Origin of the sequence: Streptomyces vulcanius (assembly GCF_042653945.1) — a bacterium.
GTDB lineage: Bacteria > Actinomycetota > Actinomycetes > Streptomycetales > Streptomycetaceae > Streptomyces > Streptomyces mangrovi.
In genome coordinates, this window is sequence record NZ_JBHSFK010000042.1 from 1 (window position 1) to 55,825 (window position 55,825).

Here is a 55,825-nt window from a genome sequence, read left to right on the forward strand (position 1 = left end):
TGTTCTACTTCAAAGGAACCTCATCCCCGGCTATCACTGCCGTGGGACGGGGTATCAACATATCTGGCGTTGATTTTTGGCACGCTGTTGAGTTCTCAAGGAACGGACGCTTCCTTTGTACTCACCCAAGACACTCTCAGGCTTTCCTCCGGGCGCTTCCCTTCGGTCTTGCGTTTCCGACTCTATCAGACCGTTTCCCGATCCAATTTCCTCGGTGCTTTCCAGGTTCCCGCGCTATTCGCTGCGTGGTTTCCCTTTCCGGCGGTTCCGACTCTATCAGACCCTTTCGGCGTCTGATTCCCAGTCAGTGGGGCTTGCCTTCCCGGCTGTTGGGCCGTTCCGACGAGTGAGACTTTAGCGGATTCCCGGCCCCCGAAGCCAATCGGGGGCCGCGTCCTTTCGAACGCGGATTCCTCATTTCGCGAATACGCACACCAATGAACCGACGGCAGACGAAACGACTGCTCACCGAGAACTGGTAGGTACTGCGGAATGGCTGTCCGGGGACCGACCGGAGTCGGCGCTCACGTCGGACAACTCGGAGAACACTACGTAGCCCGCGCAGGTGTGTCAACTCGCGTCTCGACAGCCCCCTGAGGAGCCTCCCCGGGCGTACTGTGGGGGATGTGACGACGCGTACGTACACCCAGCTGTGGTGGGCCGCCTGACGGCGGCCGTGCTCACGTATGCACTCAACGGCCGCCGCCTCGGCGGCCGTTTTCGTATCTCCCAGCTCCACTCCGGGAGGTCGGCCCGCCGGGACGGTGGCCTCGACCAGGAGGTGGAGAAGAGATGACACGGGTCTTCAGCGGGATCAAGCCGACCGGGCATTTGACACTGGGGAACTACCTGGGAGCCATGCGGCAGTGGGCCGTGGTCGACCAGCATCGGGCGGAGGCACTGTTCTGTGTCGTCGATCTGCACGCGCTGACCGTGGATCACGATCCGGCGCGCGTGCGCCGGCTGACCCGGCAGGCGGCGACGCTGCTGCTGGCGTCCGGGCTCGATCCACAGTTGTGCACGCTCTACGTACAGAGCCATGTCGACGAGCACGCGCGGCTGTCGTATCTGCTGGAGTGCGTGGCCTCCGACGGGGAGATGCGGCGGATGATCCAGTACAAGGAGAAGGCCGCGCGGGAGCGGGAGCGTGACGGGAGTGTGCGGCTGTCGCTGCTGACCTATCCGGTGCTGATGGCGGCGGACATCCTGGCGTACGGAACGGACGAGGTGCCGGTGGGCGACGACCAGACGCAGCACGTCGAGCTGGCGCGTGATCTGGCCGTGCGCTTCAACCAGCGGTACGGGCATACCTTCGTGGTGCCGAAGGCGACCCGTCCGGCGGTGGCGGCGCGGGTGATGAACCTGCAGGAGCCGGCCTCGAAGATGGGGAAGTCGGACGACTCGGGGCTGGGGATCGTCTATCTGCTCGACGAGCCCGACGTGGTGCGCAAGAAGGTCATGCGGGCCGTCACCGACAGCGGGCGGGAGGTCGTGTACGACCCGGAGGAGCGGCCGGGGCTCGCCAATCTGCTGGAGATCCTCGCCGCCTGTACCGGCGGGAACCCGGATGAACTGTCCGCCGTTTACCAGTCGTACGGCGCATTGAAGAAGGACACGGCGGACGCCGTGGTGGAGGTGCTGAGGCCGGTGCAGGCCAGGCATCGGGAGTTGTGCGCGGATCCGGCGTATGTGGAGGGGGTGCTGCGGGATGGGGCGGACAGAGCGCGGAAGATGGCGCGGCCGGTCGTCGATACCGCTTACCGGGCGATCGGGCTGCTCCCGCCGGTCGCGGAGCCGGCGCTGGACGCGGTGGGCGTAGCGGACACGGTGGACGAGACGGCGACGCGTTGAAGGCTGCTCGGTAGGCGCGTGGGCTGGTGGCGAGGCGCGATGCGAAGTGCTGGCGCATGGTGCCCTCGCTGCCGAAGCCGGTTCGGCGGGCGATCTCCGGCAGAGGTCGATACCGGCTGCCGTGCCGGCGGCGGCCTTCCTCTGGGCTCCGGATCGGGGGCCTGGCTGAAGGTCGAGGGGATCTCGCAGATCGTGGTGGCCGGGATCCAGACCGCGCGAGCTCGTCCGCACGGTGCTGCCAGGTCGAACGTGTACGTCGCGTCGTACGGCAGCGCGTCGGCGGTGTCGCTGCACGGGGGCGGGTGCGCGCGCTGGATGACCGCCGAGGAGGTGGTGGGGGCGGCCGGCCACCGCCCCTGTGGGCTGGTCAGTCCTTCTTGCCGGAGGCCAGTTCGCGGCTGCGGTCGCGGGCGGCCTCCAGGGCGGCGATGAGGGCGGCTCGTACGCCGTGGTTCTCGAGTTCGCGGATGGCGCTGATGGTGGTGCCGGCGGGGGAGGTGACGTTCTCACGGAGCTTGACGGGGTGTTCGCCGCTGTCGCGGAGCATCGTCGCGGCGCCGATCGCCGACTGCACGATGAGGTCGTGGGCCTTGTCGCGGGGCAGGCCGAGCAGGATGCCGGCGTCGGTCATGGCTTCGACCAGGTAGAAGAAGTACGCCGGGCCGGAGCCGGAGAGCGCTGTGCAGGCGTCCTGCTGGGACTCGGGGACGCGAAGGGTCTTGCCGACGGCGCCGAAGATCTCCTCGGCGTGGGCGAGGTGGTCGGCGGTGGCGTGGCTGCCGGCGGAGATGACGGACATGGCCTCGTCGACGAGGGCGGGGGTGTTCGTCATGACGCGGACGACGGGGATGCCGGGGGTGAGGCGTTCCTCGACGAAGGCGGTGGTGATGCCGGCGGCGCCGCTGATGACCAGGCGGTCGGCGGGGATGTGGCCGGCGAGCTCGTCGAGGAGGGCGCCCATGTCCTGCGGCTTGACCGCGAGGATGAGGGTGTCGGCGGACTTGGCGGCTTCGGCGTTGGTGACCGGGGCGACGCCGTAGCGGGTGCGGAGTTCGTCGGCGCGTTCCGGGCGGCGGGCGGTGACGAGGAGGTCGGCCGGGGGCCAGCCGCCTCGGAGCATTCCGCTGAGCAGGGCTTCGCCGATCTTGCCGGTGCCTAGGACTGCGACTTTCTGCGTCATGGTGCGGGGCCCTCCGGGGGTTGCGTCGTCCAAGCCCATCCTCGCACCGGCAGGGAGGAGTGGCGGGCGGCTGTCCGGTGGGCGGACGTCGGTGGGTCAGGTTGTCCGGCGTCGCAGGGTCGCCGCGCCCAGGCCTAGGACCAGCACCGCGCAGCCCCCGACGATCAGGACGTCCCGTACGAAGGTCGCCGTCATGTCGGTGTGCCGTAGGACCTCGTTCATGCCGTCGACCGCGTAGGACATGGGGAGGACGTCGGAGAGGGCTTCCAGCGCGGGGTGCATGGTGTCCCGGGCGGCGAAGAGGCCGCAGAGGAGGAGTTGGGGGAAGATCACGGCCGGCATGAACTGGACGGCCTGGAACTCGGAGGCGGCGAAGGCCGAGACGAAGAGGCCGAGGGCGGTGCCGAGGAGGGCGTCGAGGAGGGCGACCAGGAGGAGGAGCCAGGGGGAGCCGGTGACGTCGAGGCCGAGGAACCAGACCGCGAGGCCCGTGGCGAGTGCCGACTGGACGATCGCGAGGCCGCCGAAGGCGAGGGCGTAGCCGGCGATGAGGTCGGCCTTGCCCAGGGGCATGGCGAGGAGGCGTTCGAGGGTGCCGGAGGTGCGTTCGCGCAGGGTGGCGATGGAGGTCACCAGGAACATGGTGATGAGGGGGAAGATCCCGAGGAGGGAGGCGCCGATGCTGTCGAAGGTGCGCGGGTCGCCGTCGAAGACGTAGCGCAGCAGGACCAGCATCAGGCAGGGGATGAGGATCAGCAGCGCGATGGTGCGGGGGTCGTGGCGGAGCTGGCGCAGGACCCGGGTCGCGGTGGCGGTGGTGCGGGAGAGGTTGAGGGGGGTGGCGGGGGCCGGAGGTGCCGTGGTGGTCATCGGGTCGGTTCCTTTTCGTTCCGGGCGTCGCCTTCGTTCGCCTCGTCGACGAGGTGCAGGAAGGCGGCCTCGACGGTGTCCGCGCCGGTGCGGGTGCGCAGGGATTCGGGGGTGCCGTCGGCGAGGATCTCGCCCTGGCGCATGAGGAGCAGGCGGTGGCAGCGCTCGGCCTCGTCCATGACGTGGGAGGAGATCAGGAGGGTCGCGCCGCGGGTGGCGGCGATGTGGTGGAAGAGGGCCCACAGGTCGCGGCGCAGGACGGGGTCGAGGCCGACGGTCGGTTCGTCGAGGACGAGGAGTTCGGGGGTGCCGAGGAGGGCGACGGCGAGGGAGACGCGTCCTCGCTGCCCGCCGGAGAGGTTGCCGGCCAGGGCGTCGGCGTGGGTGGTGAGGTCGACGTCGGCGATGGCGCTGGTGACGTTCTCGTGGCGGCGGTCGGCTGCCGCGCGGCCGGGGTCGAGGATCGCGGCGAAGTAGTCGAGGTTCTGGCGGACTGTCAGGTCGTCGTAGACGGAGGGGGCCTGGGTGACGTAGCCGATGCGGGAGCGCAGGGCGGGGTGGCCGGCCGGGTGGTCCAGGACGTCGAGGGTGCCGGTGACCTTGGCCTGGGTGCCGACGATGGAGCGCATCAGCGTGGACTTGCCGCAGCCGGAGGGGCCGAGGAGGCCGGTGATCTGGCCGGGCGGGACGGTGAAGTCGAGGGAGCGCAGGACGGTGCGGGGGCCTCGGACGACGGTGAGGCCGGCGGCGCTGACGGCGGAGGTGCCGGGTGGCGGTGGTGGCCCGGGCGAGTAATTCATCATGTGATGAATAATTACGCCGGAGGTGCCGACCGTCAAGGGGGGGTGCGTATGGCGGCGCAGGCGCGCGTCGGTGGGATTGGAGGCGGAGGGTCCGGTTCCTGCGCTCCCGTGTTCACCGGGTGCGCACAAGAACTCTCTTCAAGTTCGGTCGTTTTAACTGACAATGGAATTCATGCGCTCTTGGCGCCGCGCTCTCCCCCGGTGCGGCGCACCCACGCATCTCCCGTTCCCTACCGGAGGTGCCGTTGTGCTCCGCAAGGCCGATCTGTTCGCTTCTCTCGTCGTCTTCCTCGTCGCGCTGCCCCTGTGTGTGGGCGTCGCCATGGCTTCCGGTGTGCCGGCCGAGCTGGGGCTGGTCACCGGAATCGTCGGCGGGCTGGTCACCGGGCTGCTGCCCGGCAGCAGCCTGCAGGTCAGCGGGCCCGCGGCGGGGCTGACCGTGCTGGTCTACGAGGCCGTGCAGGCATACGGCCTCCAGGCGCTCGGGGTACTGGTGTTCGCCGCCGGGCTGGTGCAGGTCGGGCTCGGGGCGCTGCGGCTCGGGCGCTGGTTCCGGGCCGTGTCCGTGGCCGTCGTCCAGGGGATGCTCGCCGGGATCGGGCTGGTGCTGGTCAGCGGGCAGGTGTACGCGCTCGGCGACGTGGCGGCACCGGCGGGCGGGCTCGGCAAGCTCGCGGGGCTGGTGTCGCTGCCGGGGCGGGCGGATCCGGGGGCGTTGTCAGTGGGGGGTGCCACGATTGTGGTGTTGCTCCTGTGGGGGCGCTGGCGGCGCGGGGCGCGGCTGGTTCCGGCGCCGTTGGTGGCGGTGGCGCTGGCTGCCGGGGCGACCTGGGCGTTCGACCTGGAGGTGCGGCGGGTCCAGGTGCAGGGGCTGTGGGATGCCGTACGGGTGCCGCAGGCGGCGGACTTCGGGCGGCTGACGGAAGTGGGGGTGGTCGGGACCGTCGTGGCGTTCGCGCTGATCGCGTCGGCGGAGTCGCTGTTCAGTGCGGCGGCGGTGGACCGGCTGCATGACGGAAGGAGGACGGACTACGACCGGGAGCTGATGGCGCAGGGCGCGGGCAACGCGGTGTGCGGAGTACTGGGCGCGCTGCCGATGACGGCGGTCATCGTGCGGAGCGCGGCGAACGTCGGGGCGGGGGCGCGGACCAAGGCGTCGCGGGTGCTGCACGGCGTATGGCTGCTGCTGTTCACGGCGGTCGTGCCCGGGGTGCTGGGGTTCATCCCGGTGGCGGCGCTGGCCGGGCTGCTGGTGCACGCCGGCTGCAAGCTCGTGCCGGTGCGCGAGGTGTGGGTGCTGTGGCGCGGGCATCGGGGCGAGGCCGTCGTCCTGGGGGTGACGGCGGTGGCGATCGTCGTGGGGAACCTGTTCGAGGGGGTGCTGATCGGGCTGGCGCTGGCCGTCGCGAAGACGGCGTGGGAGATCAGCCATGTGCAGGTGGAGACGGAGGACCGGGGCGAGGCCGGGATCGTCGTGCGGGTGGTCGGTCATGCGACGTTCCTGCGGCTGCCGAAGCTGCTGGACGCGTTGGACGCGCTGCCCGCCGACCGGGAGGTGCGCCTCGAACTGGGCGGGCTGCGGCATGTGGACCACGCCTGTGCGGCGGCCCTGGAGGGCTGGGCCGCGGCGCGGGAGCGGAGGGCGGCACGTCGGAGCGAAGGGGATGCGGAGCTTCAGGACGAGGTGGCTACCAGCAACTCGACGACATAGGTCTCCTCGACCGTGCCGTCCGGGAACTCGGTGAGGAGATGGCCGCGTTCCTCGGCCAGGAAGGCAGCGGTGCTCTCCTCGTCGTGGACCAGGAACATCGAGTGGCTGCTGATGTTGGCCAGGTGGAGGCCGAGGGGGACCCGGCGGCTCCAGCGGACGCGGCGGCGGGTGAAGTCGAGCCTGCCGGTCGGGGCGGCGAGGGCGGAGGCGGAGGCGTCGCCGTTCTTCCGCGCCACCCCGTCGACGCCGAAGTGGCGCTCGATGCGGTCGGCCTGGGCTGCCGTCCACGGCACGTCCAGGGCGCTGGTGTTCCACCACAGCGCCAGCGCGCCGCCCGGGCGCAGGACGCGCAGGGCCTCCGGGACCGAGCTGGCCGGGTCGGTCCAGTGCCAGGACTGGGCGTAGGTGAGGAAGTCGAGGGAGGCGGTGGCGAGCGGGAGGTGGTCGCCGTCGCCGCGGACGATCGGGATGTCGGGGAGGGACTGACGGAACTGCTCCGCCATGCCGTCCCCGGGTTCCACCGCGACGACCCGGGCGCCGCGGGCGTGCAGCAGGGCGGTGGCTATGCCGGTGCCCGCACCGATGTCCGCGACGCGGGCGCCGGCGAGGGGGCGGCCGGCGAGGCTCTCGATCGCGTCGAGCAGGGCGGGCGGGTAGGAGGGGCGGTTGGCGGCGTACTGGGCGGCGGCGGTGTTGAAGGAGTGGGCGCGGGCTCGGGTGGTGGGGGTGGAAGAGGCCATGAAGCCATGGTGGCCGGAGGGAGGGGCCAGGCGGGTGGGTTTTTTCCGCGTGCGGGATGAGCGTGACGTCGCCGGGGGCGGCGGGGCTTGACGGGTGCTCGGTGGAAAGCGGAGGTGGAAGCGGAAGCGGAATCCGCTGTGCCGTGGCGGGCGGTGGCGAGGACACCGAGAGGGCAGTGGTCACTGCCGGCGGTGGTCGCGTCCTGCCGGTGCGGCTGTCGCGTTCCCTGGGCCTGTGACGCCGCAGGCCGGTGGGGTGTTCAGCGGCGGCGCTTCTTCCTCGCCGGGTTGCCCGTGCGGCGGGAGTTGCGGTGTTCGTGCCGGGTGCGGGCGGCCTCGTACTCCTCGCGGTGGAGCTTCTCGCCGGGGGCCTCGGTGAGGGAGCGGAAGAAGTAGGCGACGAGTGAGCCGACGAAGCCGATGGCGAGCAGTCCGCGGAGGGAGGCCTGGCGGTCGGGGTCGGGGCGCTTGCCGAAGCCGTCCCAGGTGGTGCGGAAGGCGAGCGCGCTGCAGATCGCGAACATGGCGACGACCAGCACGCTCACGAAGCCGCCGAGGTCGGCGATGGCCAGGCCCTCGTAGGCGAAGCGCAGGACGAGGCAGGAGGCGGTGGTGGCGGCGAGTGCGCCGACGGGCACGGCGATGCGGCGGGCGGTGTAGCCGTCGTCGTGGTTCACCCAGGTCGTGCCGAAGAAGCGCAGGGGTTCGGAGCGGGGGCCGCCGGCGCTGTCCCCGCTCGGGTTCTCGGTGGTGGGGGTGCCCTGGGAGCCCGCCGAGGTGTCCGGGGTGCCGTTTTCGTCGCTCACGGGACGATTATGGCTCCGAAACGCTGGCAGGCTCCCAGGTGGGTCGGGACGGATCGGGTCAGGCGCAGTGGGAGGTGACGTAGCCGTCGCTTCCGGTGCGCACGTACGCGTCGGAGACGTACTGTCCGCTGCCGATGTTGTCCCAGATGTTCGAGGTGCCGTACGGGCCGCTGACGGTGGTGCCCGGTGTCTGGCAGTAGATCGCGACCTTGGAGTCCTCGGGCAGGACGCGGACGATGCTGTAGCCGGTGCCGGGACCGCTGCGGACGTTCAGCCGGACGCCCGGGGCGACCGGGTAGGACGTGACGCTCGCCACCGCTGCGGTGGCGACGGCCTGCGGTTCGTCGCCGCTCCCGACCTGTTCGGCCTGGTCTACGGACATGAAAAAACCTCCCCCGTTGAACCCCATGACTTGCCATGGGATCACCTTGATTCCCCAGAAAAGCGATACGAAACATGTGTACGTGATTCGTACAGGGCTACGGCTGGCCGCCTCTGTCCCGTAAAGGTCATCGACTAGGCTCCGTCCGTCGCGCGCGCGGAAGAACAGGCACGGGGGTGATCCATGACGCCACAGCGCAACACCGGAGCGGGCGCGGAAGCGGAACTTCCGGAGTACGCCGGTCACTACCGCCTGGAGGAGTGCCTGGGCTCCGGCGGCATGGGTGTGGTGCACCTGGCCCGGGCCACCTCCGGGATGAAGGTCGCGGTGAAGGTCGTCCACGCGCGGTTCGCGCGGGATCCCGAGTTCCGGGGGCGTTTTCGGCAGGAGGTGGCGGCGGCGCGGCGGGTGAGCGGTGCGTTCACCGCGCCCGTCGTGGACGCCGATCCGGAGGCCGAACGGCCGTGGATGGCCACGCTGTTCATTCCGGGTTCGACGCTCGCCGAGCAGGTGAAGGGGAACGGGCCGATGGGCTCGGGCGAGTTGCGGCGGCTGATGGCCGGGCTGGCCGAGGCGCTGCGCGACATCCACCGGGTCGGGGTCGTGCACCGGGACCTCAAGCCGAGCAACGTGCTGCTGGCCGAGGACGGGCCGAAGGTGATCGACTTCGGTATCTCCCGGCCGAAGGACAGCGAACTGCGCACCGAGACGGGCAAGTTGATCGGGACGCCGCCGTTCATGGCGCCGGAGCAGTTCCGGCGGCCTCGGGAGGTCGGGCCCGCCGCCGACATCTTCGCGCTGGGGTCGGTGATGGTGCACGCGGCGACGGGACGCGGGCCGTTCGACTCGGACAGTCCGTATGTCGTGGCCTACCAGGTGGTGCACGACGAGCCGGATCTGGCCGGCGTGCCGGGGAACCTGGCGCCGCTGGTGAGGCGTTGTCTGTCCAAGGAGCCCGAGGACCGTCCCACGCCGGACGAGCTGATGCGGGAACTGCGGTCGGTGGCGGCGTCGTACGACACACAGGCGTTCACGCCGTCACAGCGGACGGCGGTCGAGGGGGAGGAAGAAACAGGCATCAGGGGCGTCGTCTCGCCCTCATCTTCGTCCTCGCCCTCGTCTTCGTCCTCGCCTTCGCCTTCGCCTTCGCCCGAGCCGGTTGTTGAAGAACCGGTTCAGCGGGGTCGGCGGAGTGTGCGCAGACGGGTGGCCGTGGTCGCGGGGACGCTGGGGCTGGTGGCCGGCGGGGTGTTCGCCGCCGCGCAGGTGCAGGGGGATTCGCCGGCGCCGAAAGACACGAACCCGCGGACGACGCCGGCGGCGTTCGACGCGTGGGAGGCGGGTTCGGTGTCCGGTGCGCAGACCATGCCGCAGTGCTCGTACGGGGCCGGGAAGCTGCTGTGTGCGCAGCCGGGGGTGGTCTTCGCGCTCGATCCGTCGAACGGCGGTCTGGTGTGGAAGCACTCCGTCGCCGACGCGCTGCGCGGTGGGCCGCCGGTGCTGTCCGGGCAGCTCGTGCAGCCGCTGTCGGACCAGGACCGGCAGTTGGAGGCGCTCGCCCCGGGCACGGGGAAGGTGAGCTGGCGGCGGGACATGCCCAAGCACGCCGCGCTGCGGCAGGCGGGCGGCACGCTTCTGTTCAGCTCGGCCGACGGGACCGTCACCGCCGTGGACGCGGCGTCGGGCCGTACGAAGTGGAGCCATGCGGTCACGGGCCAGGGCATGGCGTTGTTCTCCTCCTTCGCCGGGGACCCGCTGGCCTACGCGACGACCACCACGAACGCCGGGACGACGCAGATCACCGCCGTGGACCCGGATTCGGGCGAGGTGCGGTGGAGTGCGACGTTGCAGGGCACGCTGGAGGCGGTCGGCAGCCATGACGGGGCGGTGTTCTTCCTCGCCGTCGACCACGCGTCCGGGAACACCGACGCCGTGGTGCGCTACGACCCCGACGCCAGGTCCACGCGCCGGGTGGCGCTGCCCGTGGCGCGGCAGGCCCCGGCGGCCGGTGTGCACGGCGACGTGGTGTACCTGATGTCCACCGGCGGAGCGCTGGAGGCGATCGACACGGCGGCCGGGAAGCGGCTGTGGAGCCTGGAGACGGCGGTGTCCCGCGGCTCGGAGCCGGTGGTCGGCGACGGGCATGTGTACGTCACCGCCGCCGACGGCCGGCTGCTCGGCGTGGATGCCCGCACGGGCCGGCTCCTCGGGCAGACGAAGCCGCGCCTCGGCACGAACTCCGACCGCGTGGCGAGCAGCCTCCCGCAGCCCGTCCCGTTCGACGGCCGCGTCTACGCCGGCGCCCCGGACGGCACCGTCTTCGCGGTGGACGGCCGGAACCCGGCGGACTGGTAGCAGGCGAGAGCCGCCCCGGAGGGGGCGGCCCCGGGCGGGGCGCGTCAGCCCAGCTTGGAGACGTCCCGGACCGCGCCCTTGTCCGCGCTCGTCGCCATCGCCGCGTACGCGCGCAGGGCGGCGGAGACCTTGCGCTCGCGGTTCGACGGGGCGTATGTCCCGTTCAACGCCTGCTCGCGGCGGGCGAGTTCCGCGTCGTCGACGAGCAACTCGATCGAGCGACCCGGGATGTCGATGCGGATCCGGTCGCCGTCCCGCACGAGGGCGATCGTGCCGCCGGAGGCCGCCTCGGGGGAGGCGTGACCGATGGAGAGCCCGGAGGTGCCGCCGGAGAAGCGGCCGTCGGTGATCAGGGCGCAGGTCTTGCCGAGGCCGCGGCCCTTGAGGAAGGACGTCGGGTAGAGCATCTCCTGCATGCCGGGGCCGCCCTTGGGGCCCTCGTAGCGGATGACGACGACGTCGCCGTGCGTGATCTGTTTGCTGAGGATCTTCTCGACGGCCTCTTCCTGCGACTCGCAGACGACCGCCGGGCCCTCGAAGGTCCAGATCGACTCGTCGACGCCGGCCGTCTTGACGACACAGCCGTCGACGGCGAGGTTGCCGCGCAGGACCGCCAGGCCGCCGTCCTTGGAGTAGGCGTGCTCGGCGGAGCGGATGCAGCCGCCCTCGGCGTCGTCGTCGAGTGCCTCCCAGCGCTCGGACTGGGAGAAGGCCTCGGCCGAGCGGACGCAGCCGGGCGCCGCGTGCCACAGCTCCACGGCGTCGGCGGACGGCGAGCCGCCGCGGACGTCCCAGGTCTTCAGCCAGTCCGCCAGGGACGGGCTGTGGACGCTGTGCACGTCCTCGTCGAGCAGACCCGCGCGGTGCAGTTCGCCGAGGAGCGCGGGGATGCCGCCCGCGCGGTGCACGTCCTCCATGTAGTACGTGCGGTCCTTGGCGACGTTGGGCGCGACCTTCGCGAGGCACGGCACCCGGCGCGAGACGGCGTCGATCTGCTCCAGGCCGAAGGGGACCTCCGCCTCCTGGGCGGCGGCGAGCAGGTGCAGGATCGTGTTGGTGGAGCCGCCCATCGCGATGTCCAGGGCCATCGCGTTCTCGAACGCGGCGATGGTCGCGATGTTGCGCGGCAGGACCGTCTCGTCGTCCTGCTCGTAGTAGCGGCGGGTGATGTCCATGACCGTGCGGGCCGCGTCGACGTAGAGCCGCTTGCGCGCGGTGTGCGTGGCCAGGACCGAGCCGTTGCCGGGGAGGGAGAGTCCGATCGCCTCGGTGAGGCAGTTCATCGAGTTGGCCGTGAACATGCCGGAACAGGAGCCGCAGGTCGGACAGGCGTTCTCCTCGATACGGAGGATGTCCTCGTCCGAGATCTTGTCGTTCACGGCGTCGGAGATCGCGTCGACCAGGTCGAGTGTGCGGACCGTGCCGTCGACCAGCGTGGCGCGGCCGGACTCCATGGGTCCGCCGGAGACGAAGACCGTCGGGATGTTCAGCCGCAGGGCGGCGTTCAGCATGCCCGGGGTGATCTTGTCGCAGTTGGAGATGCAGACCAGGGCGTCGGCGCAGTGCGCCTCGACCATGTACTCGACACTGTCCGCGATGAGGTCGCGGGAGGGCAGGGAGTACAGCATGCCGCCGTGGCCCATCGCGATGCCGTCGTCGACGGCGATGGTGTTGAACTCGCGCGGGATGCCGCCGGCCTCGGTGATCGCCTCGCTGACGATGCGGCCGACGGGCTGGAGGTGCGTGTGACCGGGCACGAACTCGGTGAAGCTGTTGGCCACCGCGATGATCGGCTTCCGGCCGATGTCCGCACCGGGTACACCGGAGGCGCGCATTAGGGCGCGGGCGCCCGCCATGTTGCGTCCGTGGGTGACTGTGCGGGACCTCAGCTCGGGCATCGTCGCTCGCTCCTTCAGACAGATAGGGCTGTTAGTGAGCGTACGCCGGTCATCCAGGGGGCGGGACGAGGTGTCCGGAATGCGGGATGCGCGTCTCGGTGCCCAGAAGGACCCAGGAACGCCCAGGGGCGGTGTCGGGAAGGCTCAGGGGGCGGTGAGGTGTCCCTGTACGACGGGTGCCACGCGCGCGATGATCTGTTCCAGGTCCGCCGACGCGAGCGGCTCCACCTTGATCACGTACCGCAGTATCGCGCACCCGACCAGCTGTGCCGCCGCCAGCTCGGCGCGCAGCTCGGCGTCCGGCAGGTCGAGCTGGGAGGCGACCCGGCGCAGCACCTGGGAGACGACCAGGCGGCGGAAGACGGCGGCGGCCGTGTCGTTGTTGACGGCCGAGCGGACGATCGCGAGGAGGGGGGCGCGGGTGGCGGGGTTCTCCCAGACGCCGAAGACGAAGCGGGCCATCCGCTCGCCGACGTCGTCCAGCGGGCCGTCGACGATCGAGGTGGGCGCGTCGAACGCGGGTGCGACGGCGACTTCGACGGCCGCCTCGAAGATCTGCTCCTTGGTGCCGAAGTAGTGGTGCACCAGCGCGGAGTCCACCCCGGCCGCCTTGGCGATGCCGCGCACGGACGTCTTCTCGTAGCCCCGCTCGGAGAACTCCTCCCGCGCGGCGGCCAGAATGCGGTCACGGGTGTCGCCGGACTCGGCACGAGGGGGACGGCCGCGGCGCCGGGCGGGGGCATCGGCTGCCGTACGGGACGGACGGCTCCGGCGGTCGGCTGGGGCGCCGGATTCCGTACGGGACGGGCGGCTCCGGCCGGCGGCGGGGGCATCGGACTCCGTACGGGACGGGCGGCTCCGGCCGGCGGCGGGGGCATCGGACTCCGTACGGGGCGGGCCGCCCTGGCGGTCGGCGGGGGCGCCGGGGTCGGCGGCTTCCGTGTGAGGGGTGCCGTCCCGGCGTCGCGAGGTCCCGTCGGTGTCGGTCACCGGCGGGGCACCTTCGCGGCCGACGCCAGGTGCAGCCGGGTGAAGGCCAGGGCCTCCGCCAGGTCGGCCTCGCGTTCGGCGCTCGACATGGCCCGCCGGGTGTTGACCTCGATGACGACATGGCCGTCGAAGCCGCCCAGCGCGAGCCGTTCCAGCAGTTCGGCGCAGGGCTGGCCGCCCCGGCCGGGGACCAGGTGCTCGTCCTTCGCGGAACCGTTTCCGTCGGCGAGGTGGACGTGGCCGAGCCGGTCGGCCATGCGGTCGACCAGCTGCAGGGCGTCCGTGCGGGCCGTGGAGGCGTGGCTGAGGTCGATGGTGAAGTGCCGGTAGTCGTCCTTCGTGACGTCCCAGTCGGGGGCGTACGCGAGCATCTCGCGGTCCCGGTAGCGCCACGGGTACATGTTCTCGACGGCGAACCGTACGTCGGTCTCGTTCGCCATCCGCCAGATCCCCTGGACGAAGTCGCGCGCGTACTGGCGCTGCCAGCGAAACGGCGGGTGGACGACGACCGTGGTCGCCCCGAGCTTCTCGGCCGCCGTGCGCGCCCGCTGGAGCTTCACCCACGGGTCCGTGGACCAGACCCGCTGGGTGATGAGCAGACAGGGCGCGTGCACGGCCAGGATCGGGATGCGGTGGTGGTCGCTGAGCCGCCGCAGCGCCTCGATGTCCTGGCTGACCGGGTCGTTCCAGACCATGACCTCGACGCCGTCGTAGCCGAGGCGCGCGGCGATCTCGAACGCCGTGGCCGTCGACTCCGGGTACACGGACGCCGTCGACAGCGCGACCTTCGCATCCGGGATCCGTACGACTGGCTCTGCCATGGGGACAGGTTACGGGTTGCCGTTGGCCCGGTGGCGTGCGCCCGATGGCCGTTGTGGTGTTCGCCATACGCGGGTGCGGGTGGTCTGTGGTTGCTCGCGCCCGCGCGGCGGAACCGCATAGGTCACAGCCCCGCTCCTAGGTGGGCTGGTCCGATCCCATGTGATCAAGTCTGCGCAGGATCACGCCCTCCCTGAGCGCCCACGGGCAGATCTCCAGCCTTTCCACGGCCAGGAGGTCCATTGCCGCGTCGGCGACCAGGGCGCCGGCCAGGAGCTGGTTGGCGCGGCCCTCTGAGACGCCTGGCAGGGCCGTGCGCTGGGCGGTGGTCATGGCGGCCAGGCGCGGGACCCAGGCCTCCAGGGACTCCCGTTTCAGCTCGCGCAGGACGTAGAGGCCCTCGGTGGAGCGGGCGGCGCCGGCGATGCGGGCGAGCTGGCGGAACGTCTTGGAGGTGGCGACCACGTGGTCGGGGGCGCCGAAGCGGCTGAACTCCCCCACCGTGCGGGCGATCTGCGCGCGGACGTGCCGGCGCAGCGACCTTATGTCCTCGGCCTCGGGCGGGTCGCCGGGCAGCCAGCCGGCGGTGAGGCGGCCGGCGCCGAGCGGCAGGGAGGCCGCCGCGTCGGGCACCTCGTCGATGCCGTACGCGATCTCCAGGGAGCCGCCGCCGATGTCCAGGACCAGCAGCTTTCCCGCCGACCAGCCGAACCAGCGGCGGGCGGCGAGGAAGGTGAGCCGGGCCTCCTCGGCGCCGGTGAGGACCTGGAGCTCGACGCCGGTCTCGGTGTGCACGCGCGCGAGGACGTCGTCGGCGTTGGTGGCCTCGCGCACGGCGGAGGTGGCGAACGGCAGCAGTTCCTCGACGCCCTTGTCCTCGGCGGCCTGCAGTGCCTCGTGGACGACGGTGATCAGTTTCTCGATCCCGTCGGGGCCGATGGCGCCGTCCGCGTCGAGGAGTTGGGCCAGGCGCAGTTCCGCCTTGTGCGAGTGCGCGGGCAGCGGGCGTGCGCCTGGGTGTGCATCCACCACCAGCAGGTGCACTGTGTTCGATCCCACGTCGAGGACACCGAGTCTCATGTAGGGAACGCTACTGCCAGCGAGGCTGTGGGCCGTCCCCGAAGCGGCCTCGGGCGACTTACCCTGGACGGGTGCCAAAGACGAAAAAGGCAAAGACCGACAAATCCACCGGCGGTTCTTCGCGAGCGACGCCGGTGACGGCGGCCAAGAAGTCGAAGAAGGCCCTGGCGGCGGCCCTGGCAGCCGACGAGAAGGGGCTCGACTTCGCGCGCGCGTGGGTGGAGTTTCCGGATCCGGCGGACGACGACCAGGTGTTCCGCTGCGATCTGACATGGCTGACCTCCCGGTGGAACTGCATCTTCGGCAGCGGCTGTCAGGGCATCCAGGCGGGCCGCGCGGACGACGGGTGCTGCACCCTGGGCGCGCATTTCTCCGACGAGGACGACGAGAAGCGGGTCGCCGAGCATGTGGCACGCCTCACGCCCGACATCTGGCAGCACCACGACGAGGGCACCCGGGACGGCTGGATCGCGGAGGACGACGAGGGCTCCCGCCAGACCCGCCCCTTCCACGGCTCGTGCATCTTCCAGAACCGTCCCGGCTTCGCCGGAGGCGCGGGCTGCTCGCTGCACATCCTGGCGCTCAAGGAGGGCCGCGAGCCCCTGGAGACCAAGCCGGACGTCTGCTGGCAGCTGCCGGTGCGCCGGACGTACGACTGGATCGACCGGCCCGACGACACACGCGTGCTGCAGGTGTCGATCGGCGAGTACGACCGCCGCGGCTGGGGTCCGGGCGGTCACGACCTGCACTGGTGGTGCACGTCGGCGACCTCGGCGCACGGCGCGGGCGACCCGGTGTACGTGTCCTACCGGGCGGAGCTGACCGAGCTGATGGGCAAGGCGGGCTACGACCGTCTCGTCGAGCTGTGCGAGGAGCGCCTGGCGTCTCAGCTCCCGCTGCTGGCACCGCATCCGGCGGATCCCGTCGGCTGACCGGCCGGCGGCTACTCGGTGGCCTGGCCCGGGCCGCCGCCGCCCGGTGGGGAGGTCGGGTCCTCGGGGGCGCCCGGGGGGTCGCTGGGCGTGGGCTGCGGGCCGGAGGTGGACGGCGGGCCGCTGGGCGTCGGGTGCGGATCCGGGTCCGGGTCCGGGGACGACGGGCCGGTGGGGGTCGGGTCCGGGGCGGGGAACGTGGGGGGCGGGGCGGCGGGGTGGCCGGCGCCTGGGCCGCCGGGGCCGGTACCAGGACCGGTACCGGGATCCGAGCCGGACGCGGTGCCGTAGCCGTCGATCGAGACGACCGCCCCCGCCGGGGCGACGGCCACGCGTGCGTGCCACTGCCCGGACGGCTCGCGCAGGTGGTCGACATGGATCTTGACGGTCACCGACTCGCCGGGCCTCAGGGTGCCGGTGGAGCGGCTCAGGTAGAGCCAGGAGGCCGTGGTGGTGGCCGACCAGCGGACGGGGCCGTCGGCGTCCCGGTCGGCGGTGAGGGTGAGCAGGGTGGTGGCGCCGCTGGTGCGGGCGGTCACGGTCAGCCGGCCGGCGCTCCTGGTGCCGAGTCCCGAGACGCTGACGACCTCCACGGAGACGTCCGGGCCGGCGGGGTCACCGAGTCCGGCGCCGGGCCGGGTGTCTGCGTTTCCGGCGTTCTCGTAGCCGTTCACCGTGTCGCTGCCGAGGCTGCCGGGGCCGTGGGCCTCGCTGGCGCCGGCCGGGCGGTCGGCGCCCTCGGCGGTCGGAGTGCCCCGGTAGGCGGCCCACAGGGCGAGCACGGGCGCCGCGACGACGGTGGCGACCACGGTGGTCGTCACGGCACGCGCGCGTAGACGGTCGCGGCGGGCGGCACGGTCCTTGGGGTCCATCGGGAAGCCGCGCCGGTCGTAGCGGGGCACTGCCGCGCCACGCGCGCGTGGGAGGTGGGTCATGGCGTGGTGCAGCTGCGCGCGGGGCGCTTCCAGTACCGGGAGTTCGGCGGGGGTGACCGAGGCGCCGGGCCAGCAGCCGGTGCCGGCGCGCTCGGCGGTGCGGCGGCAGCGGGGGCAGTCGTCGACGTGCCGGACGAGTTCGCGGCGCAGGGTGGCGCTGAGCACGAGCTGGTGGTCGCCGGTGAGCCGGGCCACACCGGGGCAGCCGCCGGTCTCCACCACGGCGAGGGCAGCGCGGGTGCGCTCGACCTCGCAGGCGGCGGTGGCGAGCAGTTCGCGGGCCGCGGCGAGGTCCTTGCCGAGGACGGCGCCGACCTCGTGGGCGGCGAGGTGGTGGCGTACCGCGAGTTCGAGGGCCTCGCGCTGCTCGGGGGTGGTGCCCGCGGCCTCCGGCCAGGCGAGCAGGGCGAGTTCGCGGCGACGCGCCTCCTGGATCTCGGCGGCCGGCGCGGGGTCGGTGCCGGAGGCCGTGTCAGGTCGTCCGGCCGCGTGGCCGCCCTGACGTTTCTGCTTGGCCCCGGCCAGCCTGCGCAGGCACGCCCAGCGGGTCAGGGCGTAGAACCACGCCCTGCGCTCCCCCGCCGCGTCCGGGACGCGCGCCCCGCGCCGCTCGGAGAGCGCGAGGGCGTCCCCGAGGGCGGCGGTGGCCGCGTCGTGGTCGCACAGCACGGACAGGCAGTAGGTGAACAGTCCGTCCAGGTACGGCTCGTAGCGCGCGGGCGGGCACTGCGCCGCCGTACGCGCCGCGGCGCGGTCGCGCGCCTCCCGGTGCGTCCGGTGTGCGCCGGTCGTGCGGGTCGAGGTTTCCGGGCTGCTGCTCATCACCCGTGCGACCGTAGGCGGCCCGCAACGAGGTCTTCTCGCGGCTTGAGCCCTTTTAATCCGTACGGGTGAAACGATCCCTCAATAGGGGACAGGAACGGGGGGTTCCGTGGCTCGTTCGTGATGGGACGTGGCCGAATCGCAGGGGGTGTCCGGGTTTATCCACAGGTGTCCCGGTGACCTGGCCGGCCGCTCGTCCACAGGCTTCCCCGGCTGTCGGTGGCGGCGGTTACGGTTCACCCATGGCTGCCCGCACGAAGACCAAGGACCGACCGTCCTACCGCTGCACGGAGTGCGGCTGGCAGACGGCCAAGTGGCTCGGCCGCTGCGGCGAGTGCCAGGCCTGGGGCACGGTCGAGGAGTACGGCGTGCCCGCGGTCCGTACGACGGCGCCCGGGCGGGTCACCACCTCCGCCGTGCCGATCGGCCAGGTCGACGGCCGGCAGGCGGTCGCCCGCTCCACCGGGGTGCCCGAACTGGACCGCGTCCTCGGCGGCGGTCTGGTGCCCGGCGCGGTCGTGCTGCTCGCGGGCGAGCCGGGGGTCGGCAAGTCGACCCTGTTGCTGGACGTGGCGGCCAAGTCGGCCAGCGACGAGCACCGCACGCTGTACGTGACGGGTGAGGAGTCGGCGAGCCAGGTCCGGCTGCGCGCCGACCGGATCCACGCGATCGACGACCACCTCTACCTGGCGGCCGAGACGGATCTGGCGGCCGTCCTGGGCCACTTGGACGCGGTGAAGCCGTCGCTGCTGATCCTGGACTCCGTACAGACGGTGGCCTCCCCGGAGATCGACGGCGCGCCGGGCGGCATGGCCCAGGTCCGCGAGGTCGCGGGTGCCCTGATCCGCGCCTCGAAGGAACGCGGCATGTCCACCCTCCTGGTGGGCCACGTCACCAAGGACGGCGCCATCGCGGGCCCCCGCCTTCTGGAGCACCTGGTCGACGTCGTCCTGAGCTTCGAGGGCGACCGGCACGCGCGCCTGCGCCTGGTGCGCGGCGTGAAGAACCGCTACGGCACCACCGACGAGGTCGGCTGCTTCGAACTGCACGACGAGGGCATCACGGGCCTCGCGGACCCGAGCGGACTTTTCCTGACCAGACGTGACGAACCGGTCCCCGGTACCTGTCTGACGGTCACCCTGGAGGGCCGCCGTCCGCTGGTCGCCGAGGTGCAGGCCCTCACCGTCGACTCGCAGATCCCGTCCCCGCGCCGTACGACGTCCGGCCTGGAGACGTCCCGGGTGTCGATGATGCTGGCCGTCCTGGAGCAGCGCGGCCGGATCAGCGCCCTCGGCAAGCGGGACATCTACTCGGCGACCGTGGGCGGGGTGAAGCTCTCGGAGCCCGCGGCGGACCTGGCGATCGCCCTCGCCCTGGCGTCCGCCGCGAGCGACACCCCCCTGCCGAAGAACCTCGTCGCGATCGGCGAGGTGGGGCTCGCGGGCGAGGTCAGACGGGTCACGGGCGTCCAGCGCAGGCTCGCCGAGGCGCACCGTCTGGGCTTCACGCACGCGCTCGTGCCGGGCGACCCCGGCAAGGTCCCGGCCGGTATGAAGGTCCTCGAAGTGGCGGACATGGGGGACGCCCTGCGGGTCCTGCCGCGTTCTCGTCACCGAGACGCCCCACGGGATACGGAGGACCGCCGGTAGACTTTGCCCTGGTCTCGCCCGTCCGTACGAAACAAGTACGCGAACGGGAGCACCCAAGAACCTGCGACCCGAGGAGTGCAGTGGCAGCCAACGACCGGGCAGCAGCTCCCGGAAAGTCCGGCGGGAGTTCCGGTGCCGAGGGCCTGATGCGTGCCGCGCTGAGCGCGGTGGCCCCGGGCACGGCCCTGCGTGACGGCCTCGAGCGGGTTCTCCGCGGCAACACCGGCGGACTCATCGTGCTCGGCTCCGACAAGACCGTCGAGACGATGTGCACGGGCGGCTTCGACCTGGACGTCGAGTTCACCGCCACGCGCCTGCGTGAGCTGTGCAAGCTCGACGGCGGCATCGTGGTCTCCTCCGACCTGTCGAAGATCCTGCGCGCCGGCGTCCAGCTGGTGCCGGACCCCACGATCCCCACGGAGGAGACGGGCACCCGCCACCGCACCGCGGACCGTGTCTCCAAACAGGTCGGCTTCACGGTCGTGTCGGTCTCCCAGTCGATGCGGCTCATCGCCCTGTACGTCGACGGACAGCGCCGCGTCCTGGAGGACTCGGCGGCGATCCTGTCCCGCGCGAACCAGGCGCTGGCCACCCTGGAGCGCTACAAGCTCCGCCTGGACGAGGTCGCGGGCACACTGTCGGCGCTGGAGATCGAGGACCTGGTGACGGTCCGGGACGTCTCGGCGGTCGCGCAGCGCTTGGAGATGGTCCGCCGCATCGCCACCGAGATCGCCGAATACGTCGTCGAACTCGGCACGGACGGCCGTCTGCTCGCCCTCCAGCTCGACGAGTTGATCGCGGGCCTGGAACCCGAACGCGAGCTGGTGGTCCGGGACTACGTGCCCGAACCGACCGCCAAGCGCTCGCGCACGGTCGACGAGGCGCTCTCCGAGCTGGACGCGCTCAGCCACGCCGAGCTGCTCGAACTCTCTACGGTGGCCCGCGCGTTGGGCTACACCGGCTCCCCCGAGGCGCTCGACTCGGCGGTCTCGCCGCGTGGTTTCCGCCTCCTCGCGAAGGTCCCCCGGCTCCCTGGCGCGATCATCGACCGCCTGGTGGAGCACTTCGGCGGCCTCCAGAAGCTGCTCGCCGCCAGCGTCGACGACCTCCAGACAGTGGACGGCGTAGGCGAAGCAAGGGCCCGCAGCGTCCGAGAGGGCCTGTCGCGCCTGGCGGAGTCGTCCATCCTGGAGCGCTACGTCTGACGCGTCGCAGCTACGGGGTCGCAGCTACGTCTGACGCGTCGTGGCTGCGGGCATGCGTGCCGCCAGGGGCGGCACGGGTGGGCAGCGGCACCCCGCACGCGCGGGCAAGCACTCCCACCCCCGCCCAGCCCCAGCACAGCCGGGCTAGTCAGCCGACAGCACGAACGACGTCTGCGCCTTGGCAAACCCCGGAGCCGCAGCCTCCACGAGGTAGGTCCCCGTCCCCGCCACCCCCGCCGGAGGAGTCGCACACTCCGCGGCACTCGGCTTCCGGTCCCACTTCACGGTGTACGCGAAGCTCCCCCCGGCCGGCACCCGGTACAGCAGACTGCCGGACACCTTGGGGCAGTCGGCCGACGACCAGTAGTCGTCCTCGGCACCGGTCTGAGTGATCGTCAACACCGCGTTCTTCGGCCCGAGATCGACCTTGCAGTCACTCCCGGAGGAGTTCTTCGCGGTCAGCAGGAACGTCGGCGTCTCGTCGGGCGTGTACGTGTTGCGGACGCTGCGCAGGCTCAACGTGACCACGCTCGCGGTGCAGTTGGGCAGCGTGGTGCCGGCCGGCAACGTCGTACTGGAACCGCTGCCGTTGGCACCGTCGTCGGTGTCGCCACTGCCGCCGCCCGTGCCGGAGCCGTCGGAACCCGAACCGGACCCGGAGCCGTCGCCGCTCCCGTCACCCGACCCCGACCCTGTGCCCGAGCCGGAACCGCCGGTGGCGCCTTCGCTCGACTCGTCGCGCCCGCCCGGGGCTTGGCTGATCGCAGGCCCGGAACCGGACGGCCCGGGGGTGATCGAGGAGGCGGGATCCTTGCCGTTGGGCCCCTTGGCGCCGTTGCTGCCGCCTCCGCCCGAGGTGACGATCCACGTCACCAGCAGCGCCAACAGGGCGACCACGGACAGCAGTACGACCCTCCGGCGCCAGTAGATGGAGGAGGGAAGCGGCCCGATCGGATTGCGCAGAGATCCCACGGCGCAAACTGTACGAGAGATCGCCGCGTCAGCAGGCCCCACCCGCCGCCCGGAGTACAACTTTTCCGGATCATCATTCCGGAAGGCCCGGACCGTCCGAATCCGCATCGGGCCGTACGGCACACACGCGTGACGACAAGTGGCGCTACGCGCGCGTGCCCCGTCGCGCATGGCAGGATCGAAGGGCCATGACTGCGCCCACGAAGCCCCCGCACAGCAGCCCCGCCGACGCCGTCCCCGGAGCGGAACTGCACGCCCCTGTCATCGACTGGTTCGAGGACCACGCCCGCGATCTGCCCTGGCGGCACCCCGAGGCCGGCGCGTGGGGCGTGATGGTCAGCGAGTTCATGCTCCAGCAGACGCCGGTCAGCCGGGTCCTGCCGGTCTACGAGCAGTGGCTGGCCCGCTGGCCGCGCCCCGCCGACCTCGCCGCGGAGGCCCCGGGCGAGGCGGTACGCGCGTGGGGACGGCTCGGCTACCCGCGCCGCGCCCTGCGGCTGCACGGCGCCGCGGTCGCCATAACGGAGCGGCACGGCGGGGACGTACCGTCGGACCACGCGCAGTTGCTCGCACTGCCCGGGATCGGCGAGTACACGGCGGCGGCCGTCGCGTCCTTCGCCTACGGGCAGCGGCACGCGGTGCTGGACACGAACGTCCGCCGGGTGTTCGCGCGCGCCGTGACGGGCGTGCGGTACCCGCCGAACGCCACCACGGCCGCCGAGCGGAAGCTGGCCCGCGCGCTGCTGCCTGACGACGAGCGGACGGCCGCCCGGTGGGCCGCCGCGTCCATGGAGCTCGGGGCGCTGGTGTGCACGGCCAAGAACGAGACGTGCGTGCGCTGCCCGATCGCCGCCCAGTGCGCCTGGCGGCTCGCGGGCAAGCCGGAGCACGAGGGTCCGCCGCGCCGCGGGCAGACGTACGCCGGTACGGACCGGCAGGTACGCGGCAAGCTGCTCGCCGTACTGCGGGACGCGCACGCGCCCGTGCCGCAGGCCGCCCTGGACCGGGTGTGGCATGAACCGGTGCAGCGCGCGCGGGCGCTGGACGGTCTCGTCGCGGACGGTCTGGTGGAGCCGCTGCCGAACGGGCTGTACCGCCTGCCGCTGACCTGACGCACGGTCACTTCACAGACGAACGGCTTCACAACGGCTTCTTCACAGCCCGTACCGAGCCTTCGTCACGTCCAACTGCCGGACAAATCAGCCCATGAACCGCTAATTCTCCACGCCCGCTTACCCAGAACTCATTTCCGTTACACAACCGACGGACAGCCGAGCGCTGTCCGCAGGCTGCTTCGGACAGCCCCGTGACAACACCTCCGTAGCTTCGTTTGTGTGCCCGCCGAGGGCGCGACGGGGACAGAGCAGAGGCACGAAACCGGCGGACGACCGCGAGCCGGACGGGGAAAACGGAGGGGTTGACCATGGCGCAGGGCGAGGTGCTCGAGTTCGAGGAGTACGTCCGCACCCGGCAGGACGCGCTGCTGCGCAGCGCCCGCCGGCTGGTCCCGGACCCGGTCGACGCGCAGGACCTGCTGCAGACGGCGCTGGCGCGGACGTACGGCCGCTGGGACGGCATCGCGGACAAGCGGCTCGCGGACGCCTACCTGCGCCGGGTCATGATCAACACCCGGACCGAGTGGTGGCGGGCCCGCAAGCTGGAGGAAGTGCCCACCGAGCAGCTGCCGGACGCGTGCGTGGACGACTCCACCGAGCAGCACGCGGACCGTGCCCTGTTGATGGACGCCATGAAAGTACTCGCTCCGAAGCAGCGCAGCGTCGTGGTGCTGCGACACTGGGAGCAGATGTCCACGGAGGAGACGGCCGCCGCCCTCGGTATGTCGGCCGGTACGGTCAAGAGCACGCTGCACCGGGCGCTCGCCCGGCTCCGCGAGGAGCTGGAAGCCCGCGATCTGGACGCACGCGCGCTGGAGCGTGAGGAGCGGGAGCGTTGCGCGGCGGCCTGACAGAGGCCGGGCCCACACCTACACCGGCCCGAGGGACCTTCCAGGCGGCGATCACGGCGGTGACCGTGCTCGCCGCCCTCGCCCTTTTCGTCTCCTCGTGCGGCACCGGCGGCACCGGGGCCCGTGACGAGGGCCCCGCGCACTCGGACGCGGTGGGCGGCGGGGCGACCATGACGCCCTCGCCCGCGCCCAGTCGCACCCCCTCCCAGGCGGAGGCGGTCCGGCTCGTGCTGGCCGACCCCGAGGTCTCCACGGAGGTCAAGCAGGACCTGAAGCCCTGCGTCGGCGACGAGTACCCGGTGGACGTCTCCTACGGCAATCTCACCGGCGGCACCGTCACCGACATCGTGGTGAACGTGCTGACCTGCGGTGACGTGGTCGGCATCGGCGCGTACGTGTACCGGGAGGAGCGCGACCGGTACGAGAACGTGTTCAAGGCGGAGGAGCCCCCGGTCTACGCGGAGATAGACCGGGGCGACCTGGTGGTGACGAAGCAGGTGTACGCGAAGGGCGACCCCGTCTCCGACCCGTCCGGCGAGAATGTGATCACCTATCGGTGGTCCCCGGCGCAACGCTTCGTCAAGGAGTTCAGCATCCACAACGAGTACAGCGGTGTGGTGAGCGGGGATGCGACGCCGGTGCCCGCGAGCGGGTGACCTGCGAGAAGCCGCCGGTCGGAAAGGGTCTCCCGCATCAGAATCCCCCGCCGAGAATCTCCCGGCCGAAAGTTTCCCGCGCCGTGAACCGATCGGGGCACTCGTTCCGATGAGGGGATGTGGGCACCGGAACGCACCCGCCGGAACCCATCAGACAGACATCTACCACGAGGACTGAGAGCACCGGGATGGCAGAACACACCCACGTCCTGTTCGTCGAGGACGACGACGTCATCCGCGAGGCCACCCAACTCGCCCTGGAGCGGGACGGCTTCGCGGTCACCGCGATGCCCGACGGCCTCTCCGGCCTGGAGGCGTTCCGGGCCGACCGCCCGGACATCGCGCTGCTGGACGTCATGCTCCCCGGGCTGGACGGCGTGAGCCTGTGCCGGCGCATCCGGGACGAGTCGACCGTGCCGGTGATCATGCTGTCGGCCCGCGCCGACTCCATCGATGTCGTCCTCGGCCTGGAGGCCGGCGCCGACGACTATGTGACCAAGCCCTTCGACGGCGCCGTCCTGGTGGCCCGGATCCGCGCCGTGCTGCGCCGCTTCGGCCACGCGGGCGGCGGCGAGCGCGGCGAGGAGCCCGGTGCCGCCGGCGGGGGTGTGCTGACCTTCGGTGACCTGGAGATCGACACCGAGGGCATGGAGGTGCGCCGGGCCGGCGCACCGGTGGCGCTCACCCCGACCGAGATGCGCCTGCTGCTGGAGTTCTCCTCCGCGCCGGGCACGGTACTGTCCCGGGACAAGCTCCTGGAGCGGGTGTGGGACTACGGCTGGGGTGGTGACACCCGGGTGGTGGACGTTCATGTGCAGCGGCTGCGGACGAAGATCGGACAGGACCGCATCGAGACGGTCCGTGGCTTCGGCTACAAGCTGAAGGCCTGAGCGGCGGGGGGATTCGGGGGATGGTCGGGCACCTGGTTTCCGCCCGCGCGGAGCGCGCGGGCATCCGTACAGGTCTGCGGTGGAAGCTGAGCGCGGCGATCGCACTGGTCGGCGCGCTCGTGGCCATAGCGCTCAGCCTGGTCGTGCACAACGCGGCCCGGGTATCGATGCTGGACAACGCGCGCGACCTCGCCGACGAACGCGTCAAGATCGCCCAGCGCAACTACGAGCTGTCCGGGCGGCCGAACTTCCCGAGCATCAAGATCGACGACCCCGAGCTGCCGTCGGCGGTGCGGGAGAAGGTCGACGCCGGACGCCGGGTGACGTATGTGACCGACAGCAGGGACGGTGTGCCGGACATCTGGGCGGCGGTGCCGGTCAAGGACGGACATGTGCTGTCCCTGCACACCGGCTTCACCGACCGCAGCACCGACATCCTCAAGGACCTCGACCAGGCGCTGGTGATCGGCTCCATCGCGGTCGTGCTCGGCGGCAGCGCGCTCGGGGTGCTGATCGGCGGGCAGCTCTCACGCCGGCTGCGCAAGGCGGCGGCCGCGGCCAACCAGGTCGCCAGTGGCGAGACGGACGTCCGGGTGCGGGATGCCATCGGCGGTGTCGTGAGGGACGAGACCGACGACCTGGCGAGCGCGGTGGACGCCATGGCGGACGCGTTGCAGCAGCGGCTGGAGGCCGAGCGCCGGGTCACCGCCGACATCGCGCACGAACTGCGCACTCCCGTGACCGGGCTGCTCACGGCGGCCGAGCTGCTGCCGCCCGGCCGGCCGACCGAGCTGGTGCTGGACCGTGCGCAGGCGATGCGCACCCTCGTGGAGGACGTCCTGGAGGTGGCCCGGCTCGACGGCGCCTCGGAGCGGGCCGAGCTGCAGGACATCGTGCTGGGCGAGTTCATCGCCCGGCGGGTGGCGGCGAAGGACCCGGACATCGAGGTGCGGGTGGTGCACGAGTCGATGGTCACGACCGACCCCCGTCGGCTGGAGCGGGTCCTGTTCAATCTGCTGGCCAACGCCGCGCGGCACGGCAAGCCGCCGATCCAGGTCACCGTCGAGGGCCGGGTGATCCGGGTCCGCGACCACGGTCCCGGATTCCCCGAGGACCTGCTGGCCGACGGCCCGCGCCGGTTCCGCACCGGCAGCGCCGACCGCGCGGGGCACGGCCACGGGCTCGGCCTGACCATCGCCGCGGGCCAGGCCCGTGTCCTGGGCGCCCGGCTCACCTTCCGCAACGTACGGCCGCCGGGGGGACCGGAGCACATACCGGCCGAGGGCGCCGTCGCCGTCCTGTGGCTGCCGGAGCACGCACCGACGAACACGGGGAGCTATCCGATGATGCCGGACTAGGAACCGGCCCTTCCGGCTCCGGGTTCCTCGGCAGAAGACCCCCGGTTCGGAGGTCGGTCTCTCAGCCGAAGTCCTTCGAGAAGTCCAGTTCGTCGCTGCGCTCGGTCAGTGAGTACCAGTTGCCGTTGTCGTCGCGGAAGATCGCCTCGATGCCGTACGGCCGCTCATGGGGGTCCTGGATGAACTCGACGCCCCGGGCCCTGAAGGTCTCGTAATCGCCCCGGCAGTCGTCGGTACGGAAGGCGCCGGCGCCGATCACACCCTTGCTGACGAGTTTCTTCAGGGCCTCGGAGGACTCCGGGTCGAGGCCGGGGCCGTCGAGGCTCATGAGGGCGAGCTCCACGCCGGGCTGGTCCTTGGCTCCGACGGTGATCCAGCGCATGTCGCCCATGGAGACGTCGTCGCGCACCTCGAAGCCGAGCTTCTCGGTGAAGAAGGCCTTGGTGCGCTGCTGGTCGAAGGTCCACACGGTGGCGATGCCCAGGCCCTTGATCATGGCTCTGCTCCCCTGTCGGGTGTCGTCGGTTCCTGTTCGTCACCGTAGACAGAGGCTGGCTCGGGGCGCTTCTTCGAAGTTGCGGTCCGCAGAGCGGGGGAGCCGCCGGCCCACAGCATCGCGTAGCACCCGGGGACCAGCGAGGCGCCCTTGCCGACGTGCTCGGTGCGGTACTCGGTGGGGTCGGCCCGGTGCGGGACTTGAAACGGGCACGGGGCCCGGAGCCGGGAGGTACCGCCGTGGGACAAGGCGAAGGCCCCCGGGGCGGACACCAGCCGGGGGCCTTCGGTCAGTCAGGGCCGGGTCAGACGCGCTCGGCCACCGGCGGCAGCGAGGCCGCGTCGTCGGTCGAGTCGTCGGACGGCTTCTGCGGGCCCGCGCCCCGGAGCGGGACCTCCTTGACGAAGACCGCCGCCACCAGGGCCACCACCGCGATCACGGCGCCCAGGAGGAATGCCGAGTGGGTGCCGGCCGAGACCGCGTGCTGGTAGGCCTCACGGGCGGCGGCCGGGAGCTTGGCGAGACTGGCCGCGTCCAACTGCGCGGACTGCTCGGTGACCTTCGAACCGAGGGCACCGGCCCGCTCGGCCATGATGTCCTGGACGCGGTTGTTGAACAGCGCGCCCATGATCGCGACACCGAAGGAGGACCCGAGTGTGCGGAACAGGGTGGTGGAGGAGGAGGCGACGCCCATGTCCCGCATCTCCACGCTGTTCTGCGCGACCAGCATGGTGATCTGCATCAGGCAGCCCATGCCGAGGCCGACGACGGCCATGAAGACGCCGGAGGTGAAGCGGCTGGTGCCGGTGTCCATCGTCGACAGCAGGTAGAGGCCGATCACCATCAGGACGCTGCCGGCCAGGGGGAAGACCTTGTACCGGCCGGTGTTCGTGGTGACACGGCCCGCGACCATCGAGGTGACCAGCATCGCGCCGAGCATCGGCAGGAGCAGCAGCCCGGAGTTGGTCGCGGAGGCGCCCTGCACCGACTGCTGGTAGAGCGGCAGGAAGAGGGTCGCGCCGAACATCACGAAGCCGGTGACGAAGCCGATCACGGACATCAGGGTGAAGTTGCGGCTGCGGAAGATGTGCAGCGGTACGACCGGCTCGGCGGCCTTGGTCTGCCAGAACACGAATCCGATGAGGGCGGCGACGCCGATCCCGATCAGCTCCATGATCCGCGCGGACGTCCAGGCGTACTCCGAGCCGCCCCAGGTGGTGACGAGCACGATGGCGGTGATGCCCACGGTCAGCAGGCCGGCGCCCAGGTAGTCGATCCGGGCCTGCGAGCGCTTCTTCGGCAGGTGCAGGACGGCGCTGATCGCGGCGAGGGCCACCACGCCGAGCGGCAGGTTGATGTAGAAGGACCAGCGCCAGCCCCAGTTGTCGGTGATGGTGCCGCCGACCAGCGGGCCGCCGATCATCGCCAGCGCCATGACGCCGGCCATCATGCCCTGGTACTTGCCGCGCTCCCGGGGCGGTATCAGGTCGCCGATGATCGCCATGACGCCGACCATCAGACCGCCGGCGCCTAGGCCCTGCACGGCGCGGAAGCCGATCAGCTCGCCCATGTTCTGGGCCATGCCGCTGAGTGCGGAGCCGATCAGGAAGAGGACAATCGAGGACATGAAGACGCCCTTGCGGCCGTACATGTCGCCGAGCTTGCCCCACAGCGGCGTGGAGGCCGCGGTCGCGAGGGTGTAGGCGGTCACCACCCACGAGAGGTGTTCGAGTCCGCCGAGTTCACCGACGATCGTCGGCATGGCCGTGCCCACGATCATGTTGTCGAGCATCGCGAGCATCATGGTGATCATGAGCGCGAGCAGGACGACCCGCACGCTCCGGGGCTGCTTCTCCTGTGTGCCTGATTCCGTCTCTACCGTCGGTGTGTCCGCCACTGTTCCCACTCCCCTGGTACTGCTCCGGGCCGCCCACTTACTTGCCGCCCGACAAGTTGACTACACTGGGGAAGGTAGACCTGTCACTAGCCGGGCGTCAAGTAAGTTTCTGGCAACGTACTTGCCGGTCGGCAAGCAAGCTCCCGAGGGAGCACAAGGAGTACGAGGATGGGCGGCACCATGGACGGCACCAAGCAGCAGCGCCGCGGCAACACCCGCCAGCGCATCCAGGACGTCGCTCTCGAACTCTTCGCCGAGCAGGGCTACGAGAAGACCTCCCTCCGCGAGATCGCGGAGCGGCTCGATGTCACCAAGGCGGCGCTCTACTACCACTTCAAGACGAAGGAAGAGATCATCGTCAGCATCTTCCAGGATCTGACGAAGCCGATCGAGGAACTGATCGAGTGGGGCCGGGAGCAGCCGCACACCCTCGACACCAAGCGTGAGATCATACGGCGCTACAGCGCGGCTCTCGCCGAGGCGACCCCGCTCTTCCGGTTCATGCAGGAGAACCAGGCGACCGTGCGGGAGCTGCAGATCGGCGATTCCTTCAAGGACCGTATGCGCGGCCTGCGGGACATCTTCATCGACACGGACGCCCCGCTGACCGACCAGGTCCGCTGCGTGAGCGCCATCTTCACCCTGCACGCCGGCATGTTCTTCCTGCAGGACATCGAAGGCGACCCCGAGGACAAGCGTGCAGCCGTCCTCGATGTCGCCTTCGATCTGGTGAGCCAGGCGCATCACGGCGCCTGAAGCCTCCGGGGAGCCGTCGTCAGACGGTCAGGCCCTTGGCGCGCAGGAAGGACACCGGGTCGATCGCCGAGCCGTAGTTGGCGGTCGTACGGATCTCGAAGTGCAGGTGCGGGCCGCTGGAGTTGCCGGTGTTGCCGGACAGGGCGATGCGCTGGCCGGTCTTGACGATCTGGCCGATCTTCACGTCGATGCGCGAGAGGTGGGCGTACTGGGAGTACGTGCCGTTGCCGTGCTTGATGACGATGGCGTTGCCGTAGGCGGGGCCGTCACCGGCGCCGTTGCCGCCGGCCTTGACGACGGTGCCGCCGTGGGCGGCCACGACCTTGGTGCCGCTCGGCACGGCGAAGTCCTGGCCGCTGTGGGTGGACTGCCACATGGCGCCGGCTTGGTGGAAGCTCGCGGACTTCGTGTACTTCGCGACCGGCTTGACCCAGCCCTTGGCCGAGACAGCCTTGGCGGCGACGGACTTGGCGGCGACAGGCGCCGCGGCGGGGGCGGCGGCGGACGCCACTCCGGCCCCCAGCACGACCGAGGCGCCCACTGCGGCGGCCCCGACGGCCACGCGGGTGCGGAGCAGGGACGTACGGGAGGAACGGAACGTGACGCGCTGGAACATCGAAACCTCATGGGGAAGGGGACAGAGACGCCACCCGGCACACGGACGACACGAACGAACGCGGTCGTCCGCCGGGTGGGCCATCCCTTGGTAACCCCGGGGCCCGCATACCCCCAAACGTGTGACGTACGACGAAAGCTAGTACTTCACCCCAAAACTTAGCGTCTCTTGACAGAACGCCCTATGGCGCTCCATTTGGCACTAAACCCTTCCCAGAGTCCCGAATTGGCGTCGAGACTCCATGCGGAAAGTCCTTTTTGTACCGATTTCGCACGCCACTACCGGCCCTAGTACAGCCTCGACGGCCTGTGCGGCTTGTCACCGGCCGCCCCTCGCAAGGGACTTCGGGATGTGACGGGGGCTACTCGGGGAGCGGGAGGGACTACTCCCCTGCCCCACAGGGGACTTGTGACCCCGGTCACGACCACGTGCACGGGTCTGTGACCAGCCTCTCATCGCACACTACCGTCCAGTAACCCGCTGGTTCCCCCCAGGCCATCCCCGCACATGAGCATGCCCACGACACCGGTAGCGCAAGGACGCGAGAGGACCCCACACATGACCAGAGGCACCTGGACGCGCCGTATCGCCATGACCGTCGCGGCCACCGCCGCCGTCACGGCCCTCGCCGTCCCGGCCGGCGCCCAGGCCGCTACGGCCACCGGCACGACCACCGTTGCCGCCGCAGCCGCGGAGGACGTCGACTACGCCACCTGGCAGGCGGACTGCCAGGCCGTGATGAACCAGGCCCTGCCGTATCTGAAGCAGCGCATCGCCGCCGCCCAGGCGGGCGAGAAGCAGGCCATCGTCTTCGACATCGACAACACCACCCTGGAGACCGACTTCGGCTTCAGCTACCCGCAGCCGGCCAACAAGCCGGTCCTCGACGTCGCCAAGTACGCCCAGGAGCACGGCGTCTCGCTGTTCTTCGTCACCGCCCGCCCGGGCATCATCTCCGGGGTGACCGACTACAACCTCAAGTACGTCGGCTACCAGGTCTCCGGTCTCTACGTCCGCGGTCTCCTCGACCTCTTCAAGGACGTCGCCGCCTACAAGACCGCCCAGCGCGTCGACATCGAGAACAAGGGCTACACGATCATCGCGAACATCGGCAACAGCGCCACCGACCTCTCCGGCGGCCACGCCGAGAAGACGTACAAGCTGCCGGACTACGACGGTCAGCTGTCGTAGGCACTCAGGGCATGCGTAAGGGGCCGGTGCTCGAAAGCACCGGCCCCTTACGGGGTGAGGCTTACGCCTCCTTGCTCAGGTTCGGTCCGGCACCGCCGGCCGCCTGCTCGATCGGCGGGACGTCGGGCAGGGCCGACTTCTCCTCGCCTCGGAAGGTGAAGGTCTTGGTCTCGCCCTCGCCCTCGGTGTCCACGACCACGATGTGACCGGGACGCAGCTCGCCGAAGAGGATCTTCTCCGACAGCGTGTCCTCGATCTCGCGCTGGATGGTGCGACGCAGCGGACGCGCGCCCAGCACCGGGTCGTAACCCTTGGTGGACAGCAGCTCCTTGGCGGACTGGGAGAGCTCGATGCCCATGTCCCGGTCCTTCAGGCGCTCGTCGACCTTGCCGATCATCAGGTCGACGATCCGCAGGATGTCCTCCTGCGTCAGCTGCGGGAAGACGACCACGTCGTCGACACGGTTGAGGAACTCGGGGCGGAAGTGCTGCTTGAGCTCGTCCGAGACCTTGTTCTTCATGCGCTCGTAGTTCGACTTCTTGTCGCCCGAGGCCGCGAAGCCCAGGTTGAAGCCCTTGGAGATGTCCCGGGTGCCGAGGTTGGTCGTCATGATGATGACCGTGTTCTTGAAGTCCACGACCCGGCCCTGGGAGTCGGTCAGACGACCGTCCTCCAGGATCTGCAGCAGCGAGTTGAAGATGTCCGGGTGGGCCTTCTCGACCTCGTCGAAGAGGACGACGGAGAACGGCTTGCGGCGGACCTTCTCGGTCAGCTGGCCGCCCTCTTCGTAACCCACGTATCCGGGGGGCGAACCGAAGAGCCGCGACACCGTGTGCTTCTCGCTGAACTCCGACATGTCGAGGGAGATCAGCGCGTCCTCGTCGCCGAAGAGGAACTCGGCGAGCGCCTTGGACAGCTCGGTCTTACCGACACCGGACGGACCGGCGAAGATGAACGAACCACCCGGACGCTTCGGGTCCTTCAGACCGGCACGCGTACGGCGGATCGCCTTCGACAGCGCCTTGACGGCGTCGACCTGGCCGATGACCCGCTTGTGGAGCTCGTCCTCCATGCGCAGCAGACGCGAGGACTCCTCCTCGGTCAGCTTGAAGACCGGGATGCCGGTGGCGGTCGCGAGGACCTCGGCGATCAGCTCGCCGTCGACCTCGGCGACGACGTCCATGTCGCCGGCCTTCCACTCCTTCTCCCGCTTGGCCTTGGCGGCCAGGAGCTGCTTCTCCTTGTCGCGGAGGGAGGCGGCCTTCTCGAAGTCCTGCGAGTCGATCGCGGACTCCTTGTCGCGGCGGACGCCGGCGATCTTCTCGTCGAACTCGCGCAGGTCCGGCGGCGCGGTCATCCGGCGGATGCGCATCCGGGAGCCCGCCTCGTCGATCAGGTCGATCGCCTTGTCGGGGAGGAAGCGGTCCGAGATGTACCGGTCGGCCAGGGTGGCGGCCTGGACCAGCGCCTCGTCGGTGATCGAGACACGGTGGTGCGCCTCGTACCGGTCACGCAGACCCTTGAGGATCTCGATCGTGTGCGGCAGGGACGGCTCGGCGACCTGGATGGGCTGGAAGCGGCGCTCGAGGGCCGCGTCCTTCTCCAGGTGCTTGCGGTACTCGTCCAGCGTGGTCGCACCGATGGTCTGGAGCTCACCACGGGCCAGCATCGGCTTCAGGATGGAAGCGGCGTCGATGGCGCCCTCGGCGGCACCCGCACCGACCAGCGTGTGCAGCTCGTCGATGAACAGGATGATGTCGCCGCGGGTGCGGATCTCCTTGAGGACCTTCTTCAGGCGCTCCTCGAAGTCACCGCGGTAGCGGGAGCCGGCGACCAGCGCGCCGAGGTCCAGGGTGTAGAGGTGCTTGTCCTTGAGGGTCTCGGGCACCTCGCCCTTGACGATGGCCTGGGCGAGGCCCTCGACGACGGCGGTCTTGCCGACGCCGGGCTCGCCGATGAGCACCGGGTTGTTCTTGGTACGGCGGGACAGCACCTGCATGACCCGCTCGATCTCCTTCTCGCGCCCGATGACCGGGTCGAGCTTGGACTCACGAGCGGCCTGGGTGAGGTTCCGGCCGAACTGGTCGAGGACCAGGGACGTCGAGGGGGTGCCCTCGGCAGGCCCGCCGGCGGTGGCGGTCTCCTTGCCCTGGTAACCGGAGAGCAGCTGGATGACCTGCTGCCGCACCCGGTTGAGATCGGCGCCCAGCTTGACCAGGACCTGGGCGGCGACGCCCTCGCCCTCACGGATCAGGCCGAGCAGGATGTGCTCCGTGCCGATGTAGTTGTGGCCGAGCTGAAGGGCCTCGCGGAGCGACAGCTCCAGGACCTTCTTGGCACGGGGGGTGAAGGGGATGTGCCCGGACGGGGCCTGCTGCCCCTGCCCGATGATCTCCTCCACCTGCTGGCGGACCGCCTCGAGCGAAATCCCGAGGCTCTCAAGGGCCTTGGCGGCGACACCCTCACCCTCGTGGATCAGGCCCAGGAGGATGTGCTCGGTGCCGATGTAGTTGTGGTTGAGCATCCGGGCTTCTTCCTGAGCCAGGACGACAACCCGCCGCGCGCGGTCGGTGAACCTCTCGAACATCGTTAATCGCTCCTCAGAGCGGTCAGGCAGTGGGGGGAACTTCCCCTCCCTGTCCTTCCGCAGCTTAGTCCCGCAAGCGGGGACCGCTCATTCCAACTGCCGACACCGTCGATGGCCTCCTGACCCCGAACGCCGACATCTGCTCCAACCCGATGGTGCGAGACGATGTTCCCGCAGGCCAGGCAGTTACCCCTGTCTCCAGTACGCCGATGGCGAACGTGAGACGCCCTTTCCTGCGTGTCGCCCCCTCCCACTAGGCATGTCTTACCCGCTGCGACTGACAGTCCATGCCGTGCGCACCGGTTCCCTCCGCTACGGGCGAACAACCTTGCGCCCGCCGAGACCCCCACAAGCCCCCTTTTCCGCGACGCTGCGCGCCCACAGCACCACCCAGCGTAACTCGCGGCCCTTCCGGACGGTTGCACTCGGCATGCTTCCTCCACCCCGCCCGTCCGCCCACCCCCTCGGCTCGCCCGGCCGCCTGCGCCCCGGCTTCCCCGCCGGGCCGACGGCCGGCCCCCTGACCGGCTCGGACGCCGGTGTGCCGGTCGATCCCGCGACCGCGCCTTCGTCGGGACCCTCCGTACCCTCACCCTCCGCGCGCGCGGTGCCCCTGCCCCGCCGGCCGCTCGATCCCGCAGGGCCCGGCCCCGGCCCTCTCGCCCGTTTCGCAGGTCAGCCCGGTCCACACAGCCCTCTCCGCCCGGACCCCCGTATGCGCCGGCTTCAGCGTTGGTACGAGAGGCAGCTCGGGTGGGCGAGTGTGCCCGGGAGGCCGGTGCGGTTGGTGGTGGGGGAACGTTTCGACGTACTGGAGGTACCGCTCGAAGCGGGGCGCGCGGCGCTGGAGCGACTGGCGCCGGGGGTTCCCGTGGCCGCGGGGAGCGGCAGGATGCGGCTGCTGGTGGCCGCGGGGGGTGCGGAGGAACTGCCCGGCATCCTCGAATGGCTCGAGTGGGGCTCGCTGCCGCTGGATCTCACGGCGATCGGCACGGGCGGGCTCATGGAGGCCCCGCCGCCTCCCGGCCACAGCCGTGCCGTGCCTACACAGGGGGCCGCCGTATGGGTGCGGCCCCCCGAGGTGGGGTGCGAGGTCGAGGCCTCGCTGCCGACGATGTCGGCCCTGGGAGGCGCGGGGCACGCCCCCGATCTCGTACGGCTGGTGGACACGCTGGCGACGCATTGTCACCGTGTCCGGCTGCGCAGCGCCCGTACTCAGGCGTTGGCGTCCTCGTAAGCCTTGCGAATGGTCGCCGGCACTCGGCCGCGGTCGTTGACCTCGTAACCGTTCTCCTTCGCCCACGCACGGATCTGGGCGGTGTCCTGGCTGCTGCCGGAAGCCACCCGCGCCTTTCCGCGACCGCCCGAAGCACGGCCACCGGTACGCCGGCCGCCCTTCACATACGGGTCGAGAAGGCCACGCAGCTTGTCCGCATTGGCAGTCGTGAGATCGATCTCGTAGGTCTTGCCGTCCAGCGCGAACGTCACGGTCTCGTCCGCCTCGCCGCCGTCGAGGTCGTCGACAAGAAGGACCTGAACCTTCTGTGCCACCGGATTTCCTTTCATCGAAAACGTGAGGGACGGGTGTCCGCGGCGTCCGCCGTTTAGCCGCGCCCTGTTATATGCAGTACTGCAGTACGTCGGAAAGCAAACCGCTTTTGCTGGAAAAACACAAACCCCTGGGAGAGGTCGGCCACCCGCCCCTCGCCCGGAAACGTGCGCGTTTCGGACATAGGGCACCTGCCAAGGGCACTCGGCGGGAATGGCGCCGACGATCACAGATGCAGAAGCATCCGGCTGTTGCCCAAGGTGTTGGGTTTCACTCGTTCGAGTCCGAGGAACTCTGCTACGCCCTCGTCATAGGAACGCATGAGCTCCGCGTAGACATCGGTGTCGACCGGCGTCTCACCGATCTCCACGAAGCCGTGCTTGGCGAAGAAGTCCACTTCGAAGGTCAGGCAGAAAACCCGGCGAACACCGAGCCAACGCGCGGTGTGCAGCAACTTCTCCAACAACTGGTGGCCCACACCGCCCCCCTTCAGACCGGGCTTCACCGCGAGAGTGCGCACTTCCGCCAGGTCTTCCCACATCACGTGCAGGGCGCCACAGCCGACCACCTCGGCGTTGTCGTCGCGTTCGGCGACCCAGAACTCCTGGATGTCCTCGTAAAGGGTCACCGTCGCTTTGTCGAGCAGGATGCCGCCGCGGACGTACGCGTCAAGGAGTCTGCGCACGGCGGGGACATCGCTGGTCCGGGCCCGCCGGACGGTGATGGCTTTAGCCGTGACTTCGGTGTTCGCGGCGTTCTCGGCGTTCCCGGGGCTCTCTGCTGACATGAGCGGACGCTATCGCCCGCCGCCCTCCGTTGCCGAGCCGGGGTTCTCCCCGGCACTGCCCGCAGTTGCGGGTTCGGATGTTTCCGGACCCTGGACCATCCGTACGGCGTCGCGCAGCGCCCCTCGCTGTTCGTCGCTCATCATCCCGAAGAAGGCGACGAGAGCGGCGGCGGGGTTGTCACTCTGCGCCCAGGCGTCGTTCATGAGGGCGGCGGCGTAGGCGGCTCGGGTGGAGACCGCCTCATATCGATAGGCCCGGCCTTCCGCCTCGCGGCGCACCCAGCCCTTCTGATGGAGATTGTCCAAAACGGTCATCACCGTGGTGTAGGCGATGGACCGTTCCTGCTGAAGGTCTTCCAGGACTTCTCGAACGGTCACCGGGCGGTTCCAACTCCACACCCGCGTCATGACCGCGTCTTCGAGTTCTCCCAATGGGCGAGGCACAGCTCAGAACAATAGTGGGAGATCTCCTCCATCGCGTGCCGGACGTGCATGTTCATCTACAAACATGAACAAAAAGGGCGTACGACTCCGAAGGGAGCCGTACGCCCGGGAGACCGGCGGGTGCGATCAGGCGTCGGGGCCGGCGGAGGTCTGCCGTGCGGCCTCCACGCGCGCGAGGGCGGCGTCCACGGCCGCGTCCTCCTTGGCCTTGTTGGCGCCACCCTGGGTCTTCACGATCACCCTGATCAGACCGATGAAGAACACGGCCATGACGACGGGGGGCACCAGCGCGGAGACATAGTCCATGGATCCAGGGTAGCCACGGAGGAATGGGGCATCCGGGCGGGGGCCCGTATCCGGGTCCGGGCCGACGCTGGGGTCGTCAGCCCGCCACAAGCCGTTGCCGCTGCTGTTCCCGTTCCGGATCGGAGGGCGGTGGCGCGGGCTTGCGGCGCGGGAACACCTCGCCCGGCGTGGGGACGGGACGTCGCGCGGGCTCGGGCGTCGGAGTGGGGGGCCCCGCGGGACCGGGTCCGGGCTCGGGCCGTGAGGGCTTCTCGGCGGGCTTCCGGCGCGGCTCCTCACCGGGGTCCTCGGCGACGGCGGGAGGGGCGGGGAGGCGGTCGCGGCCCCCTGGAAGGGCCAGGAGGCGCGTACGGGACGCCGGCACGACCGGGGCGACCATGGACGTCTGGAGGGCCGCACGGCGCGCGAGACGGGCCCGTACATCCCTCTCGGCGGCCGTCTGGCAGCGGTCCAGGAGGGCGGCGGCCACCGGGTTTCCCCGCAGGGCGCGCAGGGCGGCGAGGTCGTCGGGGCCGGGGCGGTGGCCGGCGGCCAGTACCTCGTCCAGGAGCGTGAGGTAGCCGGCGGCGGTGCCGGGGAGGGCGGCGCGGTAGCGGGCGAGGTCGGCCACCAGGAAGGCCCGCAGCCGGGCGGCCTCGCGCATCGCCTCGTCGAGGGACTCGGCGAGGCGATGGCAGTCCTGGACGTCCTCGGCGCTGGCGGGGCCGGGGTGGAGGGCGAGGGCGAGGGCGCGGCGGAGCACACGCAGCTCCTCCGCGCCGAACGCCATGCCGCCGCGGGATCCGTATGGCGTGGGCATGGGCCGACGATACGCGCTAATCAGACAAATCCGACACCGTTACCGCCCTCGACGCGCCCGAATCCGCCCTCCCGGCCCCACGATCCGCGCAGCGACGGAAACCGACACACGTCCGTCCGGCCCGGCCCGTCCGCCCGCCGCGACCTGCAGCGCGCAGGAGACCGCCGCACACCTGTCCGGCAGATCCCGTGACCGGCCCGCCGGACGCCGGAGCCCAGCCCGGTCTCCCGGCCGCCCCCGCGCCCCGCGTGCCGCGTCGGTGGCTACATCCGCGACACGTTGCGTTCGTAGACCAGGCGTAGGCCGATCAGGGTCAGCCAGGGTTCGTGTTCGTCGATCACCGAGGATTCGCCGAGGACCATGGGGGCCAGGCCGCCCGTGGCGATGACGGTGACGTCGTCCGGGTCCTCGGCGAGTTCGCGGGCCATGCGGGTGACCACGCCGTCGACCTGGCCCGCGAAGCCGTAGACGATGCCGGACTGCATGGCCTCGACGGTGTTCTTGCCGATGACGCTGCGCGGCCGGGCCACCTCGATCTTGCGGAGTTGGGCGGCCTTCACCCCCAGTGCCTCGACGGAGATCTCGATGCCGGGGGCGATGACCCCGCCCACGTACTCGCCGCGCGCGCTCACCGCGTCGAACGTCGTCGCCGTACCGAAGTCGACGACGATCGCGGGGCCGCCGTAGAGCTCGTTCGCGGCGACCGCGTTGATGATGCGGTCGGCGCCGACCTCCTTGGGGTTGTCGAAGAGGATCGGCACGCCGGTCTTGACGCCGGGTTCGACGAGGACGGCCGGGACGTCGCCGTAGTAGCGGCGGGTGACCTCGCGCAGTTCGTGCAGCACCGACGGCACCGTCGCGCAGATCGCGATGCCGTCGATGCCGTCGCCCAGCTCCACCCCGAGGAGCGGGTGCATGCCCATCAGGCCGTGGAGGAGGACCGCGAGCTCGTCGGCGGTGCGGCGGGCGTCCGTGGAGATGCGCCAGTGTTCGACGATGTCCTCACCGTCGAACAGGCCGAGCACGGTGTGCGTGTTCCCTACGTCGATCGTCAGCAGCATGGCCGGTCCCCGCTCTCTACTGCGCCGCGCGCAGGTCGAGGCCGATGTCGAGGATCGGCGAGGAGTGGGTCAGGGCCCCGACGGCCAGGAAGTCGACGCCGGTGTCGGCGTACACCTTGGCGTCGTCCAGGGTGAGCCGGCCGGAGGCCTCGAGGAGGGCGCGGCCGTCGACGACCGCCACCGCCTCCTCGCACTCCCCCGGCGTGAAGTTGTCGAGGAGGATGAGGTCGGCGCCCGCGTCCACGACCTCGCGCAGCTGGTGCAGGGTGTCGACCTCGACCTCGATCGGCACATCCGGGAAGGTGTCCCGTACCGCCTGGAAGGCCTCGGCGACGCCGCCCGCGGCGACCACGTGGTTGTCCTTCACCAGGGCCGCGTCGGACAACGACATGCGGTGGTTGACGCCACCGCCGCAGCGGACCGCGAACTTCTCCAGGGCGCGCAGGCCCGGGGTCGTCTTGCGGGTGTCACGCACGCGTGTCTTCGTGCCGTCCAGGACGTCCGCCCACGCGCGCGTGGCCGTCGCGATGCCGGACATCCGGCACAGCAGGTTGAGCGCGCTGCGCTCGGCGGTGAGGAGGTCGCGGGTGCGGGTGGTGACGGACAGCAGCTTCTGCCCGGCCTCCACGCGGTCGCCGTCCTCGACGTGACGCTCGACCTCGAACTCGTCGGTGCAGACCACAGAGACGACCGCCTCGGCGATCCGCAGGCCGGCCACGACGCCTCCCTCGCGCGCCACGAAGTCGGCGGTGGCCACGGCCTCCTCGGGAATGGTCGCGACGGTCGTCACGTCCACGCCGTTGTCGAGGTCCTCCTGGATGGCGACGTTGGCGATGTCCTCGACCTCGACGGGGTCGAGGCCGGCGTCGGACAGAAGCTGGGCGAGCGCGGGGTCGAGCCCGCACTCCAGGTACTCGGCGTCGTCCTCGGCGCCGCAGGCGCAGCCGTCGCCGCAGCCGCCGCTCTGGGCGAGGGGAAGGTCGGGGGTGCTCACGTCTGTGTCACTGCTCCTGCTGGGGCTGCCGGGTCGGGGGGAAGTCTGCGGTATCGGTGGTGTGTACGGCGAGCGTCCGGTCCGGATTCAGCCGTACGACGATGTGACGGCGCCAGGCCGTGTCGTCGCGGTCGGCGCGGTCCTCGCGCCAGTGGCAGCCGCGGGTCTCCTCGCGCAGCGCGGCGGCGGTGACCAGGACGCGGGCCACGCACAGGAGGTTGGTGGCCTCCCAGGTGTCGACGCCGGGCTCGGCGGTCTTGCCGTTCTCGTCGAGGGCGTCGCGGGCCTCGGTGTGCATCCGCTGGAGCTGACCGGCGGCCTTGTCCAGCGAACCGGCCGAGCGCAGCACGCCGGCGCCCTGGGTCATGATCCGCTGGATCGCGAACCTGTCCTCGGCGGCGAGCAGCGGGTGGGCGGGCTTGCGCGGCTGCTCGACGGGGGCGGGCACGCGCGCGTGGAGGTCGTCGGCGCCCCGGCTCGTGGCGATGTCGACGGCGATCCGCTCGGCGTAGACGAGGCCCTCCAGGAGGGAGTTGGAGGCGAGCCGGTTCGCGCCGTGCACGCCGGTGCAGGCGACCTCGCCGCACGCGTACAGGCCGGGGACGGTGGTCCGGCCCCGGGAGTCGGTGCGGACGCCGCCGGAGGCGTAGTGGGCCGCCGGAGCTATCGGGATGGGCTCGTGGACGGGGTCGATGCCGTGGGCGCGGCAGGCGGCGAGGATGGTCGGGAAGCGGTGCTCCCACATCTCGGCGCCGAAGTGCCGGGCGTCGAGGAACATGTGCTCGGCGTCCAATTCCTGCATGCGGCGCATGATGCCCTTGGCGACGATGTCCCGGGGCGCCAGCTCGGCCAGCTCGTGCTGCCCGACCATGAACCGCACGCCGTCCGCGTCGACCAGGTGGGCGCCCTCGCCCCGCACCGCCTCGCTGACCAGCGGCTGCTGGCCCTCCGCGTCGGCGCCGAGGAACAGCACGGTCGGGTGGAACTGCACGAACTCGAGGTCGCTGACCTCCGCGCCGGCCCGCAGCGAGAGCGCCACGCCGTCGCCGGTCGACACGGACGGGTTGGTGGTGGCGGAGAACACCTGGCCCATGCCGCCGGTCGCGAGGACGACCGCGGGGGCGTGCACGGCGCCCACGCCGTCGTGCTGGCCCTCGCCCATGACGTGCAGGGTGACGCCGGCGGTACGGCCGTCCGCGTCCGTCAGCAGGTCGAGCACGAGCGCGTTCTCGACCGTACGAAGCCCACGCGCGCGTACCGCCTCGACGAGTGCCCGGGAGATCTCCGCGCCGGTGGCGTCGCCGCCCGCGTGGGCGATCCGGCGGCGGTGGTGGCCGCCCTCGCGGGCCAGCTCCAGGTCGCCCTCGGCGGACTCGTCGAAGTGCGCGCCGGTCGCGATAAGCCGTCGTACGGCGTCGGGTCCCTCGGTGACGAGGATCCGTACGGCGTCCTCGTCGCACAGACCGGCGCCCGCCACCAGGGTGTCGTCCAGGTGCTGCTCGGGGGTGTCGCCCTCGCCGAGAGCCGCGGCGATGCCGCCCTGCGCCCAGCGGGTGGAACCGTCGTCGAGGCGGGCCTTGGTGACGACGACCGTGCGTAGGCCCGAGGCCTCACAGCGCAGGGCCGTGGTCAGACCGGCGACGCCGGAGCCGACGACCACCACGTCCGCGTCGATGGACCACCCGGGGGCGGGCGCGTGCAGTCGTATGCCGGTGCTGCTCACGAGGCGGCTCCGAGGGTTCCGAAGGTGAGGGGGAGGTTGTCGATCAGCCGGGTCGTCCCGACCCGGGCGGCGACGGCGAGGACGGCCTCTCCGATGAAGTCGTCCTGGATCTCGGCGAAGTCGCCCGGGTCGACGAGCGCGAGGTAGTCCAGTGCCAGCGGCGGCGTCTGCCGGGCGGCCTCGTCGAGGACCGCGCGGGCGGCGGCGCGGACGGCGGCCGGGTTGCCGGGGGCGGCCTTGGCGACGGCATGGGTGTCGGCCGCCGCGCGGGACTCGCCGAGGGCACTGAGCGCCTCGGCACGCGCGTGCGTGGCGGGCACCTCGAGCGCGCGTGCCCGCAGCGCCTCCTGGGCGGCGTGCCGGTCACTGCCCGCGAACAGCGCCGCCGACAGCGCGAGCGCGGTGTGGCGCTCCTGGGCGGACAGAAAGCGGTTGCGGCTGGACAGGGCCAGGCCGTCGGCCTCGCGGACCGTCGGCACGGCGACGATCTCCACGCCGAAGTTCAGGTCGCGGACCATACGGCGGATCAGCGCGAGCTGCTGGGCGTCCTTCTGGCCGAAGAGCGCGGCGTCGGGCCGGGTGAGGTGCAGCAGCTTGGCGACGACCGTGAGGACGCCGTCGAAGTGCCCGGGGCGCGACGCGCCCTCCAGGCGCTCCCCCATGGGTCCCGCGCTGATCCGGACCTGGGGTTCGCCGCCCGGGTAGACCTCGTCCACGGACGGGGCGAACACGACGTCCGCGCCGGCCGCCTCGGCGATCTTGAGGTCGGCGTCCAGGGTGCGCGGGTAGCGGTCGAGGTCCTCGCCCGCGCCGAACTGCAGCGGGTTGACGAAGACCGTGACGACCACCTCGCCGTCCGGCCCCGCGAGCTCGCGCGCGGTGCGGACAAGGGTGGCGTGGCCCTCGTGCAGGGCGCCCATGGTCATCACGACGGCCCGGCGGCCGGTGCGCACGCGTGCGTGCAACTCGGCGGCGGTGCGCAGCAGGGTGGTGGTCATCGGCCGTCTCCCTCGGCGCCGCCGGTTCCGTCGGTACCGTCGCCGGTTCCGTCGGTCCCTTCGCTCTCGTCGCTCCCAGGGGTCTCAGGGGTCCCAGGGATCCCACCAGCCCGAGGGATCCCTCTGGTTTCGTTCGCGAGGACCCCGAGGAGGTCCTCGGCGAGTTCCGGCTTGAGCAGTCCGTGGGCGAGCGCGCGGTCGGCGGTCGCGCGGGCCATCGCGAGGTATCCGTCGACGGTGGCCGGTGCGTGCCGGCGCAGCTCCGCGACGTGGGCGGCGACCGTGCCGGCGTCCCCGCGGGCGACGGGGCCGGTGAGGGCCGCGTCGCCGGAGCGCAGGGCGTTGTCGAGGGCGGCGCCGAGCAGCGGGCCGAGCATCCGGTCGGGCGCGTCGACGCCCGCCGTGCGCAGCAGCTCCATGGACTGGGCGACCAGGGTGACGAGGTGGTTGGCGCCCAGGGCGAGGGCGGCGTGGTAGAGCGGGCGGTTCTCCTCGGCGATCCACTCCGGCTCGCCGCCCATCTCGATGACGAGGGCCTCGGCGGCCAGCCGCAGCGCGTCGGGCGCGGTGACGCCGAAGGAGCAGCCGGCCAGCCGCTGCACGTCCACGGGCGTGCCGGTGAAGGTCATCGCCGGATGCAGCGCCAGCGGCAGCGCGCCAGCCCGCAGGGCGGGGTCGAGGACGGTCGCGCCGTACCGCCCGGAGGTGTGCACGAGGAGCTGCCCCGGCCGTACGGCCCCGGTCTCGGCGAGGCCCTGCACCAGCCCGGGGAGAGTGTCGTCGGGGACGGTCAGCAGCACCAGGTCGGCCCGCCGGAGAACCTCGGCGGGCGGCACGAGCGGCACGTCGGGCAGGAGCAGCGCGGCCCGTCGCCGGGAGGCGTCGGAGACACCGGAGACGGCCACCGGGCGGTGTCCGGCCAGCTGGAGGGACGCGGCCAGGGCGGGTCCCACCCGGCCGGCGCCGACGACGCCGACGTTCAGCCGCGCGGGGCGGTCCCTGGGATCTGGTTGTTGAAATGCACTCACGCGAGGGCGGCCTTCCCGTTCCAGTCCGCGCGGGGTACCGGACGATTTCTCGTCATGTTAACGCGATCGGAGTCCGGAGCGGGCCGGCGAGGAAGGTGCTCGGTCACGTCGGCGCGCGGCAGGTGGTCCCCGATGGCCCCTCCCGATTGACGGCCGTCGTCAATCGGGAGGGGCGCTGTCAGTGGCGGGGTGCACCATGACCACATGAGTGTGCAGATCGACATCGCGGGGCTGCGGCCGGAGCGGATCGCCGTCGTGCCCTCGCCCCTGGCCGAGCTCGGCATGGCGCTGCACGCGCTGTCCGAGCCCGGTCACCACCCGGGACTCCAGGGCTGGGTCACCGGGGTCACCGCGCGGCTCGACCCGCATCTGGCGGACCGGATGTGCGAGGCCGAGTTCCTGTGGCGGACGACGTTCTCGGACCTCTTCCTGCCGTACGCCGGCCTCCCGGGCCGCGACACCCTCCCCACCCCCACCCTCGCCGAAGAGCTGGACCTCCTCGACAAACTGACGGACGAACAGTTCACGGACGCGGCCCTGGAGTTCACCTGCGCACCGGATTACGACCAGCCGGGTCCCGCCGTCCTCACCGACCCGGCCCAGCGCCGCCGCGCCCTGGAGCTGGCCGCCACGCGCGGGCCGCGTCAGGCGCGGTTCGCCGAGCGGCTGCTCGACGACCCGCCCCGGGTGCGCGGCTGGATCAGACAGTTCCTGGAGGACTGCGACGAGGCGTTCTTGGCCGACGTCTGGGCCCGGGTGCGCCACCCCCTCGCCGCCGACGCCCGCCACAAGACGGACCTGCTGCGCCACAAGGGCCTCGCGGAGGCGCTCGCCTCGGTGTCCTCCGCCGTGACGCTCGACGAGAGCGGTGCGCGGATCACCGTGGACAAGCTGGTCGGGGGCCGCACCTCGACGGCCGACGGCGGTCTGCTGCTCGTACCCACCAGCCTGGGCTGGCCGCACCTGCTCGTGCTGCACCGCCACGGCTGGCAGCCGGTCCTGCACTACCCGGTCGGCTCCCCTGAGCTGGCCGCGCCGCCCTCCGTCGAGCAGCTGACGCTGCGCATGACCGCGCTGTCCCACCCCGTACGGATGCGGATCTGCCGGCTGCTCGCGCGCAGCGCCTACAGCACCACCGAGCTGGCCCAGGTGCACGGCATCACGGCCCCCGAGATATCCCGCCACCTCGGCGTCCTGAAGAAGGCGGGCCTGATCACCACCCGCCGCCGCGGCCGGTACGTCCTGCACCAGCTCGACGTGACGGTGGTGGCACGGCTGGGCAGCGACTTCCTTGAGGGCATACTCCGCTGACCACCAGGCGGGCTCCGAGGCCGGGTGTCAGCCGTGGCCACCCGCGCGTACCAGCCCCGTCTCGTACGCCAGGACCACCACCTGCACCCGGTCCCGCAGCCCCAGCTTGGTCAGGATGCGGCCCACATGGGTCTTCACGGTCGCCTCGGACAGCACCAGCCGGGCCGCGATCTCCCCGTTGGACAGCCCCTGGGCGACCAGCACCATGACCTCGCGCTCTCGCTCGGTGAGCCGCTCCAGCTCCTTCTGCCGGGGCTCCTTGCCGGTGGCGGGCAGCATCGGCGCGAACCGGTCGAGGAGGCGCCGGGTGGTGGACGGGGCGACCACCGCGTCACCACTGTGCACGGACCGGATCGCGGTGAGCAGCTCCCCGGGCGGCACGTCCTTCAGCATGAAGCCCGACGCGCCCGCCTTCAGCCCGGAGAACGCGTACTCGTCGAGATCGAAGGTGGTCAGGATCAGTACCTTCGGCGGATCGTCCTCCGCGCAGATCCGCCGGGTGGCCTCCACCCCGTCCAGCTTCGGCATCCGGACGTCCATCAGTACGACGTCGACGGCCGTGGACCGCACCACCTGCAGGGCCTCGACACCGTCGCCCGCCTCGGCCACGACCTCCATGTCCGGCTGGGCGGCGAGCACCATCCGGAACCCGGTGCGCAGCAGCACCTGGTCGTCGACGAGCATCACGCGGATCGTCATCGGGTCCTCTTCCGTAAATTGATCGGCTGGTGGTGGCGGTGCGGGGGCGTGACAGGTGTCAACGAGGGGCGTGCGTTTGCGTCAATGCGCTGGTTTGAGCGGCAGCAGGGCGCTGATGCGGAATCCTCCGCCCGGACGCGGTCCCGCGTCCAGGGTGCCGCCCACCATCCCGACCCGCTCGCGCATCCCGATCAGGCCGTGGCCCCGGCCGTCCACGCCGCCCTCCTCGTACAGCTCGTGCGGGGCACCCTTGCCGTCGTCCTCGACGAGCAGGCCGAGGCCGTCGTCGAAGTAGACAAGCCGCACACTGGCGCCCGCGTTCGGCCCGCCGTGCTTGCGTGTGTTGGTCAGCGCCTCCTGGACGATCCGGTACGCGGTGAGCTCGACCCCGCTGGGCAGCGGTCGCGGCGTGCCCTCGATCTTGAAGTCCACCGGCAGGCCCGAGCCGCGGCACTGCTGGACGAGGTCGTCGATCTGCTCGACGTCCGGCTGCGGCACGTACTCGCCGCCCTCCTGGTGCTCGCCGGTGCGCAGCACGCCCAGCAGGCGGCGCATCTCGGCGAGGGCCTGACGGCCGGTGGAGGAGATCGTCTCCAGCGCCTTCTTCGCCTGGTCGGGCGCGGCCTCCATGACATACGCGGCGCCGTCGGCCTGCACCACCATCACCGACACGTTGTGCGCGACGACGTCGTGCAGCTCGCGGGCGATCCGGGCGCGCTCGGCGGCGACCGCGACCTTGGCCTGCGCCTCGCGCTCCTTCTCCAGCCGCGCCGCCCGCTCCTCCAGCTGGGCGAAGTAGGCCCGCCGGGTGCGCGCCGAGTCGCCGAGCACCCAGGCGAGGGCGAACGGCACCGTCTGGAAGACCACGACCGCGACCATGCCCGGCACGCTCACGTCCTCCTGCGGCCAGCGCAGCTGTGCCACGGTCGCCGCGCTCAGCCCGGTGAACAGCGCGAGCGTGGAGGCCCAGCGCGCGCCGGTCGCGGCGACCGTGTAGACGATCACCAGCAGGGCGAAGTCGGCGAGCGTGACCCCGACGTCCAGCGTCAACTGGACCACCCCGAGCCCGATGGCCAGCAGCAGCATCTTCTCCGGCATCCGCCGACGCAGCGCGATGACCAGGCACAACAGGAAGCCGACGGAGGCCAGCAGCGGCATGGAGTCGGTGCCGCCGCGCTCCTGGCCGGCGGTTCCGGTGGCAGCGGAGAGCCCGAACAGGACGAGGGCCCAGAAGCCGTCGAACCAGGTCGGGTGTCTGCGGAGGAAGTCGTAGAGGCGCTGCACGTAACCCAGCGTAGGGAAGTGGAATGTGTGTGGGGGTCAACCGGAGGGCCGATCCGGTCCGGGCGCGCGTACTCCCCAAGGTGGAGGCAGTGATCACCTGTGCGCCTAGTCTGACCGGATGGCGCAGAAAGTGGCGGACTCCGGGGCGGGCTCCGGCGAGTGGCGCGGATGGCGGGCGGCGACCCGTGCCGCGCTGTACGGCGAGGGCGGTTTCTACGTCCGCCCCGAGGGCCCGGCCGCCCACTTCCGTACGTCCGTCCACGCGTCGCCGCTCTTCGCCGAGGCGGTCGCCCGGCTGCTGTGCCGCGTGGACGAGTCCCTGGGGCGGCCCGAGCGGCTCGACTTCGTCGACATGGCCGCCGGACGCGGCGAACTCGTCACCGGTGTGCTGGCCGCGCTCCCCTCCGAGGTGGCCGCCCGCACGCGCGCGTACGCCGTCGAACTCGCCGCCCGCCCCGAGACCCTCGCCCCCGGGATCACCTGGCTGCCGGAGCCCCCGGAGACGATCACCGGGCTCCTGTTCGCCAACGAGTGGCTCGACAACGTGCCTGTGGAGATCGCCGAGGTGGACGCGTCAGGCGTGCCCCGCCTGGTCCTGGTCGGCACCGACGGCGGCGAGCGCCTCGGGAACCCGGTGTCCGGCCCGGCGGCGGAGTGGCTGGCGCGCTGGTGGCCGCTCCCGCCCGAGGAAGGACTCCGGGCGGAGATCGGCCACCCGCGCGACACGGCCTGGGCGGCCACCGTCGCCCGCCTCCACCGCGGCCTGGCGGTCGCCGCGGACTACGCCCACACCAAGGCCGGCCGCCCCCCGTTCGGCACCCTCACGGCCTTCCGAGAGGGCCGCGAGACCTCCCCCGTACCGGACGGCTCGTGCGACATCACGTCCCACGTGGCCCTGGACGCGTGCGAGGAGGCGGTCGGGTCCGCCGTCGCCCGAGGACGTCTGCTCACGCAGCGCGCCGCCCTGCACGCCCTCGGCATCACCGGCGCGCGCCCCCCGCTCTCGCTGGCCTCCACGGACCCCGCCGCCTACGTGCGCGCCCTCGCGGCTGCCGGGGAGGCCGCCGAGCTCACCGCGTCGGGCGGGCTGGGCGACTTCGGGTGGCTGGTCCAGCGGGTTGGAATTCCGGACCCACTGGCCCCGCCGACATGACGACTGCTGACGACTGCTGACGACTGCTGACGACTGCTGACGACTGCTGACGACTGCCGATGATTACTGATGACTACTGATCTGCTCATGGCTGCTGATGGCTGTTACTTGTCGATGTCTCCGACCACGAAGAACATCGACCCCAGGATCGCCACCATGTCCGCGACCAGCGTGCCCGGCAGCAGTTCGGTGAGGGCCTGGATGTTGTTGTAGGACGCCGAGCGCAGCTTCAGCCGGTACGGGGTCTTCTCGCCCTTGCTGACGAGGTAGTAGCCGTTGATCCCGAGGGGGTTCTCGGTCCACGCGTACGTGTGCCCCTCGGGCGCCTTGAGGACCTTGGGGAGCCGCTGGTTGATCGGGCCGGGAGCCAGCTCCGCGAGCCGGTCCAGGCAGGCGTCCGCGAGGTCGAGCGCGATGTGCGTCTGGGCGAGCAGACACTCGAAGCGGGCCAGGCAGTCGCCCTCGGTGCGGGTGACCACCTTCAGGGTGTCCTGGAGCTCCCCGTAGGCGAGATAGGGCTCGTCGCGGCGCAGGTCGAAGTCGACGCCCGAGGCCCGCGCGATCGGCCCGCTCACGCCGTACGCGTGCACGGCCTGTGGTGTGAGCGAGCCCACGCCACGGGTGCGCCCCCGGAAGATCTCGTTGCCGAGGACGAGGTCGTCGAAGACGTCCATGCGCGAGCGCACGGCGGACACGGCGCCACGCGCGCGTGCGGCCCAGCCGGCCGGAAGGTCCTCCTTGAGGCCGCCGACGCGGTTGAACATGTAGTGCATACGCCCGCCGGAGACCTCCTCCATGACGTTCTGCAGCACCTCGCGCTCACGGAACGCGTAGAACACCGGCGTGATGCCGCCCAGCTCCAGCGGGTACGACCCGAGGAACATCAGGTGGTTGAGCACCCGGTTCAGCTCCGCGAGCAGCGTGCGCGTCCACACCGCGCGCTCGGGGACCTCCATGCCGAGCATCCGCTCCACGGCGAGGACAACGCCCAGCTCGTTCGAGAAGGCGGACAGCCAGTCGTGGCGGTTGGCCAGCATGACGATCTGGCGGTAGTCGCGCGCCTCGAACAGTTTCTCCGCGCCGCGGTGCATATAGCCGATCACCGGCTCCGCGTGCCGGATCCGCTCGCCGTCCAGCACGAGCCGCAGCCTCAGCACACCGTGCGTGGAGGGGTGCTGCGGGCCGATGTTCAGCACCATGTCGGTGCTCTCCGCGGCGCCGCCGATCCCGACCGTGGTCTCCGTCGTGGGAGTCATGGTCCCAGTCTCCCCTACGTACGCTGGCGGTATGGAAACGGGGAGCCCGTCAGGGACACCGACGGCACAGACGGCAGAAACAGCACAAACGGCACAGACCGCGCCGACCTGGACCGGACTGCCTCCCGGGCTGCTGCGGATGCGGCGGCTGATGCTGGTGGTGTGGCTGGGCCTGGCGGCCGTCGGCCTGGGGGTGCTGCTCGGCCTGCTCGTCGGCCCGGCCTGGGCCGCGTTCGGGGCGCTGCCGCTGGCCGGGATCGCCTGGGGCTGGGTGCTCCTCGGCCGCAACTGGCACTCCTGGCGGTACGCCGAGCGCGCCGACGACCTGCTGATCAGCCGGGGCGTGCTCTGGCGCGAGGAGACCGTCGTGCCCTACGGGCGGATGCAGTTGGTCGAGGTGACCTCCGGTCCCGTCGCGCGGCACTTCGGGCTGGCGAGCGTCCAGCTGCACACCGCGGCCGCCGCGACCGACGCGACCATCCCGGGCCTCGACCCGGCCGAGGCGGAACGGCTGCGGGACCGGCTCACCGAACTCGGCGAGGCCCGATCGGCGGGACTGTGACGACGCCGGGCGTGGACGACGACGTACCGGGCATGGCAGACGACGTACCGGGCGTGGCGGACGACGTACGCGAGGCGAAGCCGCAGCGGACCGTCACCGAGCGCCGGCTGCACCCCGTGACGCCCTTCCGGCGCGCGTGGGCGCCCGTCGCGGTCCTCGTCGGCTGGGCGGCGCACGACCCGAACCAGACGCAGGAACAGCTCACCCGGCTGACCACGACGACGCTCCTGCTCGCGCTCGCCGTGCTCGTCCCGGTGGCGTCCGCCTACGGCTTCCTCAGCTGGTGGTTCACCCACTTCGCGGTGACGGACGGCGAACTGCGCATCCGCACCGGCCTGTTGTTCCGGCGTACCGCGCACATCCGCATAGAGCGCATCCAGGCGGTCGACGTCACCCAGCCGCTGCTCGCGCGGATCGCGGGCGTCGCGAAACTGCGGCTCGACGTCGTCGGCGCCGAGAAGAAGGACGAGCTGGCCTTCCTGGGCGAGGCGGAGGCACGCGAGCTGCGCGCCGAACTCCTCGCGCGGGCGGCGGGTTTCGCCCCCGAGACGGCGCACGAGGTGGGCGAGGCGCCCGCGCGCGAGCTGCTGCGCGTCCCGGCGCGCGACCTCGCGATCGCGCTGGTGCTGACCGGCGCGACCTGGGGCGCGCTCGCCGCGGCGCTGGTCGTGCCGCCCTTGCTGTGGCTTGCCACCCACAGCGTGGTGACGGTCCTGGCGACCGGTCTGCCCCTCCTGGGCGCGGCGGGTGCGCGCAGCGCGGGACGGTTCGTGGGCGAGTACGACTGGACGGTCGGCGAGTCCCCGGACGGGCTGCGCATCGACCACGGGCTGCTCGACCGCGCGCACGAGACGGTGCCGCCGGGACGCGTGCAGACCGTGCGGATCGTCGAGCCGCTGCTGTGGCGGCGGCGCGGCTGGGTACGCGTGGAGCTGAACGTGGCCGGTTCGGCCAACTCGGTGCTCGTGCCGGTCGCCCCGCGTGAGGCCGCCGAGGCCGTCATCGCGCGCGTGCTGCCCGGGACGGCCGTTCCGGACCCGGCCTCGCTGGCGCGCCCGCCGCGCCGGGCCGGGCGCTGCGTGCCGCTGTGGTGGCGGGGGTACGGCATCGCCGTCACGGACACGGTGTTCGCGGCCCGGCACGGCCTGCTGCACCGGAGCCTGGCGCTCGTGCCGCACGCCAAGGTGCAGAGCGTGAGGCTGTCCCAGGGGCCCTGGCAGCGCCTCTGGCGCCTCGCGGACGTCCATGTGGACACGGGGGCCGACAAGACCGTCACGGCGCGGCTGAGGGACGTACAGGAGGCCGCCGAGCTGCTCCACGGTCAGGCCGAGCGCTCACGGACGGGACGCCGGGACGCCCGGCCGGACCGGTGGATGGCCTAGACATCCACCGGCCCCTCCGGTGACTGACGGGGTGACGGAACGGTTCGTCAGGAGACCGCGCTGCGCAGGCCCTTGAGGTGGATCTGCTGGAGGTCGATGTGCTCGGTCTCGTCGTGCGCGGTCAGGTCGATCACCTGGCCCACCCCGCGCGACTCCTCCCCCGCGGGCTTGAACGCCGACTCGGCCTCGGCCTTGTGCAACGCGAGGGCCTCCTGGCCGACGACGTCGGCGAGGTCCTCGTTCTGCACGGCCTCCAGGGTGGCCGGTCCCGCGTTCTTCGTACCGAAGAAGTCGAACCCGCCCTCGGCCGTGGGACGCCGTACGGGCGCGGTGGCCGGTACGACGGCGACGGCGGTCGGCACGGTGAAGTGACCGGAGGGCCGCTGTACGGCGGCGGCGGGGCGCGGGACGAGGGCGACGGACTCCTCGGTGAGCGTGCCCTCCGCCTCGGCCTCCGCCTCTGCCTCGGCGTCGGCTTCCTGCTCGGCGGCCGGTGCGGGGGCGGTCGCGTGCACGTGCTCGTCGACCGCCTCGGGCTTCCCCGCCGCCTCGCCCTCCTTGTCGTCCGCCGACGCCTCGTCGGCGTCCTCGCGGTCGGCGCTCGCGTCGTTCTTGGCCGCGGCGACCGTGTCCTTGGCCACCGCCACGGCGTCCTTGTCGAGCCTGGCGAGGGCCGCCCGGGCGCGCTGGAACAGCTTGGAGCCCTCCGGGGTGAAGGCCTTGGGAGCCTCGGCCCCCTCCTCGGAGACGGCCGCCTCGGTCTTCTTGTCGCCGTCCTCCGACGCGCGCGCCGCCGGCAGGGCGGGGGCGTCGTCCTCGCCCGGGCTGCCGCTCTCTATCTCCAGCAGACGGCGGCCCTCCAGGGCGCTCGCCCGCTCGGTCTCCGCAGTGGCGTAGCGGCGCAGCAGCGCGGCGTGCTCGTTGCGCAGGCCCGCGAGTTCGGTGCGCTTGGCGCGCAGCCGCTGCTCCAGCTTGGTGCGCAGCTCACGCGACTCGTCGAGGTCGGCCTCGAGTTCGGCGACGCGTTCCTCGAAGCGCCACTCGTCACCTGCACGCGCGCGTATGAGGTCAGCGACCTGTTTACCTGCGTGTATGTCCCAGCGGCGCATCACGAAAGCGCCGGCAACCGCCGTCACCGCCGCGGCCGCGGCCAGGCCCCGGAGCACGAGGGGCTCCGTGAACAGCCAGGGGCCGAGGGCGCACACGACGGAGACGCCTGCGATTGCCGAGGGAGGCAGCAGCCTGTGCAGTGGCGGTGAATGGCGATGACGTCCACGTGGCATGGCCAGAAACTTACCGCGCGTAGACGAATGTTGGCGCCCCGCACCGCAAAAAGACAGCCATACCGAAGTCTTCACAGAGAAACAAGATCATTTCTGGTCCCACGCTCAGTGGCCGCCCAGCCGCCCGCTGATCCACCGCAGTGTCGGCGGGATCTCCCGCCGCCAGGTGTTGAAGTTGTGCCCGCCGCTGTCGAGGATGATCGACGAGATCCTGGTCCTCCCCGTGGCCTTCACCTCGTCTATCAGCCTCAGCGTGGCCTTGTAGTTGGACTCCCCGACCTTGCTGCTGGTGACGAGCAGCGAGGTGTCCGGAGCGGAGCGATTCCTCAGATACCAGTGCAGATCGGCCTCGTTGCGCAGGGTCGCGTTCCCGTGGAAGAGGTCGCCGGTGGTCGGGTCGGTCGGCGCCTTGTAGTACGCGGACAGCCCGGCGCCCGCCGCGTACACCTCGGGGTGGTGCATCGCGAGCTTCAGGGCGCAGTAGCCGCCCGTGGAGTCCCCGATGATGCCCCAGCTGCCGGGCTTGCGGCCCACCCGGTAATGGGCCGCCACGGCCTCCGGCAGGTCCTTGGCGAAGAACGACTCGGTCTGCGGCCCGCCCGGGATGTCCACGCACTCCGTGTCCCGCGGCGGCGCCACCGTCGGCCTCATCATCACCAGGATCATCGGCTGCATCCGCCCGTCCTCGGCGAGCTCCCGCGCGGTGCGCGGGTAGTGCAGCTTGTCGACGAGCGCCTGCGCCGTGCCGGGGTAGCCGGTGAGGACGACGGCCGCGGGGAACGTACGCGTGCGGTTCCGCGAGTCGAAGTACTCCGGCGGCAGATACACGTACGCGGGCGTGGCGATGTGCGTCGTACGGCCGTTGATCGACACCTTCTGTATCTGCCCGCCGTACTCGGGCCGGCCGCCGCCCCTGTCCACCCGCCGGACGTCGAGGACCTGGAGCGGCCCCGCCGGGGCACCGCCCGCCGCGTGGTCGACGACCACGCCCTGCCCGGTCTCCCGGCCGAACAGGTCCGCCCAGCTGGCGTAGAAGCCGAAGGCCTGGTTGGCGGAGAGGCCCACCGCCACGAACAGCGCCAGCTGGGTGGACAGCAGCAGGGCGACCCGTCCGCCGACGGCCCGCCAGGAACGGCGGGCCAGCCGCGGCCACAGCCACACCGTGCCGGCGAACAGCAGTAAGGCCGACAGAACTGCCAGCAGCAGCACCTTGTTGCTCGTAAGACCCATGTGCGGTGTTTTCCTGCCTGATCTCGGTCCGGGCGCCCGTCCGCCCCCGGCCACTTCGCAAGGGCTTGTCCCGGACTTTCCTTGGCCTTTTCGGCGGCTTTGAAGAGAGGAGTGAACCTCTCTCCCTGAGACACCGTCCTAGAGGGCGCAATGTCGCCGGATGCCCGAATCGGGCCCGGATCCAAGGTCTCTCGCGGAACTACGGGATGCGATGTCTGTCAGGGAAGATGGGGAAATGTCGGGCGGGGTTCCGAGCCGATCAAGCAGTGCGCGGCGGATAGTGCGAGGTCCGCGCCCCGAGTCCGTGCCCGCCCTCGTCGGCCGGGCCTGTGCCCTCGTGGGTCTGCTGGATGTCGCCGCCGGCGTCTTCCCGCGGTTCCGTCACAGTCGTATGCACACCCTCGCCGAGGTGCTGCCGGGCTCGTTCGGCCCGTTCGTGGCCGCGCTCTCGCTCAGCGCCGGTGTCCTGTTGCTGCTGCTCGCGCACGGCCTCAAGCGCGCCAAGCGGCGCGCGTGGCGGGCCGCCGTGGTGCTGCTCCCGGCGGGCGCGGTCGCGCAGTTCGTGTACCGCCACTCGATCGTGGGCGCGCTCATCTCGCTCATGCTCCTGGTGCCGCTGATCGTCCACCGCGACCAGTTCAGGGCCCTGCCCGATCCGCGCAGCCGGTGGCGCGCGCTCGCCAACTTCGTCCTCATGGGCGCCGGTTCCCTCGGTCTCGGGCTGGTCATCGTCAGCGTCCACCCGAACCGCCTGATCGGCGACCCGAGCCTGGCCGACCGCATCACGCACGTCCTGTACGGCCTGTTCGGCTTCGAGGGCCCGGTCGACTACCAGGGCACCACCTCGTGGACCGTCGCCTTCTCCCTGGGCGCCCTCGGCTGGATCACCGCGGTCACCACCATCTACCTCGCCTTCCGCCCCGAGCACCCGGCGGCGCAGCTCACCGAGCAGGACGAGGCCCAGCTGCGCACCCTGCTGGAGAAGCACGGCGGACGCGACTCGCTCGGCCACTTCGCGCTGCGTCGCGACAAGGCCGTCGTGTTCTCCCCCAGCGGCAAGGCGGCGGTGACCTACCGCGTCGTCTCCGGTGTGATGCTCGCCAGCGGCGACCCCATCGGCGACGTCGAGGCCTGGCCGGGCGCCATCGAGCGCTTCATGGACGAGGCCAAGGCGCACTCCTGGACGCCCGCCGTCATGGGCTGCTCGGAGACCGGCGGCGAGGTCTGGACCCGGGAGACCGGCCTCGACGCCCTCGAACTGGGCGACGAGGCGGTGGTGGAGGTCGCGGATTTCTCCCTCGCCGGCCGTGCGATGCGCAATGTGCGGCAGATGGTCAAGCGCATCGAGCGCGCCGGTTACGAAACCCGGGTACGACGTGTCCGTGACCTCGGTGAGGCCGAGCTGGAGCGGATCCGGCGGGCCGCGGAGGACTGGCGCGGCACCGACACCGAGCGCGGCTTCTCGATGGCCCTGGGCCGCGTGGGCGACGCCGCCGACGGCGACTGTCTCGTCGCGACCGCCCACAAGACCGACGAGGAGCCCGGTCCGTACGGCGACCTGAA

The 55,825-nt window shown here is 71.4% G+C and carries 49 protein-coding genes and 1 pseudogene (1 of these 50 cut by a window edge); 19 read left to right on the plus strand and 31 right to left on the minus strand.

Features of this window, described 5'->3' with window-relative positions; genetic code table 11:
* Window positions 1–792 precede the first annotated feature (792 nt).
* Complete coding sequence (trpS, locus tag ACFPIH_RS43665; protein WP_381184285.1) at window positions 793–1,851, plus strand: tryptophan--tRNA ligase; 1,059 nt, start codon at window positions 793–795, stop codon at window positions 1,849–1,851.
* Between the two features lie 367 nt (window positions 1,852–2,218).
* Here trpS and proC read toward each other — a convergent pair whose 3' ends face one another.
* From proC to ACFPIH_RS43680, 3 genes are all read right to left on the minus strand, one after another.
* On the minus strand, window positions 2,219–3,031 hold the full coding sequence (gene proC, locus ACFPIH_RS43670; RefSeq protein ID WP_381184287.1) for a pyrroline-5-carboxylate reductase: 813 nt from the start codon (window positions 3,029–3,031) through the stop codon (window positions 2,219–2,221).
* Window positions 3,032–3,127: 96 nt separating this feature from the next.
* On the minus strand, window positions 3,128–3,901 hold the full coding sequence (locus ACFPIH_RS43675; RefSeq protein ID WP_381184288.1) for an ABC transporter permease: 774 nt from the start codon (window positions 3,899–3,901) through the stop codon (window positions 3,128–3,130).
* Entirely contained in the window at window positions 3,898–4,704 is an 807-nt protein-coding gene (locus ACFPIH_RS43680) for an ABC transporter ATP-binding protein (protein WP_381184291.1), read from the minus strand. Before ACFPIH_RS43680 ends, ACFPIH_RS43675 begins: the two co-directional genes overlap by 4 nt.
* A gap of 172 nt (window positions 4,705–4,876) precedes the next feature.
* Between ACFPIH_RS43680 and ACFPIH_RS43685 the strand changes: the two genes are divergently transcribed.
* Window positions 4,877–6,415, plus strand: coding sequence for a SulP family inorganic anion transporter (locus ACFPIH_RS43685; protein ID WP_381184294.1), 1,539 nt, complete (start codon window positions 4,877–4,879; stop codon window positions 6,413–6,415).
* Here ACFPIH_RS43685 and ACFPIH_RS43690 read toward each other — a convergent pair.
* The 3 genes from ACFPIH_RS43690 to ACFPIH_RS43700 all read right to left on the minus strand — a co-directional run bounded on the left by ACFPIH_RS43690 (window position 6,379) and on the right by ACFPIH_RS43700 (window position 8,343).
* On the minus strand, window positions 6,379–7,155 hold the full coding sequence (locus ACFPIH_RS43690) for a class I SAM-dependent methyltransferase (RefSeq protein ID WP_381184297.1): 777 nt from the start codon (window positions 7,153–7,155) through the stop codon (window positions 6,379–6,381). The two genes, ACFPIH_RS43685 and ACFPIH_RS43690, sit on opposite strands and share 37 nt — an antisense overlap.
* A gap of 260 nt (window positions 7,156–7,415) precedes the next feature.
* Window positions 7,416–7,961 carry an EamA/RhaT family transporter gene (locus tag ACFPIH_RS43695; protein WP_381184299.1) on the minus strand — a complete coding sequence of 182 codons (546 nt, stop codon included), beginning with the start codon at window positions 7,959–7,961 and terminating at the stop codon, window positions 7,416–7,418.
* Window positions 7,962–8,019: 58 nt separating this feature from the next.
* Entirely contained in the window at window positions 8,020–8,343 is a 324-nt protein-coding gene (locus ACFPIH_RS43700; protein WP_381184302.1) for an SH3 domain-containing protein, read from the minus strand.
* Window positions 8,344–8,526: 183 nt separating this feature from the next.
* On the opposite strand from ACFPIH_RS43700, the gene ACFPIH_RS43705 reads away from it, so the two are divergent.
* A complete protein-coding gene (locus ACFPIH_RS43705; protein WP_381184305.1) occupies window positions 8,527–10,698 on the plus strand; it encodes a serine/threonine-protein kinase in 2,172 nt (723 codons plus the stop codon).
* 44 nt (window positions 10,699–10,742) lie between these two features.
* On the opposite strand, the gene ilvD is transcribed toward ACFPIH_RS43705, so the two are convergent.
* The 4 genes and pseudogenes from ilvD to ACFPIH_RS43725 form a co-directional block, all read right to left on the minus strand.
* On the minus strand, window positions 10,743–12,596 hold the full coding sequence (gene ilvD, locus ACFPIH_RS43710) for a dihydroxy-acid dehydratase (RefSeq protein WP_381184308.1): 1,854 nt from the start codon (window positions 12,594–12,596) through the stop codon (window positions 10,743–10,745).
* A 144-nt stretch (window positions 12,597–12,740) separates the two neighbouring features.
* A pseudogene (locus ACFPIH_RS43715) lies at window positions 12,741–13,343 on the minus strand (TetR/AcrR family transcriptional regulator); the annotation flags it as partial.
* A 239-nt stretch (window positions 13,344–13,582) separates the two neighbouring features.
* Window positions 13,583–14,407, minus strand: a complete 825-nt coding sequence (locus ACFPIH_RS43720) for a sugar phosphate isomerase/epimerase family protein (RefSeq protein WP_381184311.1) — start codon at window positions 14,405–14,407, stop codon at window positions 13,583–13,585.
* Between the two features lie 136 nt (window positions 14,408–14,543).
* Window positions 14,544–15,485, minus strand: a complete 942-nt coding sequence (locus tag ACFPIH_RS43725; RefSeq protein WP_381184313.1) for a Ppx/GppA family phosphatase — start codon at window positions 15,483–15,485, stop codon at window positions 14,544–14,546.
* Window positions 15,486–15,556: 71 nt separating this feature from the next.
* On the opposite strand from ACFPIH_RS43725, the gene ACFPIH_RS43730 reads away from it, so the two are divergent.
* Window positions 15,557–16,417, plus strand: coding sequence for a DUF3109 family protein (locus ACFPIH_RS43730; protein ID WP_381184315.1), 861 nt, complete (start codon window positions 15,557–15,559; stop codon window positions 16,415–16,417).
* 11 nt (window positions 16,418–16,428) lie between these two features.
* Here the strand turns inward: ACFPIH_RS43730 and ACFPIH_RS43735 are convergent, their stop codons facing one another.
* A complete protein-coding gene (locus ACFPIH_RS43735; RefSeq protein ID WP_381184318.1) occupies window positions 16,429–18,174 on the minus strand; it encodes a BACON domain-containing protein in 1,746 nt (581 codons plus the stop codon).
* 242 nt (window positions 18,175–18,416) lie between these two features.
* On the opposite strand from ACFPIH_RS43735, the gene radA reads away from it, so the two are divergent.
* Complete coding sequence (gene radA, locus ACFPIH_RS43740; RefSeq protein WP_381184320.1) at window positions 18,417–19,823, plus strand: DNA repair protein RadA; 1,407 nt, start codon at window positions 18,417–18,419, stop codon at window positions 19,821–19,823.
* Between the two features lie 80 nt (window positions 19,824–19,903).
* A complete protein-coding gene (disA, locus tag ACFPIH_RS43745; protein ID WP_381184323.1) occupies window positions 19,904–21,028 on the plus strand; it encodes a DNA integrity scanning diadenylate cyclase DisA in 1,125 nt (374 codons plus the stop codon).
* Window positions 21,029–21,172: 144 nt separating this feature from the next.
* On the opposite strand, the gene ACFPIH_RS43750 is transcribed toward disA, so the two are convergent.
* Complete coding sequence (locus ACFPIH_RS43750; protein ID WP_381184325.1) at window positions 21,173–22,000, minus strand: hypothetical protein; 828 nt, start codon at window positions 21,998–22,000, stop codon at window positions 21,173–21,175.
* Between the two features lie 188 nt (window positions 22,001–22,188).
* Here ACFPIH_RS43750 and ACFPIH_RS43755 point away from each other — a divergent pair, with 188 nt between their 5' ends.
* From ACFPIH_RS43755 to cseC, 5 genes are all read left to right on the plus strand, one after another.
* Window positions 22,189–23,112 (plus strand): HhH-GPD family protein, encoded by a 924-nt coding sequence (locus ACFPIH_RS43755; protein WP_381184328.1) that lies wholly within the window; start codon window positions 22,189–22,191, stop codon window positions 23,110–23,112.
* A 311-nt stretch (window positions 23,113–23,423) separates the two neighbouring features.
* Window positions 23,424–23,966, plus strand: a complete 543-nt coding sequence (locus ACFPIH_RS43760; RefSeq protein WP_069773156.1) for a SigE family RNA polymerase sigma factor — start codon at window positions 23,424–23,426, stop codon at window positions 23,964–23,966.
* Complete coding sequence (locus ACFPIH_RS43765; RefSeq protein WP_381184331.1) at window positions 23,951–24,622, plus strand: hypothetical protein; 672 nt, start codon at window positions 23,951–23,953, stop codon at window positions 24,620–24,622. The genes ACFPIH_RS43760 and ACFPIH_RS43765 overlap by 16 nt, the downstream gene beginning before the upstream one ends.
* Window positions 24,623–24,810: 188 nt before the next feature.
* On the plus strand, window positions 24,811–25,512 hold the full coding sequence (gene cseB / locus ACFPIH_RS43770; protein WP_381184334.1) for a two-component system response regulator CseB: 702 nt from the start codon (window positions 24,811–24,813) through the stop codon (window positions 25,510–25,512).
* Between the two features lie 20 nt (window positions 25,513–25,532).
* Window positions 25,533–26,870, plus strand: coding sequence for a two-component system sensor histidine kinase CseC (gene cseC, locus ACFPIH_RS43775; protein WP_381184338.1), 1,338 nt, complete (start codon window positions 25,533–25,535; stop codon window positions 26,868–26,870).
* A 61-nt stretch (window positions 26,871–26,931) separates the two neighbouring features.
* Here cseC and ACFPIH_RS43780 read toward each other — a convergent pair whose 3' ends face one another.
* Together ACFPIH_RS43780 and ACFPIH_RS43785 are read right to left on the minus strand one after the other, a co-directional pair.
* Window positions 26,932–27,366, minus strand: a complete 435-nt coding sequence (locus ACFPIH_RS43780) for a VOC family protein (RefSeq protein WP_381184340.1) — start codon at window positions 27,364–27,366, stop codon at window positions 26,932–26,934.
* 304 nt (window positions 27,367–27,670) lie between these two features.
* Window positions 27,671–29,263 (minus strand): MDR family MFS transporter, encoded by a 1,593-nt coding sequence (locus ACFPIH_RS43785; protein ID WP_381184343.1) that lies wholly within the window; start codon window positions 29,261–29,263, stop codon window positions 27,671–27,673.
* A 168-nt stretch (window positions 29,264–29,431) separates the two neighbouring features.
* Here ACFPIH_RS43785 and ACFPIH_RS43790 point away from each other — a divergent pair, with 168 nt between their 5' ends.
* Window positions 29,432–30,019 carry a TetR/AcrR family transcriptional regulator gene (locus ACFPIH_RS43790; protein WP_381184346.1) on the plus strand — a complete coding sequence of 196 codons (588 nt, stop codon included), beginning with the start codon at window positions 29,432–29,434 and terminating at the stop codon, window positions 30,017–30,019.
* Between the two features lie 19 nt (window positions 30,020–30,038).
* Here ACFPIH_RS43790 and ACFPIH_RS43795 read toward each other — a convergent pair whose 3' ends face one another.
* Window positions 30,039–30,635, minus strand: coding sequence for a M23 family metallopeptidase (locus ACFPIH_RS43795; protein WP_381184349.1), 597 nt, complete (start codon window positions 30,633–30,635; stop codon window positions 30,039–30,041).
* A 558-nt stretch (window positions 30,636–31,193) separates the two neighbouring features.
* Between ACFPIH_RS43795 and ACFPIH_RS43800 the strand changes: the two genes are divergently transcribed.
* Window positions 31,194–31,826 (plus strand): HAD family acid phosphatase, encoded by a 633-nt coding sequence (locus tag ACFPIH_RS43800; protein ID WP_381184352.1) that lies wholly within the window; start codon window positions 31,194–31,196, stop codon window positions 31,824–31,826.
* A 61-nt stretch (window positions 31,827–31,887) separates the two neighbouring features.
* Here ACFPIH_RS43800 and ACFPIH_RS43805 read toward each other — a convergent pair whose 3' ends face one another.
* A complete protein-coding gene (locus tag ACFPIH_RS43805; RefSeq protein WP_381184355.1) occupies window positions 31,888–34,413 on the minus strand; it encodes an ATP-dependent Clp protease ATP-binding subunit in 2,526 nt (841 codons plus the stop codon).
* 607 nt (window positions 34,414–35,020) lie between these two features.
* Between ACFPIH_RS43805 and ACFPIH_RS43810 the strand changes: the two genes are divergently transcribed.
* Window positions 35,021–35,650 (plus strand): SCO3374 family protein, encoded by a 630-nt coding sequence (locus ACFPIH_RS43810; RefSeq protein WP_381184526.1) that lies wholly within the window; start codon window positions 35,021–35,023, stop codon window positions 35,648–35,650.
* Here ACFPIH_RS43810 and ACFPIH_RS43815 read toward each other — a convergent pair.
* From ACFPIH_RS43815 to ACFPIH_RS43860, 10 genes are all read right to left on the minus strand, one after another.
* The gene (locus tag ACFPIH_RS43815; RefSeq protein WP_381184358.1) at window positions 35,629–35,964 is read right to left on the minus strand and encodes a histone-like nucleoid-structuring protein Lsr2; all 336 of its coding nucleotides are present in this window, start codon (window positions 35,962–35,964) and stop codon (window positions 35,629–35,631) included. The two genes, ACFPIH_RS43810 and ACFPIH_RS43815, sit on opposite strands and share 22 nt — an antisense overlap.
* A gap of 224 nt (window positions 35,965–36,188) precedes the next feature.
* Window positions 36,189–36,749 carry an amino-acid N-acetyltransferase gene (locus ACFPIH_RS43820; RefSeq protein ID WP_381184361.1) on the minus strand — a complete coding sequence of 187 codons (561 nt, stop codon included), beginning with the start codon at window positions 36,747–36,749 and terminating at the stop codon, window positions 36,189–36,191.
* Window positions 36,750–36,758: 9 nt separating this feature from the next.
* On the minus strand, window positions 36,759–37,181 hold the full coding sequence (locus ACFPIH_RS43825; RefSeq protein WP_381184527.1) for a BlaI/MecI/CopY family transcriptional regulator: 423 nt from the start codon (window positions 37,179–37,181) through the stop codon (window positions 36,759–36,761).
* A 138-nt stretch (window positions 37,182–37,319) separates the two neighbouring features.
* The gene (locus tag ACFPIH_RS43830) at window positions 37,320–37,499 is read right to left on the minus strand and encodes a hypothetical protein (RefSeq protein WP_381184364.1); all 180 of its coding nucleotides are present in this window, start codon (window positions 37,497–37,499) and stop codon (window positions 37,320–37,322) included.
* A 76-nt stretch (window positions 37,500–37,575) separates the two neighbouring features.
* Window positions 37,576–38,268 carry a hypothetical protein gene (locus ACFPIH_RS43835; RefSeq protein WP_381184530.1) on the minus strand — a complete coding sequence of 231 codons (693 nt, stop codon included), beginning with the start codon at window positions 38,266–38,268 and terminating at the stop codon, window positions 37,576–37,578.
* Window positions 38,269–38,561: 293 nt separating this feature from the next.
* Window positions 38,562–39,359 (minus strand): type III pantothenate kinase, encoded by a 798-nt coding sequence (locus ACFPIH_RS43840; RefSeq protein ID WP_381184367.1) that lies wholly within the window; start codon window positions 39,357–39,359, stop codon window positions 38,562–38,564.
* 16 nt (window positions 39,360–39,375) lie between these two features.
* A complete protein-coding gene (gene nadC, locus ACFPIH_RS43845) occupies window positions 39,376–40,353 on the minus strand; it encodes a carboxylating nicotinate-nucleotide diphosphorylase (protein ID WP_381184370.1) in 978 nt (325 codons plus the stop codon).
* Between the two features lie 7 nt (window positions 40,354–40,360).
* A complete protein-coding gene (locus ACFPIH_RS43850; RefSeq protein ID WP_381184372.1) occupies window positions 40,361–42,076 on the minus strand; it encodes an L-aspartate oxidase in 1,716 nt (571 codons plus the stop codon).
* Window positions 42,073–43,074, minus strand: a complete 1,002-nt coding sequence (gene panC / locus ACFPIH_RS43855; RefSeq protein WP_381184374.1) for a pantoate--beta-alanine ligase — start codon at window positions 43,072–43,074, stop codon at window positions 42,073–42,075. Before panC ends, ACFPIH_RS43850 begins: the two co-directional genes overlap by 4 nt.
* Window positions 43,071–44,102 (minus strand): Rossmann-like and DUF2520 domain-containing protein, encoded by a 1,032-nt coding sequence (locus ACFPIH_RS43860; RefSeq protein ID WP_381184376.1) that lies wholly within the window; start codon window positions 44,100–44,102, stop codon window positions 43,071–43,073. Before ACFPIH_RS43860 ends, panC begins: the two co-directional genes overlap by 4 nt.
* A 204-nt stretch (window positions 44,103–44,306) precedes the next feature.
* On the opposite strand from ACFPIH_RS43860, the gene ACFPIH_RS43865 reads away from it, so the two are divergent.
* Entirely contained in the window at window positions 44,307–45,413 is a 1,107-nt protein-coding gene (locus ACFPIH_RS43865; RefSeq protein WP_381184379.1) for a DUF5937 family protein, read from the plus strand.
* Between the two features lie 27 nt (window positions 45,414–45,440).
* Here the strand turns inward: ACFPIH_RS43865 and ACFPIH_RS43870 are convergent, their stop codons facing one another.
* Together ACFPIH_RS43870 and ACFPIH_RS43875 are read right to left on the minus strand one after the other, a co-directional pair.
* A complete protein-coding gene (locus ACFPIH_RS43870; protein WP_381184382.1) occupies window positions 45,441–46,112 on the minus strand; it encodes a response regulator transcription factor in 672 nt (223 codons plus the stop codon).
* 81 nt (window positions 46,113–46,193) lie between these two features.
* Window positions 46,194–47,396, minus strand: a complete 1,203-nt coding sequence (locus ACFPIH_RS43875) for a sensor histidine kinase (protein WP_381184385.1) — start codon at window positions 47,394–47,396, stop codon at window positions 46,194–46,196.
* Between the two features lie 118 nt (window positions 47,397–47,514).
* Here ACFPIH_RS43875 and ACFPIH_RS43880 point away from each other — a divergent pair, with 118 nt between their 5' ends.
* Window positions 47,515–48,549 carry an SAM-dependent methyltransferase gene (locus ACFPIH_RS43880; RefSeq protein WP_381184388.1) on the plus strand — a complete coding sequence of 345 codons (1,035 nt, stop codon included), beginning with the start codon at window positions 47,515–47,517 and terminating at the stop codon, window positions 48,547–48,549.
* A gap of 104 nt (window positions 48,550–48,653) precedes the next feature.
* Here the strand turns inward: ACFPIH_RS43880 and ACFPIH_RS43885 are convergent, their stop codons facing one another.
* The gene (locus tag ACFPIH_RS43885) at window positions 48,654–49,805 is read right to left on the minus strand and encodes an NADH-quinone oxidoreductase subunit D (RefSeq protein ID WP_381184391.1); all 1,152 of its coding nucleotides are present in this window, start codon (window positions 49,803–49,805) and stop codon (window positions 48,654–48,656) included.
* 31 nt (window positions 49,806–49,836) lie between these two features.
* On the opposite strand from ACFPIH_RS43885, the gene ACFPIH_RS43890 reads away from it, so the two are divergent.
* Together ACFPIH_RS43890 and ACFPIH_RS43895 are read left to right on the plus strand one after the other, a co-directional pair.
* Window positions 49,837–50,367 carry a PH domain-containing protein gene (locus ACFPIH_RS43890; RefSeq protein WP_381184393.1) on the plus strand — a complete coding sequence of 177 codons (531 nt, stop codon included), beginning with the start codon at window positions 49,837–49,839 and terminating at the stop codon, window positions 50,365–50,367.
* A 32-nt stretch (window positions 50,368–50,399) separates the two neighbouring features.
* Window positions 50,400–51,749, plus strand: a complete 1,350-nt coding sequence (locus ACFPIH_RS43895) for a PH domain-containing protein (protein ID WP_381184532.1) — start codon at window positions 50,400–50,402, stop codon at window positions 51,747–51,749.
* 47 nt (window positions 51,750–51,796) lie between these two features.
* On the opposite strand, the gene ACFPIH_RS43900 is transcribed toward ACFPIH_RS43895, so the two are convergent.
* Both ACFPIH_RS43900 and ACFPIH_RS43905 read right to left on the minus strand, forming a co-directional pair.
* Window positions 51,797–53,032 (minus strand): hypothetical protein, encoded by a 1,236-nt coding sequence (locus tag ACFPIH_RS43900; protein ID WP_381184396.1) that lies wholly within the window; start codon window positions 53,030–53,032, stop codon window positions 51,797–51,799.
* Between the two features lie 105 nt (window positions 53,033–53,137).
* Window positions 53,138–54,262 carry an alpha/beta hydrolase gene (locus ACFPIH_RS43905; protein WP_381184399.1) on the minus strand — a complete coding sequence of 375 codons (1,125 nt, stop codon included), beginning with the start codon at window positions 54,260–54,262 and terminating at the stop codon, window positions 53,138–53,140.
* Between the two features lie 235 nt (window positions 54,263–54,497).
* Between ACFPIH_RS43905 and ACFPIH_RS43910 the strand changes: the two genes are divergently transcribed.
* On the plus strand, window positions 54,498–55,825 hold the 5' portion of the coding sequence (locus ACFPIH_RS43910; RefSeq protein ID WP_381184402.1) for a phosphatidylglycerol lysyltransferase domain-containing protein. The gene runs 484 nt beyond the window's last position; the window shows 1,328 of its 1,812 coding nt (coding positions 1–1,328); its start codon is at window positions 54,498–54,500; its stop codon lies beyond the right edge, outside the window.

What these genes read in the sequence shown, in the direction of transcription:
- trpS (WP_381184285.1), top strand. Translation starts at nt 793, where the DNA reads ATGACACGGGTCTTCAGCGGGATCAAGCCGACCGGGCATTTGACACTG.
- proC (WP_381184287.1), bottom strand. Translation starts at nt 3,031, where the DNA reads ATGACGCAGAAAGTCGCAGTCCTAGGCACCGGCAAGATCGGCGAAGCC.
- ACFPIH_RS43675 (WP_381184288.1), bottom strand. Translation starts at nt 3,901, where the DNA reads ATGACCACCACGGCACCTCCGGCCCCCGCCACCCCCCTCAACCTCTCC.
- ACFPIH_RS43680 (WP_381184291.1), bottom strand. Translation starts at nt 4,704, where the DNA reads ATGATGAATTACTCGCCCGGGCCACCACCGCCACCCGGCACCTCCGCC.
- ACFPIH_RS43685 (WP_381184294.1), top strand. Translation starts at nt 4,877, where the DNA reads ATGCGCTCTTGGCGCCGCGCTCTCCCCCGGTGCGGCGCACCCACGCAT.
- ACFPIH_RS43690 (WP_381184297.1), bottom strand. Translation starts at nt 7,155, where the DNA reads ATGGCCTCTTCCACCCCCACCACCCGAGCCCGCGCCCACTCCTTCAAC.
- ACFPIH_RS43700 (WP_381184302.1), bottom strand. Translation starts at nt 8,343, where the DNA reads ATGTCCGTAGACCAGGCCGAACAGGTCGGGAGCGGCGACGAACCGCAG.
- ACFPIH_RS43705 (WP_381184305.1), top strand. Translation starts at nt 8,527, where the DNA reads ATGACGCCACAGCGCAACACCGGAGCGGGCGCGGAAGCGGAACTTCCG.
- ilvD (WP_381184308.1), bottom strand. Translation starts at nt 12,596, where the DNA reads ATGCCCGAGCTGAGGTCCCGCACAGTCACCCACGGACGCAACATGGCG.
- ACFPIH_RS43720 (WP_381184311.1), bottom strand. Translation starts at nt 14,407, where the DNA reads ATGGCAGAGCCAGTCGTACGGATCCCGGATGCGAAGGTCGCGCTGTCG.
- ACFPIH_RS43725 (WP_381184313.1), bottom strand. Translation starts at nt 15,485, where the DNA reads ATGAGACTCGGTGTCCTCGACGTGGGATCGAACACAGTGCACCTGCTG.
- ACFPIH_RS43735 (WP_381184318.1), bottom strand. Translation starts at nt 18,174, where the DNA reads ATGAGCAGCAGCCCGGAAACCTCGACCCGCACGACCGGCGCACACCGG.
- radA (WP_381184320.1), top strand. Translation starts at nt 18,417, where the DNA reads ATGGCTGCCCGCACGAAGACCAAGGACCGACCGTCCTACCGCTGCACG.
- ACFPIH_RS43755 (WP_381184328.1), top strand. Translation starts at nt 22,189, where the DNA reads ATGACTGCGCCCACGAAGCCCCCGCACAGCAGCCCCGCCGACGCCGTC.
- ACFPIH_RS43760 (WP_069773156.1), top strand. Translation starts at nt 23,424, where the DNA reads ATGGCGCAGGGCGAGGTGCTCGAGTTCGAGGAGTACGTCCGCACCCGG.
- cseB (WP_381184334.1), top strand. Translation starts at nt 24,811, where the DNA reads ATGGCAGAACACACCCACGTCCTGTTCGTCGAGGACGACGACGTCATC.
- cseC (WP_381184338.1), top strand. Translation starts at nt 25,533, where the DNA reads ATGGTCGGGCACCTGGTTTCCGCCCGCGCGGAGCGCGCGGGCATCCGT.
- ACFPIH_RS43780 (WP_381184340.1), bottom strand. Translation starts at nt 27,366, where the DNA reads ATGATCAAGGGCCTGGGCATCGCCACCGTGTGGACCTTCGACCAGCAG.
- ACFPIH_RS43790 (WP_381184346.1), top strand. Translation starts at nt 29,432, where the DNA reads ATGGGCGGCACCATGGACGGCACCAAGCAGCAGCGCCGCGGCAACACC.
- ACFPIH_RS43795 (WP_381184349.1), bottom strand. Translation starts at nt 30,635, where the DNA reads ATGTTCCAGCGCGTCACGTTCCGTTCCTCCCGTACGTCCCTGCTCCGC.
- ACFPIH_RS43800 (WP_381184352.1), top strand. Translation starts at nt 31,194, where the DNA reads ATGACCAGAGGCACCTGGACGCGCCGTATCGCCATGACCGTCGCGGCC.
- ACFPIH_RS43805 (WP_381184355.1), bottom strand. Translation starts at nt 34,413, where the DNA reads ATGTTCGAGAGGTTCACCGACCGCGCGCGGCGGGTTGTCGTCCTGGCT.
- ACFPIH_RS43820 (WP_381184361.1), bottom strand. Translation starts at nt 36,749, where the DNA reads ATGTCAGCAGAGAGCCCCGGGAACGCCGAGAACGCCGCGAACACCGAA.
- ACFPIH_RS43830 (WP_381184364.1), bottom strand. Translation starts at nt 37,499, where the DNA reads ATGGACTATGTCTCCGCGCTGGTGCCCCCCGTCGTCATGGCCGTGTTC.
- ACFPIH_RS43835 (WP_381184530.1), bottom strand. Translation starts at nt 38,268, where the DNA reads ATGGCGTTCGGCGCGGAGGAGCTGCGTGTGCTCCGCCGCGCCCTCGCC.
- ACFPIH_RS43840 (WP_381184367.1), bottom strand. Translation starts at nt 39,359, where the DNA reads ATGCTGCTGACGATCGACGTAGGGAACACGCACACCGTGCTCGGCCTG.
- panC (WP_381184374.1), bottom strand. Translation starts at nt 43,074, where the DNA reads ATGACCACCACCCTGCTGCGCACCGCCGCCGAGTTGCACGCACGCGTG.
- ACFPIH_RS43865 (WP_381184379.1), top strand. Translation starts at nt 44,307, where the DNA reads ATGAGTGTGCAGATCGACATCGCGGGGCTGCGGCCGGAGCGGATCGCC.
- ACFPIH_RS43870 (WP_381184382.1), bottom strand. Translation starts at nt 46,112, where the DNA reads ATGACGATCCGCGTGATGCTCGTCGACGACCAGGTGCTGCTGCGCACC.
- ACFPIH_RS43880 (WP_381184388.1), top strand. Translation starts at nt 47,515, where the DNA reads ATGGCGCAGAAAGTGGCGGACTCCGGGGCGGGCTCCGGCGAGTGGCGC.
- ACFPIH_RS43885 (WP_381184391.1), bottom strand. Translation starts at nt 49,805, where the DNA reads ATGACTCCCACGACGGAGACCACGGTCGGGATCGGCGGCGCCGCGGAG.
- ACFPIH_RS43890 (WP_381184393.1), top strand. Translation starts at nt 49,837, where the DNA reads ATGGAAACGGGGAGCCCGTCAGGGACACCGACGGCACAGACGGCAGAA.
- ACFPIH_RS43895 (WP_381184532.1), top strand. Translation starts at nt 50,400, where the DNA reads ATGGCAGACGACGTACCGGGCGTGGCGGACGACGTACGCGAGGCGAAG.
- ACFPIH_RS43900 (WP_381184396.1), bottom strand. Translation starts at nt 53,032, where the DNA reads ATGCCACGTGGACGTCATCGCCATTCACCGCCACTGCACAGGCTGCTG.
- ACFPIH_RS43905 (WP_381184399.1), bottom strand. Translation starts at nt 54,262, where the DNA reads ATGGGTCTTACGAGCAACAAGGTGCTGCTGCTGGCAGTTCTGTCGGCC.